59 protein-coding genes (1 of these 59 only partly in view) are annotated in these 56589 nt (G+C 56.5%); 28 read left to right on the top strand and 31 right to left on the bottom strand.

Annotated features, from left to right (window positions below; translation table 11 throughout):
• Both IM271_RS16370 and tcyP read left to right on the top strand, forming a co-directional pair.
• Nucleotides 1–109: the 3' end of a metal-dependent hydrolase gene (locus IM271_RS16370; RefSeq protein ID WP_032644865.1), read on the top strand. It extends 482 nt beyond the left edge of the window; 109 of the gene's 591 nt are visible here — the last part of the coding sequence; its start codon lies off the left edge, out of view; its stop codon occupies nt 107–109.
• 129 nt (nt 110–238) lie between these two features.
• Nucleotides 239–1630, top strand: coding sequence for a cystine/sulfocysteine:cation symporter (gene tcyP / locus IM271_RS16365; protein WP_193052875.1), 1392 nt, complete (start codon nt 239–241; stop codon nt 1628–1630).
• Between the two features lie 48 nt (nt 1631–1678).
• Here tcyP and cedA read toward each other — a convergent pair whose 3' ends face one another.
• Nucleotides 1679–1954, bottom strand: a complete 276-nt coding sequence (gene cedA / locus IM271_RS16360) for a cell division activator CedA (protein ID WP_223239595.1) — start codon at nt 1952–1954, stop codon at nt 1679–1681.
• Between the two features lie 168 nt (nt 1955–2122).
• On the opposite strand from cedA, the gene katE reads away from it, so the two are divergent.
• Nucleotides 2123–4372, top strand: coding sequence for a catalase HPII (katE, locus tag IM271_RS16355; RefSeq protein ID WP_049000718.1), 2250 nt, complete (start codon nt 2123–2125; stop codon nt 4370–4372).
• Between the two features lie 123 nt (nt 4373–4495).
• Here katE and chbG read toward each other — a convergent pair whose 3' ends face one another.
• From chbG to osmE, 7 genes are all read right to left on the bottom strand, one after another.
• A complete protein-coding gene (gene chbG, locus IM271_RS16350; protein ID WP_028012803.1) occupies nt 4496–5245 on the bottom strand; it encodes a chitin disaccharide deacetylase in 750 nt (249 codons plus the stop codon).
• A gap of 11 nt (nt 5246–5256) precedes the next feature.
• Complete coding sequence (locus IM271_RS16345) at nt 5257–6612, bottom strand: 6-phospho-beta-glucosidase (RefSeq protein WP_028012802.1); 1356 nt, start codon at nt 6610–6612, stop codon at nt 5257–5259.
• 109 nt (nt 6613–6721) lie between these two features.
• The gene (gene chbR, locus IM271_RS16340; protein ID WP_028012801.1) at nt 6722–7564 is read right to left on the bottom strand and encodes a transcriptional regulator ChbR; all 843 of its coding nucleotides are present in this window, start codon (nt 7562–7564) and stop codon (nt 6722–6724) included.
• A 5-nt stretch (nt 7565–7569) separates the two neighbouring features.
• Entirely contained in the window at nt 7570–7917 is a 348-nt protein-coding gene (gene chbA / locus IM271_RS16335) for a PTS N,N'-diacetylchitobiose transporter subunit IIA (RefSeq protein ID WP_028012800.1), read from the bottom strand.
• A 47-nt stretch (nt 7918–7964) separates the two neighbouring features.
• The gene (gene chbC, locus IM271_RS16330; protein WP_028012799.1) at nt 7965–9323 is read right to left on the bottom strand and encodes a PTS N,N'-diacetylchitobiose transporter subunit IIC; all 1359 of its coding nucleotides are present in this window, start codon (nt 9321–9323) and stop codon (nt 7965–7967) included.
• Between the two features lie 80 nt (nt 9324–9403).
• Nucleotides 9404–9721, bottom strand: a complete 318-nt coding sequence (gene chbB / locus IM271_RS16325) for a PTS N,N'-diacetylchitobiose transporter subunit IIB (RefSeq protein WP_014883474.1) — start codon at nt 9719–9721, stop codon at nt 9404–9406.
• Between the two features lie 281 nt (nt 9722–10002).
• A complete protein-coding gene (gene osmE / locus IM271_RS16320; protein ID WP_003857836.1) occupies nt 10003–10347 on the bottom strand; it encodes an osmotically-inducible lipoprotein OsmE in 345 nt (114 codons plus the stop codon).
• A 232-nt stretch (nt 10348–10579) separates the two neighbouring features.
• Between osmE and nadE the strand changes: the two genes are divergently transcribed.
• Nucleotides 10580–11404, top strand: coding sequence for an ammonia-dependent NAD(+) synthetase (gene nadE / locus IM271_RS16315; RefSeq protein WP_193052891.1), 825 nt, complete (start codon nt 10580–10582; stop codon nt 11402–11404).
• Between the two features lie 121 nt (nt 11405–11525).
• Nucleotides 11526–12404, top strand: coding sequence for an excinuclease Cho (gene cho, locus IM271_RS16310; RefSeq protein WP_032644984.1), 879 nt, complete (start codon nt 11526–11528; stop codon nt 12402–12404).
• Here cho and ves read toward each other — a convergent pair.
• The 7 genes from ves to IM271_RS16275 form a co-directional block, all read right to left on the bottom strand.
• The gene (ves, locus tag IM271_RS16305; protein WP_045261590.1) at nt 12382–12939 is read right to left on the bottom strand and encodes an environmental stress-induced protein Ves; all 558 of its coding nucleotides are present in this window, start codon (nt 12937–12939) and stop codon (nt 12382–12384) included. The genes cho and ves overlap by 23 nt on opposite strands.
• A 297-nt stretch (nt 12940–13236) precedes the next feature.
• A complete protein-coding gene (gene spy / locus IM271_RS16300) occupies nt 13237–13731 on the bottom strand; it encodes an ATP-independent periplasmic protein-refolding chaperone Spy (protein WP_028012795.1) in 495 nt (164 codons plus the stop codon).
• Between the two features lie 337 nt (nt 13732–14068).
• Nucleotides 14069–15034, bottom strand: coding sequence for a succinylglutamate desuccinylase (astE, locus tag IM271_RS16295; protein WP_193052874.1), 966 nt, complete (start codon nt 15032–15034; stop codon nt 14069–14071).
• 10 nt (nt 15035–15044) lie between these two features.
• Nucleotides 15045–16370: an N-succinylarginine dihydrolase gene (gene astB, locus IM271_RS16290; RefSeq protein WP_193052873.1), complete on the bottom strand. Its 1326-nt coding sequence runs from the start codon at nt 16368–16370 to the stop codon at nt 15045–15047.
• A complete protein-coding gene (gene astD, locus IM271_RS16285) occupies nt 16357–17844 on the bottom strand; it encodes a succinylglutamate-semialdehyde dehydrogenase (RefSeq protein WP_193052872.1) in 1488 nt (495 codons plus the stop codon). Before astD ends, astB begins: the two co-directional genes overlap by 14 nt.
• Nucleotides 17841–18875: an arginine N-succinyltransferase gene (gene astA / locus IM271_RS16280; protein WP_193052871.1), complete on the bottom strand. Its 1035-nt coding sequence runs from the start codon at nt 18873–18875 to the stop codon at nt 17841–17843. Before astA ends, astD begins: the two co-directional genes overlap by 4 nt.
• A complete protein-coding gene (locus tag IM271_RS16275; RefSeq protein WP_193052870.1) occupies nt 18872–20092 on the bottom strand; it encodes an aspartate aminotransferase family protein in 1221 nt (406 codons plus the stop codon). The genes astA and IM271_RS16275 overlap by 4 nt, the downstream gene beginning before the upstream one ends.
• A 433-nt stretch (nt 20093–20525) precedes the next feature.
• On the opposite strand from IM271_RS16275, the gene xthA reads away from it, so the two are divergent.
• From xthA to IM271_RS16245, 6 genes are all read left to right on the top strand, one after another.
• Nucleotides 20526–21332, top strand: coding sequence for an exodeoxyribonuclease III (xthA, locus tag IM271_RS16270; protein WP_032644863.1), 807 nt, complete (start codon nt 20526–20528; stop codon nt 21330–21332).
• 6 nt (nt 21333–21338) lie between these two features.
• A complete protein-coding gene (locus IM271_RS16265; protein ID WP_028012788.1) occupies nt 21339–22022 on the top strand; it encodes a TVP38/TMEM64 family protein in 684 nt (227 codons plus the stop codon).
• A gap of 15 nt (nt 22023–22037) precedes the next feature.
• Entirely contained in the window at nt 22038–23198 is a 1161-nt protein-coding gene (locus IM271_RS16260; protein ID WP_370532094.1) for an ABC transporter substrate-binding protein, read from the top strand.
• Nucleotides 23171–24700 carry a thiamine ABC transporter permease gene (locus tag IM271_RS16255; protein WP_193052868.1) on the top strand — a complete coding sequence of 510 codons (1530 nt, stop codon included), beginning with the start codon at nt 23171–23173 and terminating at the stop codon, nt 24698–24700. Before IM271_RS16260 ends, IM271_RS16255 begins: the two co-directional genes overlap by 28 nt.
• Nucleotides 24700–25320, top strand: coding sequence for an ATP-binding cassette domain-containing protein (locus IM271_RS16250; protein WP_193052867.1), 621 nt, complete (start codon nt 24700–24702; stop codon nt 25318–25320). The genes IM271_RS16255 and IM271_RS16250 overlap by 1 nt, the downstream gene beginning before the upstream one ends.
• A gap of 73 nt (nt 25321–25393) precedes the next feature.
• Nucleotides 25394–26701, top strand: a complete 1308-nt coding sequence (locus IM271_RS16245; protein ID WP_193052866.1) for a sulfurtransferase — start codon at nt 25394–25396, stop codon at nt 26699–26701.
• Here IM271_RS16245 and IM271_RS16240 read toward each other — a convergent pair.
• The gene (locus IM271_RS16240) at nt 26698–27315 is read right to left on the bottom strand and encodes a CDP-alcohol phosphatidyltransferase family protein (protein ID WP_193052865.1); all 618 of its coding nucleotides are present in this window, start codon (nt 27313–27315) and stop codon (nt 26698–26700) included. The two genes, IM271_RS16245 and IM271_RS16240, sit on opposite strands and share 4 nt — an antisense overlap.
• Nucleotides 27308–27877 carry a carboxymuconolactone decarboxylase family protein gene (locus IM271_RS16235; RefSeq protein ID WP_193052864.1) on the bottom strand — a complete coding sequence of 190 codons (570 nt, stop codon included), beginning with the start codon at nt 27875–27877 and terminating at the stop codon, nt 27308–27310. Before IM271_RS16235 ends, IM271_RS16240 begins: the two co-directional genes overlap by 8 nt.
• 75 nt (nt 27878–27952) lie before the next feature.
• Between IM271_RS16235 and IM271_RS16230 the strand changes: the two genes are divergently transcribed.
• Nucleotides 27953–28369 carry a pyrimidine (deoxy)nucleoside triphosphate diphosphatase gene (locus IM271_RS16230; protein ID WP_045261602.1) on the top strand — a complete coding sequence of 139 codons (417 nt, stop codon included), beginning with the start codon at nt 27953–27955 and terminating at the stop codon, nt 28367–28369.
• Here IM271_RS16230 and IM271_RS16225 read toward each other — a convergent pair.
• Entirely contained in the window at nt 28329–28601 is a 273-nt protein-coding gene (locus IM271_RS16225; RefSeq protein ID WP_193052863.1) for a YnjH family protein, read from the bottom strand. The two genes, IM271_RS16230 and IM271_RS16225, sit on opposite strands and share 41 nt — an antisense overlap.
• 227 nt (nt 28602–28828) lie before the next feature.
• Here IM271_RS16225 and gdhA point away from each other — a divergent pair, with 227 nt between their 5' ends.
• Nucleotides 28829–30172, top strand: coding sequence for an NADP-specific glutamate dehydrogenase (gdhA, locus tag IM271_RS16220; protein WP_193052862.1), 1344 nt, complete (start codon nt 28829–28831; stop codon nt 30170–30172).
• A 59-nt stretch (nt 30173–30231) separates the two neighbouring features.
• Here the strand turns inward: gdhA and IM271_RS16215 are convergent, their stop codons facing one another.
• The 3 genes from IM271_RS16215 to IM271_RS16205 form a co-directional block, all read right to left on the bottom strand.
• On the bottom strand, nt 30232–32139 hold the full coding sequence (locus tag IM271_RS16215) for a DNA topoisomerase III (protein WP_193052861.1): 1908 nt from the start codon (nt 32137–32139) through the stop codon (nt 30232–30234).
• Nucleotides 32140–32143: 4 nt separating this feature from the next.
• Entirely contained in the window at nt 32144–33187 is a 1044-nt protein-coding gene (selD, locus tag IM271_RS16210) for a selenide, water dikinase SelD (RefSeq protein WP_028012777.1), read from the bottom strand.
• A 116-nt stretch (nt 33188–33303) separates the two neighbouring features.
• Nucleotides 33304–33855 (bottom strand): NAD(P)H nitroreductase, encoded by a 552-nt coding sequence (locus tag IM271_RS16205; protein ID WP_045261605.1) that lies wholly within the window; start codon nt 33853–33855, stop codon nt 33304–33306.
• 167 nt (nt 33856–34022) lie between these two features.
• Here IM271_RS16205 and sppA point away from each other — a divergent pair, with 167 nt between their 5' ends.
• The 4 genes from sppA (at nt 34023) to IM271_RS16185 (ending at nt 39039) form a co-directional block, all read left to right on the top strand.
• A complete protein-coding gene (gene sppA / locus IM271_RS16200; RefSeq protein ID WP_028012775.1) occupies nt 34023–35879 on the top strand; it encodes a signal peptide peptidase SppA in 1857 nt (618 codons plus the stop codon).
• Between the two features lie 63 nt (nt 35880–35942).
• A complete protein-coding gene (gene ansA, locus IM271_RS16195) occupies nt 35943–36959 on the top strand; it encodes an asparaginase (protein WP_028012774.1) in 1017 nt (338 codons plus the stop codon).
• A gap of 9 nt (nt 36960–36968) precedes the next feature.
• Entirely contained in the window at nt 36969–37610 is a 642-nt protein-coding gene (gene pncA / locus IM271_RS16190; RefSeq protein WP_045630119.1) for a bifunctional nicotinamidase/pyrazinamidase, read from the top strand.
• A 172-nt stretch (nt 37611–37782) separates the two neighbouring features.
• Nucleotides 37783–39039, top strand: coding sequence for a glycoside hydrolase family 18 protein (locus IM271_RS16185; RefSeq protein WP_126326164.1), 1257 nt, complete (start codon nt 37783–37785; stop codon nt 39037–39039).
• 58 nt (nt 39040–39097) lie between these two features.
• Here the strand turns inward: IM271_RS16185 and IM271_RS16180 are convergent, their stop codons facing one another.
• Nucleotides 39098–39376 (bottom strand): YeaC family protein, encoded by a 279-nt coding sequence (locus IM271_RS16180; RefSeq protein ID WP_061098531.1) that lies wholly within the window; start codon nt 39374–39376, stop codon nt 39098–39100.
• A gap of 41 nt (nt 39377–39417) precedes the next feature.
• Entirely contained in the window at nt 39418–39831 is a 414-nt protein-coding gene (msrB, locus tag IM271_RS16175) for a peptide-methionine (R)-S-oxide reductase MsrB (RefSeq protein ID WP_028012770.1), read from the bottom strand.
• 341 nt (nt 39832–40172) lie between these two features.
• On the opposite strand from msrB, the gene gapA reads away from it, so the two are divergent.
• Together gapA and IM271_RS16165 are read left to right on the top strand one after the other, a co-directional pair.
• A complete protein-coding gene (gene gapA / locus IM271_RS16170) occupies nt 40173–41168 on the top strand; it encodes a glyceraldehyde-3-phosphate dehydrogenase (protein WP_006809136.1) in 996 nt (331 codons plus the stop codon).
• A 75-nt stretch (nt 41169–41243) separates the two neighbouring features.
• Nucleotides 41244–42128, top strand: a complete 885-nt coding sequence (locus tag IM271_RS16165; RefSeq protein WP_193052860.1) for a D-hexose-6-phosphate mutarotase — start codon at nt 41244–41246, stop codon at nt 42126–42128.
• A 78-nt stretch (nt 42129–42206) separates the two neighbouring features.
• On the opposite strand, the gene IM271_RS16160 is transcribed toward IM271_RS16165, so the two are convergent.
• Nucleotides 42207–42953, bottom strand: a complete 747-nt coding sequence (locus tag IM271_RS16160) for a MipA/OmpV family protein (RefSeq protein WP_041910477.1) — start codon at nt 42951–42953, stop codon at nt 42207–42209.
• A 430-nt stretch (nt 42954–43383) separates the two neighbouring features.
• On the opposite strand from IM271_RS16160, the gene yeaG reads away from it, so the two are divergent.
• The 3 genes from yeaG to IM271_RS16145 all read left to right on the top strand — a co-directional run bounded on the left by yeaG (nt 43384) and on the right by IM271_RS16145 (nt 47282).
• The gene (yeaG, locus tag IM271_RS16155; RefSeq protein WP_014883443.1) at nt 43384–45318 is read left to right on the top strand and encodes a protein kinase YeaG; all 1935 of its coding nucleotides are present in this window, start codon (nt 43384–43386) and stop codon (nt 45316–45318) included.
• 74 nt (nt 45319–45392) lie between these two features.
• Nucleotides 45393–46676, top strand: a complete 1284-nt coding sequence (locus IM271_RS16150) for a YeaH/YhbH family protein (RefSeq protein ID WP_028012767.1) — start codon at nt 45393–45395, stop codon at nt 46674–46676.
• A 99-nt stretch (nt 46677–46775) separates the two neighbouring features.
• A complete protein-coding gene (locus IM271_RS16145; protein WP_028012766.1) occupies nt 46776–47282 on the top strand; it encodes a YbaK/prolyl-tRNA synthetase associated domain-containing protein in 507 nt (168 codons plus the stop codon).
• Nucleotides 47283–47287: 5 nt separating this feature from the next.
• Here the strand turns inward: IM271_RS16145 and yoaI are convergent, their stop codons facing one another.
• Nucleotides 47288–47392, bottom strand: a complete 105-nt coding sequence (gene yoaI / locus IM271_RS16140; RefSeq protein WP_088205013.1) for a small membrane protein YoaI — start codon at nt 47390–47392, stop codon at nt 47288–47290.
• 144 nt (nt 47393–47536) lie between these two features.
• Between yoaI and IM271_RS16135 the strand changes: the two genes are divergently transcribed.
• On the top strand, nt 47537–47983 hold the full coding sequence (locus tag IM271_RS16135; RefSeq protein ID WP_193052859.1) for a DUF441 domain-containing protein: 447 nt from the start codon (nt 47537–47539) through the stop codon (nt 47981–47983).
• Here IM271_RS16135 and IM271_RS16130 read toward each other — a convergent pair.
• Nucleotides 47967–48758 (bottom strand): helix-turn-helix transcriptional regulator, encoded by a 792-nt coding sequence (locus IM271_RS16130; RefSeq protein WP_041910482.1) that lies wholly within the window; start codon nt 48756–48758, stop codon nt 47967–47969. The two genes, IM271_RS16135 and IM271_RS16130, sit on opposite strands and share 17 nt — an antisense overlap.
• A gap of 99 nt (nt 48759–48857) precedes the next feature.
• On the opposite strand from IM271_RS16130, the gene IM271_RS16125 reads away from it, so the two are divergent.
• The gene (locus tag IM271_RS16125; RefSeq protein WP_193052858.1) at nt 48858–50045 is read left to right on the top strand and encodes a CynX/NimT family MFS transporter; all 1188 of its coding nucleotides are present in this window, start codon (nt 48858–48860) and stop codon (nt 50043–50045) included.
• 31 nt (nt 50046–50076) lie between these two features.
• Here IM271_RS16125 and IM271_RS16120 read toward each other — a convergent pair whose 3' ends face one another.
• Nucleotides 50077–50784, bottom strand: a complete 708-nt coding sequence (locus IM271_RS16120) for a CTP synthase (RefSeq protein ID WP_028012763.1) — start codon at nt 50782–50784, stop codon at nt 50077–50079.
• 101 nt (nt 50785–50885) lie between these two features.
• On the opposite strand from IM271_RS16120, the gene IM271_RS16115 reads away from it, so the two are divergent.
• The gene (locus IM271_RS16115) at nt 50886–51230 is read left to right on the top strand and encodes a DUF488 domain-containing protein (RefSeq protein ID WP_041910484.1); all 345 of its coding nucleotides are present in this window, start codon (nt 50886–50888) and stop codon (nt 51228–51230) included.
• Here the strand turns inward: IM271_RS16115 and IM271_RS16110 are convergent, their stop codons facing one another.
• Entirely contained in the window at nt 51231–51536 is a 306-nt protein-coding gene (locus tag IM271_RS16110; protein ID WP_028012761.1) for a hypothetical protein, read from the bottom strand.
• An 80-nt stretch (nt 51537–51616) separates the two neighbouring features.
• Nucleotides 51617–51871: a DUF333 domain-containing protein gene (locus IM271_RS16105; RefSeq protein ID WP_193052857.1), complete on the bottom strand. Its 255-nt coding sequence runs from the start codon at nt 51869–51871 to the stop codon at nt 51617–51619.
• A gap of 308 nt (nt 51872–52179) precedes the next feature.
• Here IM271_RS16105 and IM271_RS16100 point away from each other — a divergent pair, with 308 nt between their 5' ends.
• Nucleotides 52180–53199 (top strand): sensor domain-containing diguanylate cyclase, encoded by a 1020-nt coding sequence (locus tag IM271_RS16100; protein ID WP_045630223.1) that lies wholly within the window; start codon nt 52180–52182, stop codon nt 53197–53199.
• Between the two features lie 45 nt (nt 53200–53244).
• Nucleotides 53245–53343 carry a YoaK family small membrane protein gene (locus IM271_RS16095; RefSeq protein ID WP_014883431.1) on the top strand — a complete coding sequence of 33 codons (99 nt, stop codon included), beginning with the start codon at nt 53245–53247 and terminating at the stop codon, nt 53341–53343.
• A 126-nt stretch (nt 53344–53469) separates the two neighbouring features.
• Here the strand turns inward: IM271_RS16095 and IM271_RS16090 are convergent, their stop codons facing one another.
• Both IM271_RS16090 and IM271_RS16085 read right to left on the bottom strand, forming a co-directional pair.
• A complete protein-coding gene (locus IM271_RS16090) occupies nt 53470–53718 on the bottom strand; it encodes a GlsB/YeaQ/YmgE family stress response membrane protein (protein WP_028012758.1) in 249 nt (82 codons plus the stop codon).
• A 278-nt stretch (nt 53719–53996) separates the two neighbouring features.
• Nucleotides 53997–55481, bottom strand: a complete 1485-nt coding sequence (locus IM271_RS16085; protein ID WP_236300255.1) for a sensor domain-containing diguanylate cyclase — start codon at nt 55479–55481, stop codon at nt 53997–53999.
• A gap of 172 nt (nt 55482–55653) precedes the next feature.
• Between IM271_RS16085 and IM271_RS16080 the strand changes: the two genes are divergently transcribed.
• Nucleotides 55654–56589: CSS-motif domain-containing protein (locus IM271_RS16080; RefSeq protein WP_193052856.1), on the top strand; the 936-nt coding region annotated here is incomplete at its 3' end.

The following is a 56589-nucleotide window of genomic DNA, read 5'->3' as shown; positions in this document are numbered from 1 at the left end:
GATGCCGCAAACCTTGCCCGAAAACAGTGCAGTGCGCTGGTCTTCCCAGATGATCAATTCGCTGCAATTTCAGTTCAATCGTTTTATTCATCACCAGATTGAACAGTAAACCAACAAAATCATTCCATTTGTCATAAACCATTCCATTTGGATATAAGCGCCACATCACACTTCTGCTAACCTTCCGCCAACAGGATCGGGAAAAACCGATCCCACATAATAAATCAGGAGAACGGGGATGAATTTTCCACTCATCGCGAACATAGTCGTGTTCGTCGTATTACTATTGCTTCTCGCGCAGGCGCGCCACAAACAGTGGAGCCTGGCGAAAAAAGTACTGGTCGGTCTGGTCATGGGTGTGGTGTTTGGTCTGGCCTTACACGCCGTCTACGGCTCCGATAGTCCGGTACTGAAAGAGTCCATTCAGTGGTTCAACATTGTCGGTAACGGCTACGTCCAGCTGCTGCAGATGATCGTTATGCCGCTGGTGTTCGCCTCTATTCTGAGCGCCGTAGCCCGTCTGCACAACGCAACTCAGCTGGGTAAAATCAGCTTTCTGACCATTGGTACGCTGCTCTTTACCACGCTGATTGCCGCGCTGGTGGGGGTGCTGGTTACCAACCTGTTTGGCCTGACGGCCGAAGGTCTGGTTCAGGGTACCGCTGAAACGGCGCGTCTGACCGCAATTCAAACCAACTACGTGGGTAAAGTGGCTGATCTGACGGTTCCGCAGATGGTCCTCTCCTTCATTCCGAAGAACCCGTTTGCTGACCTGACCGGTGCAAGCCCAACCTCTATCATCAGCGTGGTGATCTTCGCGGCATTCCTGGGCGTGGCTGCGCTTAAGCTGCTGAAAGACGACGCGCCGAAAGGCGAACGCGTGCTGACGGCGATTGATACCCTGCAAAGCTGGGTGATGAAGCTGGTCCGTCTGGTCATGCAGCTGACGCCATACGGCGTTCTGGCACTGATGACCAAAGTGGTAGCCGGCTCTAACCTGCAGGACATCATTAAGCTGGGCAGCTTCGTTGTCGCCTCTTATCTGGGCCTGGGCATTATGTTCGTGGTGCACGGTATCCTGCTGGGCGTGAACGGCGTCAGCCCGCTGAAATACTTCCGCAAAGTATGGCCGGTACTGACCTTTGCCTTCACCAGCCGTTCCAGCGCAGCGTCTATTCCGCTGAACGTTGAAGCACAGACCCGTCGTCTGGGCGTGCCGGAATCTATCGCCAGCTTCTCTGCCTCCTTTGGTGCTACCATCGGTCAGAACGGCTGTGCGGGGCTCTACCCGGCGATGCTGGCGGTGATGGTTGCCCCAACCGTGGGTATCAACCCGCTGGATCCGGTCTGGATCGCCACGCTGGTCGGGATTGTTACCATCAGCTCCGCCGGCGTTGCAGGTGTCGGCGGCGGTGCAACCTTCGCCGCGCTGATTGTGCTGCCCGCGCTGGGCCTGCCCGTCACGCTGGTCGCCCTGCTGATCTCCGTTGAACCGCTGATCGACATGGGCCGTACCGCGCTGAACGTGAGCGGCTCCATGACTGCCGGTACGCTGACCAGCCAGTGGCTGAAGCAGACCGACAAAACCATTCTGGAAAGTGAAGACGACGCCGAGCTGGCGCACCGTTAATCTCGATAGAAATAAAAAAACCGCCTGATGGCGGTTTTTTTATGGCTGTTATTCTTCAACCTCTTCATCCTGGCGGATTTGCGTCGCCCATCGCTGGGCTGACTCCGGCACGGAAAACGCCGGCGACCGGCGGAAATGTTCCCCCATCAGGACAAAAGCCACATATTTACCGCGAAGCAGCCAGACATCACGAAAACCATCCACTTTCAGGGCATGGTCAGGCGGCGCGGGCTCAACGCGGGGCACATAGCTAATAACCTGGCGGTTTTGTTGACGAAGAGGTTTCATAAGCGACGGATTCACTAAAGCAAATTCTTGAAGCAGGAAAATTCTATGATAGCCGATCCTGCTGCCTTACGTCGCGCTCCGAGTGGGTGAGATGGCTCCTTTCGTTAATAACGTCATGTGAAAAACGCTTAGTTAGCGAGCTATCTCACGACATTGTTCTATCCTTAATAGGGTTTTTAGCAATGGATAAAGGAGAAGCGTGCAATGTCGAACAAAGATAAATCACATCAATCACCGATTCATGGCACTGAAGAATCTCAACCGGGTATGGACTCTCTCGCCCCTGCTGACGGCTCTCACCGCCCCTCGCCGGGCCCATCAGCCCCTGGCGAACAACCAACCGCGCCGGGAAGCATGAAATCGCCGGACACCGGAAACGAGAAGCTGAAATCGCTTGAGCCACACCGTAAAGGCGGCGAAGGTTTTGCACTCACCACCAATCAGGGCGTGCGCATTGCTGACGATCAAAACTCCCTTCGCGCAGGCGCGCGCGGGCCAACCCTGCTGGAAGATTTCATCCTGCGGGAAAAAATTACCCATTTTGACCACGAGCGAATTCCGGAACGCATCGTTCACGCGCGCGGTTCTGCGGCGCACGGCTACTTCCAGCCCTATAAAAGCCTGAAAGCGATCACCAAAGCGGATTTCCTCTCCGACCCGGATAAAATCACGCCGGTCTTTGTGCGTTTCTCCACCGTGCAGGGTGGCGCAGGTTCGGCAGATACGGTGCGTGATATCCGCGGCTTTGCCACCAAGTTTTATACCGAAGAGGGTATTTTCGATCTGGTGGGCAATAACACCCCGGTGTTTTTCATTCAGGATGCGCATAAATTTCCTGACTTTGTCCATGCGGTAAAACCGGAGCCCCACTGGGCCATACCCCAGGGACAAAGTGCGCACGATACCTTCTGGGACTATGTCTCCCTGCAGCCTGAAACCTTACACAACGTGATGTGGGCGATGTCCGACCGTGGGATCCCGCGCAGCTATCGCACGATGGAAGGGTTCGGTATTCATACCTTCCGCATGATCAACGCGGAAGGAAAAGCCACGTTTGTGCGCTTTCACTGGAAGCCGGTAGCGGGCAAAGCCTCGCTGGTATGGGATGAGGCGCAGAAGCTCACCGGGCGCGATCCGGACTTCCATCGCCGCGAACTGTGGGAATCCATTGAAGCGGGTGACTTCCCGGAATATGAACTGGGCTTACAGCTGATCCCGGAAGAAGACGAGTTTAAGTTCGATTTCGACCTGCTTGACCCGACAAAACTCATTCCTGAGGAGCTGGTGCCCGTTCAGCTGGTGGGGAAAATGGTGCTTAACCGCAATCCGGATAATTTCTTTGCCGAAAACGAGCAGGCCGCGTTCCACCCGGGCCACATCGTCCCCGGACTAGATTTCACCAACGATCCGCTCTTACAGGGACGTCTGTTCTCGTATACCGATACGCAGATTAGCCGTCTTGGCGGGCCGAACTTCCACGAGATCCCGATTAACCGCCCAACCTGCCCGTACCATAACTTCCAGCGCGACGGGATGCACCGTCAGGATATTGATACCAACCCGGCAAACTATGAGCCGAACTCCATCAACGACAACTGGCCGCGAGAAACCCCGCCGGGGCCGAAACGCGGCGGATTCGAATCGTACCAGGAGCGTATCGACGGCAACAAAATTCGCGAGCGCAGCCCCTCGTTCGGTGAGTATTACGCCCACCCTCGCCTGTTCTGGAACAGCCAGACGCCGATTGAGCAACAGCACATCATCGGCGGCTTTAGCTTCGAACTGAGCAAAGTGGTGCGCACCTACATCCGCGAGCGCGTGGTCGATCAGCTGGCGCACATTGATATTCAGCTTGCCCAGAGCGTGGCGGATAACCTTGGCATCACGCTAACGGACGAACAGCGCAACCTTGCGCCGCCGAAAGAGGTTAACGGCGTGAAGAAAGATCCATCGCTGAGCCTGTATGCGGTGCCTGGAGGCTCGATTAAAGGCCGCGTGGTCGCGATCCTGCTGAACGACAAAACCCGCGCCAGCGACGTGCTGGGGATTATGCAGGCGCTAAAAACCCAGGGCGTACACGCCAAACTGCTCTATTCCCGCATGGGTGAAGTGACCGCCGATGACGGCTCCGTGCTGCCGGTCGCGGCGACCTTTGCCGGCGCGCCGTCGCTGACCGTCGATGCGGTGATTGTGCCGTGCGGGGATATTGCCAGCCTGCTCAACAACGGTGATGCCATCTATTATCTGCTGGAAGCTTATAAGCACCTGAAGCCGATCGCGCTATCCGGCGACGCGCGTCAGTTTAAAGCACAGCTGAAGGTGGCCGATCAGGGTGAGGACGGCATTGTCGAGGGCGATAACGTTGACGATGCCTTTATGACGAAGCTGTTTGATTTGCTCGCCGCGCACCGCGTCTGGTCGCGCAGCAGTAAGATCGATCAGATTCCGGCGTAAAAACCATTCCCGGTTGTGCGGCCTGATGCCCTCACCACGCCCCTCTCCCACGGGAGAGGGAGAAAACAATAAAAACGGTAACCCAGGTTACCGTTTTGCTTTTACCGCGCCACCCGGCACTTCTTACAGATCCCCAAATGTCCCCAACCGATACCCACGCTCGGCAATCGCATACTTCAGCGACGGCGACGTCAGGACATCCAGCTCCGCCAGGCGAGGCCAGCAATAGGCGCTCTTACGCACGGTGTTATCGACAAAGGCAGGATGCGCCATAACCTCCAGCGACCGTTGCCCCCGCGCGGCAGAATCATCCAGCACCTTCAGGAACAGCGCTTCGTCGATCTCGTCACCGTAAAAGGCGCTGCTGAACCCCTCAGTTGTTGTCACGGCACAGTCCGGCACGCCCTGCGCCTCACGATCCACGCGCATCGCCACGCCTTTGCGTTGGGCAAACGCCGCAACAATCGGGAAAATCGCCGGGATCATGTGCACATGATGGTGGCTGTCGATATGCGTCGGCGCCTTGCCAAAAAGATCAACAAAGCGGTTGTACTGGCAGTCCAGCTCACGGGCAATCTCTTCGAGGGGCAGAGCGTCCTGCTCCGCCAGCTCCCAAATCCATTTCCCCAGCAGACCGTCACGCGTCAGGCCCGGCATGGGCGAAAGCGGCATCCCGAGCGTCAGCACAAAATGCATGCCGACACCCAGCTCTGGCACCTCGCGGCTCAGCTGCGCCGCGTGTTCAACCGCCTCACCGTTCACCAGTGCCGTTGTAGAGGTCACTACCCCGCGGCGACAGGCTTCAATAATGCCGTAGTTCTGGCCTTTCGAAAGGCCAAAGTCATCAGCATTAACGATCAGCAGGTTTTCCATTGCGCGTCCTCTCAGTGTTGTTTGAACTTCAGCTTCTCAATCGTGGCGGCAAAGTTCGGCAACCATTTTTCATGCGCCAGGATCATCTCGCTGGCCAGCTGCTCCGCATCGCGGTCGGAATGCACCAGCGGGCTGAGGTTCAGCGCCAGAAGCACGTCATTGAGTTCACCGCTCAGCGCCGCATTGCTCGCCGCCACTTCAAAGCCTTTGATGGTGTGGATCAGGCCCATAACTTTGTCGTCGAAGTGGGTGATACGTGGATGCGGTTTAGCCCCCTCGCGCCCCAGAATGCAGGTCATCTCGACGGCCCAGTCAGCCGGGATATTGTCGATATGGCCGTGATGCGGCACGTTAACATAGTGCTCCGCCTGCTTGTCGTTGTAGATGGCGTTGATCACTTCACACGCTGCATCGGAGTAATAGGCCCCACCGCGCTGCTCAAGCGCTTTCGGTTTGACGTTCAGGTTCGGATCTTTATATAAATCGAACAGCTGCTTCTCAACTTTCTGAACGATTTGCGCACGCGCGCCGCCCTTATAGTACTCGCCCATTTCGATAGCCAGCATCTCTTTCTGCTTGAAGTAGTAAAGCAGGTACGAGCACGGCAGCAGATTCAGCGAGCGGATCAGCCCTTCGCTGAACGGCAGGTCAAAGATGTTCTTCACGGAGGCCGCGGTCAGGCGACCGGAAGCCACGCCGTCGAGCAGTTCGGCAAAGCGCGATTTTCCGTTCACGATGACGTCTTTAATGAACACCATGTGGTTCAGGCCGAACAGATCGATTGAGAGATCGTCACTATCGGTCAGCTCCAGCACGTCGCGGATAAACATCTTCATGCCGATCGGGATATTACAGACGCCGATAAAGCGTTTGAAATTGGTATGACGATAAACCGCCTCGGTCACCATTCCGGCCGGGTTAGTGAAGTTAATCACCCACGCGTTCGGGCAGATCTCTTGCACATCTTTGACGATGTCGAAAATCACCGGAATGGTACGCAGGCCTTTGAACAGACCGCCCGCGCCGTTGGTCTCCTGCCCCAGGTAGCCGTGGCTCAGCGGAATACGCTCGTCCAGCTCGCGCGCTTTTAGCTGGCCGACGCGCAGCTGAGTGGTAACGAAATCCGCATCTTTCAGCGCCAGGCGACGATCGAGGGATTTATGCACGGTCATAGGCACGCCCGCTTTCTCAACCATGCGCTTGCACAGGTCGAAAATAATATCCAGCTTCTCCTGACCTTCCTCAACGTCCACCAGCCATAATTCGCTGACCGGTAATTCATGATAACGTTTCAGAAAACCTTCGAGTAATTCTGGGGTATAGCTGCTGCCGCCACCAATGGTTACGACTTTTAATTTCTTTTGCATAATATCTCCCTTAGCGTATCAGGTTAATCGCCTGCAAGGTATAGCGTACTCTTCCCGCTATTTGGGCAAGCCATTAAAGCAATATTTATGGCGGGTAATCCGCCGAAAGTTAATTAATTACCGTTAAATTCTTCCGGTAGCTGTTCGGTGTGAATGAGGTCAACTTCTTAAAAGTTTTAATAAACAGGCTGGGACTGCTATATCCTGACTCATAGGCAATATCGGTGACAGAATAGTTGGTAATCTCCAGCTGTTTTTTGGCAAAATTAATGCGGATTTCATTAATTATTTGCACCGGCGTTTTACGATAATAACGCTGCGTCGCGCGGGTCAGATATTCCTGGGATTTCCCCGAGAGGGATACCATATTTTCCAGTGCATTTTCGCTGAACTGGCCTTTATCGTGCATCAGTTCCACGGTGCTGCGCAGCCACTGTGGAACATCATCCGTCACCTGCTGCTCTTCACGGTGATGCCGCAACCGGTTCATCACGTAGAAGGTCACCGTTTCAATAAATTCATCAAACTCATTGTCGCGGAAGTTAAGCGAGGCGATGACCGTTTCAATCCAGGTCATGAACTCGTTTTTCACACGATATACCTGGGACGCCACAAAGCAGAACGGCACCAGCGGCAGATAGTGCTTCTCAAAGAAGCGTCTGCTGACGCCCACGTTCAGAATGCGGGTCGCGCCAAATTCGTAAAAGCTCTGGTGATAGGAACCCATCGGCAGGAAGACAAAATCCCCTCGCTCCAGCAGGACGCGCTTACCGTTGATCTCCTGGTAGTAGCGGCCGGTCAGAACAATCGTGAACTCATAGTAGTCATGCTGGTGCAGACCGCTGGCGCTCTCCGTCTTGTTGTAGATAACTACGTGAAAATTTTTGCCATTAAACAGTTGCTGTTCAAATGCGGTTTTGATTTCCATCGTGCTGACCTCCTGCTGCTCAATCCGACCTAGTGCATTTTCTCGTGAAGCTCAATCAACTCCGCCACCAGCTCACGCGCCAGCATGGACGTCATCAGGTGATCCTGAGCGTGTACCAGCACCAAGCTGACCTTCATCTTCCCTTCGCCCTGGTCGCTTTCAATTAGCTTTGTCTGCACCAGGTGCGCTTCGTTCAGCGCCGTGCGGGACTGCTCCATCATGGTTTTCGCGGCGGCGAAATCGCCCTGCTTGGCCTGCTTCAGTGCGGCATACGCCAGGCTGCGCGCCTGCCCGGAGTTGATGATAAGGCCCATCACCACTTCTTCGAGATCGTTCTCTGCGGCTTCGTCTGCGACGATACTATCCAAATCTAACATGTTTTAGCTCCTTGTGGCTGGCGCGGGCTTCCCCGCGCCGGTCAATCTTAGAATTTCAGTGAGAGGGCAATTTCCTCTTCGCTCTCTTCTTCATCAATGATGGTGGCAGCTTTGTTCGCAATCGCCACGAACGGCATGTACAGCAGGGTAGCAATCCCGAGGTTGAATATCGCCAGCAGGAAGGCCGCGACGCTACCGTTGGTGTTAAAGAAGGCGCCCAGACCTGCCGGCATGGTCCACGGAGCAATGTTGGTGATCGGTGGAATAATACCCATGTAGTAAGCCGTCAGGGTGATCGCTGCCAGCAGCGGCTGCACCAGGATGAACGGGATAAACATTACCGGGTTCATGATAATTGGCAGACCGAACAGAATCGGCTCGTTAATCTGGAAGATGCCTGATGGCAGGGCCAGTTTCGCCACCTGACGATAGTCAGCGCGACGAGAGACAATAAAGACCGCGATGATCAGACCCAGGGTCGCCCCGGTACCACCCAGGAAGATATAGGAGTCAAGCATCGGCTTCGCCCACACATGGAAGGTTTTACCTGCCGCCAGCGCCGCGTCAACGGAGCCGTACTGCTGGTAAAGCGCAACGTTTTCCAGTGCCCATGGGGTCATAATTCCGCTGTCCAGCGCGGCCAGTGCCAGTGAACCGTGCACGCCGAAGAACCACAGCAGAGAGGTGAAAATCACATACGCCCAACCGACCACGCCACCCATCGACGCCAGCGGCGTAGAGATAGAGTCCATGATGATCTGGTGGAAGTTCGTGCCCCAGTGAGAGAGCGCCCAGGCGATAATCCCCATGATGGAGAGGATAATGAAGCCTGGGATCAACGCGGAAAATGAACGAGAAACGGAGGCCGGCACGCTATCCGGCAGTCGGATAACCCAGTTGCGACGGATAATAAAGGTGAACATTTCTGCCACCACCAGGCCGATAACAATACCGGAGATGATGTTGGCTCCGCCCAGCCAGTTTGCGCCAACGGCGTAGGCTTCACCCACGCTGTAAGGCGTGACGGTCATAAACGCGGCAACGGATAATAATCCGGCGGCCAGCGGATCCACTTTCCGCTCTTCAGCCAGCGCCATCCCAATAAAGAAAGGCGCCATCAGCGACATAATACCCAACGTACCGTTATATACGTTGCCGCCGATGGCTTTAAAACCATTAAGGGTTTCAATAGTGGAAGCGTCTAACCGAATTCCTAATGAATAAAAGAAGGAACCTTCACCAAAGCTCAGAAAAACGTTGTTAATTAAAACGAACATGGCCCCGGCCAGCGTCAACGGCATTAATTTAATAAAACCGTTTTTGATGGCATTAACGTGAGGCTGCTTTCCTATTTTAACAGCAAAAGGAAGGAGTACCTTTTCAAGTGAAGCGATGACTTTACTCATAGGAAAATACCCTTAAATGCCGTAACGCATGTTACGGCGTAATTGTGTGTGAAATAACTCTTTGACGGGAAAAATAAAAATTAATTAGCAGCTTTTTTAATGGCTGCCACAGCAGCTTTAAGTACACCTAAACCATCGATCTTGCCGTACAGCCCCGAGTCGATCACTTCGACCGGTTTATTCGGTAGCAGTCGTTGAATTTCGGGCAACATATAGGCAATTTGCGGCCCCAGTAACACCACATCGGCTTTCTGGCCTTTTTCGCCCGCCAGCGTTTCCGGAAACGCTTCAATCACCACAGGAACTTCATACTTTTCAGCCTGCGCGCGCATCTTTGACACCAGAAGCGAGGTTGACATGCCCGCTGAGCAGAACAGGTAGATATGTTTCTTTTCCATCATAATTTCCCTCTTGTATGACTACCTGCCGTCGCGCTATAACTCGACTCGCTGTCCCGGCAGACAGGTAGCTTGCGTACTGTTGTTTATCGTTGAAGTGAGTATACGCAATGGTACAGAGGGGAGATAATTCTGGATAGGCCTAAATTGTCTCTCATTGACCTGGCTTGTTGACTACCTTCACATTTCAGGCAAATAATTCGCGCAAAGAAATAAGATTAACGTATGAATAAAAAAACCGGCCCAGAGGCCGGTTTGTTAACATCTTCAGGCAAGCAGGGTTACTGCGCCTTAGGTGCCTGCGGATCGGTGTCGTATTCAGCACAGGTCTGATAGCCGGAGTTAATCACATGTCCGGTATCATCCAGCGCGACGAAGTAGGTTTCTGCCTTACCATCACGTTGACCCAGGATATAAGTCTGACACGTACCGCGCGCGTGAATCATGGTCACTTCAGAAGAAGGCTTGCCGGCGATCGCAGCCACCTGCGAACGTGTCATCCCTTTTTTAACGTCTTTAACCACGGGCTGGGTAAACTGATCCTTGGTGCGATCGTAAGCCGTACACCCTGCCAGCATCGTCAGTACCGCCGCTGCGCTAAGAATTCCTGCTACGTTCTTGTTCATATTCCGTCCTCTTGTTTATCAGCGTGTTATCTAAGCATGGGATAAAAAGTACTATTGTTCAACTTTGTGATTTACGCCAGACGAATTTCGGAAAATTCTAATAAAACAACGATAAGCTGCTAAATCGCCGCAAATTAACGCACTCGAAACTGTGATCCTTGTCGTTTTCCGCCCAAAGGGTTAGTTTTAACAGTTAACACATTCTGTTTATGTTCTGCATACGGAGGGCATGATGGCTCTGCAACAAGAGATTATTCAGGCGCTGGGCGCTAAGCCTGCGATAGATGCACAGGAAGAGATCCGCCGCAGCGTGGATTTTTTAAAGTCGTACTTAAAAAAGAACGCTTTCCTGAAATCCCTGGTGCTGGGCATCAGCGGCGGGCAGGACTCTACCCTGACGGGTAAACTCTGCCAGATGGCGATTTCAGAGCTTCGTGAAGAGACGGGCGACGAAGCGCTGCAGTTTATCGCCGTGCGTCTGCCTTACGGGGTTCAGGCGGACGAACAGGATTGCCAGGACGCCATCGCGTTCATCCAGCCCGATCGCGTGCTTACCGTCAATATCAAAGCCTCAGTGCTGGCAAGCGAGCAGGCGCTGCGCGAAGCGGGCATTGAATTGAGTGATTTTGTGCGCGGCAACGAGAAAGCGCGCGAGCGCATGAAAGCGCAGTACAGCATCGCCGGGATGACCAAAGGCGTTGTGGTAGGCACCGACCATGCGGCAGAAGCGATCACCGGTTTCTTCACCAAATACGGCGATGGCGGCACCGACATCAACCCGATTTTCCGTCTCAACAAGCGTCAGGGCAAGCAGCTGCTCGCCGCGCTGGGCTGCCCTGAGCAACTGTACAAGAAAGCGCCAACAGCGGATCTGGAAGACGATCGCCCTTCCCTGCCGGATGAAGCGGCCCTTGGCGTCACCTATGACAACATTGATGATTATCTGGAAGGCAAAACGCTGGATGAAGGTACCGCGAAAATTATCGAGGGCTGGTACCTGAAAACCGAGCACAAGCGCCACACGCCAATTACGGTGTTTGACGATTTCTGGAAATAAACGCAAAACGTTAATCTTTGCTCCCTCTCCCCTTTAGGGAGAGGGCATCACGCTACCCGGCTCTTTTTTAACCACAGCACACCTGCTACACTGTATACCTGAACAGTATATGGAGCAGTATGTGAGCAGGCGTCAATCAGCCCCGCGTCTTGAGTTTGAAGCGGCGGCTATCTATGAATATCCCGAACATCTTCGCCCCTGGCTTGAGGCGCTGCCCAAACAGCCGGGCGTGTACATCTTTCACGGTGAAAGCGAGACCCTGCCGCTCTACATCGGCAAAAGCGTTAACATTCGCAGCCGGGTGTTATCCCACCTGCGCACCCCGGACGAGGCCGCCATGCTGCGCCAGTCGCGACGCATTACCTGGTTCCAGACGGCGGGAGAAATGGGCGCGCTGTTGCTGGAAGCCCGGCTGATAAAAGAGCAGCAGCCGCTCTTCAATAAGCGCCTGCGCCGCAACCGCCAGCTCTGCTCCCTGCAGATCGCCGACGGCAAGCCGCAGGTCGTCTACGCCCGCGAGGTCGATTTCTCCCACGCCCCGAATCTCTTCGGGCTGTTCGCAAACAAGCGTGCCGCCCTGCAGTCTCTGCAGGCGCTCGCGGACGAGCTGCAGCTTTGCTATAGCCTTTTAGGGCTAGAGGGCACCACGCGGGGCCGCGCCTGTTTCCGCTCCGCTCTGAAGCGCTGCGCGGGCGCCTGCTGCGGAAAAGAGAGCGTTGAGGCGCATCACGCCCGGCTCCTCGCGGGCCTGGCCGGGATCAGCGTCAACTGCTGGCCGTGGGACGGCGCCGTTGCGCTAAAAGAAGTGGGTGAAACCATGACGCAGTATCACATCGTCAATAACTGGCTCTGGCTGGGGGCTGTCGATGATTTAAGCGACGCGGCAACCCTGCTGCGCACCCCCGCGGGATTCGACCACGACGGCTACAAAATCCTCTGCAAGCCCGTATTAGCGGGCAAGTTCGAGATCATCGCGCTCAGTGACCCGGCAGCCAGTTAATTTCACTGAACAGCAGGGTGCCCTGAGACTCCAGCAGACGCAGAGTATGGGTCCCCTCCTGCCAACTGGCGCCCTGATCGGCCGTGAGCAATTTATCACCCAATTGCCACGCCCCGCTTAATACAAACACCACGCCCCCGCGCGAACCAAAGGTGGTAAAAGTACGATCGGCAACCCGCACCTTCGCCTGACAGCAGTCGCGCCGGGTCATGATGTTGAAATCCATCGCCATCCTGCCATCGGAAAGCAGCGCCTTCACCGGCAAATCGCCGGCAAAACTGTAAGGCTGATGCTGTTTAAGGGTATGGCAGAACGCCTGACCGGCATCCAGCGTCACCTCCCCGCCTTCCAGCAGGGTAATGACCCGGTCGACACCGGGAAACGAGGAGAATTCGCCGTTGCTGGCGATGGTCGCAATACTGGCACGCCAGAAAAAATCGCGCGTCGCGGGAGGGATACAGCAAATTTCTCGCGTTTCGCCGGCACCATTGCGCCAGAGGCTGACCGGCATCTTACGAATATCAAAGAACTCCATCACCACTCCTGAATGGCACAACCCGTGCCAGGGCAAGGATATCGCTACCCCTGCAGTCTTGTTTGTTATCGTTAGGTATTCACAGACACAGTATCGGCAGTAGAGCGGGCAGGCCTTAGCGGAACGTTAATAAAAATGCTAACGCCATGACTCTACAGACATTCTCTGAAGCGACTACAGGAGAATACCGCGCTGGCGGCGGCAGGCAAGAGGGCAGAATAGAAAAACCGCCGGTCCTGTCCACAGCGATTTCGCTTTTGTGGACAGGATCCCGGCGGTCTTAAGAGAGTGAACCGATTATTCGGTTGGTGCTGGCATTTTACCTTCCATCGCCGGACGTTCTGTCAGACGCTTCTCAAAATTGGCATTAAACTGTTTTTTCTGTTCCGGGGTCAGAATGTTGTAGATCTTGTTCTGGGTTTCCATGTGGGCCAGCATGCGGGCTTTGTGCTGCTCGGCCATTTTGTCGATCTGCGCTTCGGCTTTCGCCTTATCGAAGCTGTCGCTGGCAATAATGTCATGCATTGCGCGGCGCTCTTCCAGCGGAGGACGCTTCATCTGGTCACGCTGGCTTTTCATGATGTCGCGGATCTGCTGCTTCTGCGCGTCCGTCAGGTTCAAATCTTTGAACATCATCATCTCGTGGTGCATACCCGGCTTGCCTTTATGATGCATCATCATTTTGCCTTCAGCTGGCGCGGCGGTGGTGGTTGCGGTATCTGCGGCGAACGCCATGCTGGTAGCGCCCAGAGCCAGGGTAGAAGCAACAAACAGTGCAGTAAACTTACGCATAATTTATTTCCTTTCTTTCAGTTATTCTTCGGCGCTATGCCGTGTTGACGAGATTAACTTTACGGGGTTTATCGTCAATTAATCAGAGCAACGGTAAAACAATGAAAGTGTAAAAAACAATTTTTCGCCAAATGTGGAGGAAATAAGGATAAAGCGTGGAGAGTTGCAACAAGAAATATTCAATACGATGATTTTAAAGATATTTAGCAGAAGTATAACGAAGTGACGGTGAATAATAAAGCAATTCGCCAGGAATATTCCGTAAAAGAAATCAGAGCGCTTTAATCGCTAAGAAAACATATTTACTTCCCCTCCCGGATGGTGAGAGGGGAAAGGTTCAGGTGAGTTTTTCCAGCATCAGACCGGCCCGCAGGCCAAACGCTACGGAGGGGTTGGGGAACAGCACATATTCGGTGGTTTTCTGCACCTCGTAACGCTCTTCGCCATCTTCCGCCAGCAGAGCCCCTTTGCGAAACGGCGTGAAGTTCAGGGTGTGCGCGGCCATGTGAAGCTGGAAAGCCTCGCTGCGGCGGGTGATCTGCTGTACGACCCGGTACCGCTCAACGGGCTGATGTGCGTGCTCGGTAGCCGTCCCACCGAGCAGCGCCCGAAGCGCGAGCTCCGTTGGCGCAAAGCGCGTGAGATCGTTCTGTCCGAACGGTAGCGCTTTTCCCAGCTCGAGCGTACAGGACAGCGCGCCAAACCTTTCGCAAGTGAAGTGAGTAAAGGTCCCGCCCGGCGACTGATGAAACACCAGCGCCTCCAGCCCGGCATCCCCCAGCCAGCTCAGAAACGCTTCATCCCACGGCTGATTGCGCTGCGGCAGAACGCCGAATCTGACATGGTAAGAGGCGCGGATCGCCGTATGCAGATCCAGATGCCAGCGCGCCGGTCCCGCCGCGGCAAAAAACGTCGTCACGACGTTCTCCAGCCACTGCGCGCGCGCCGTTTCGTCACTCTGCGGAAACTGCGACCAGCGACCGCCGAACATGCGGTTAATGTCGCTGACCAGATACCGTTTGTTTTGCGCCAGCGCAGGCGGATTGCCAAGCACCACCAGCACGCGGCACGCAAGGGATATCTCGCCGCGATACAGCGCGCGCAGCAGCCCATCGACGATCTCAACGGGTGCGGTTTCATTCCCGTGGATCCCCGTGGAAAGCAGCAGCGATAGCTCGCTGCTGGCCTTCGGCGTCAGCTCAAGCACCCCGCGCCCCAGCCACCGCCAGCGGAATGAGGGGCCTTCCCCCTCACTCTGGTCCGGCGTTTCATCGGCCAGGGTCAGCGCCAGTAAATTTTCCATATCCACTCCTTTAGCGCTGGAACGGGTAAACCGAGCCCAGCTGCAGGATTGACGATAACGCGTCCAGCGCCTCGCGCCCTTCGCGCAGCAGCTGCGGGTCAACCAGATCGGCCTGCGTTAACCGGTCGCGATAGTAGCGGTCCACCCAGTCGTTCAGGGTGTTAAAGAGCGTCTCATTCATCATGACTGCCGGGTTAACGGCCTGTATTTCATTTGGCGTTAACACGACCCGCAGGCGCAGACAGGCGGGGCCACCGCCGTTAGCCATGCTTTCGCGCAGGTCAAACACGCGCAGCTCGTCAATCGGGTTATCGGCCTTCACCAGTTCGGTGAGGTAGCGCCACACGCCCCGATGATCCCGGGACTCCTGCGGCAGCACCAGCATCATGCTGCCGTCATCGCGGCTCAGCAGCTGGCTGTTGAACAGATAGGTTTCGACCGCGTCCTGCACGCTGACCGCCTGCGTTGGCACCTGGATCGGCATAAAGCCGGGCACGCGTTCGTGCAGCGTGGCGAGCAGCTTATCCTGATGGGCAAAGGCCTGCTCATGGCAGAACAGCACCTGGCGGTTGGACACGGCAATCACGTCGTTATGGAACACGCCCTGGTCGATCACGTGCGGGTTCTGCTGGGCAAAAATCACCTGGGAAGGATTGACCTGGTTCAGGCGCGCAACCGCCTGGCTGGCCGCGAGCGTCTGACGCGCTGGATAACGGGTTGGCGCGGCGTGGCCGCCCTCTTCCCGCCCGTAGATAAACAGCTGCACGGCGGGATCGCCGTAATCGCCACCCAGCCGGTTATGGTTGGCCGCGCCTTCGTCGCCAAACATCGCCACCTGCGGCAGGGCCTGATGGATCTCAAAATGGGCGTCATGCTTGAAAATAGCGCGCAGCACGCGCTCGGTGGTGTCCGCTTCGGTGGCGCGATGAAACTTATTATTCAGGTTCGCCACCGTCAGATGGACTTTACCATCCAGCGTATCGGCTGACGGCGCGATGGTGGCCGCGTTGGCCACCCACATTGAAGAGGCAGAGCTTGCCGCAGAGAGCAAATGCGGTGTCTGCGTACCCGCTTTTTCGACGACCTGCTCGTCCGTACCGCTAAATCCTAGCTGGCGCAGCACCGCCACGTTAGGGCGTTCCTGCGGCGGGATCACCGCCTGCGGGAAGCCAGCATCCGCCAGCGCCTTCATTTTTAGCAGCCCCTGCTTCGCCGCCAGCTTCGGGTTGGAGACCTGAAAGCGGTGCTTCGTCGAGGCTTCATTACCAAAGGAGAGACCGGCATAGTGGTGCGTCAGCCCCACCAGCCCGTCAAAGTTGACTTCACGCGCTTTCATGGCCTTCTCCCTTCGTAAAATCGAGCCCCGGATTAAGCGTCTCCGGCAGCGTCAGCGCCGGGGTTTCCAGGCTCGCCATCGGCCACGCGCAGTAATCGGCGGCATACCAGGCGCTGGCGCGATGATTGCCCGAGGCGCCCACGCCGCCGAACGGCGCGGTGCTCGCCGCCCCGGTCAGCGGTTTATTCCAGTTCACGATCCCGGCACGCGCTTCCAGCAGCAGCCGATCAAACTTCTCGCGATGCGGCGAAATCAGCCCGCTCGACAGGCCGTAGCGGGTGTTATTGGCCATCGCAATCGCCTCATCAAAATCGTCGTAACGCCAGACGCACAGCAGCGGGCCAAAGACCTCTTCATCCGGCACGTTGCTCGCCCCGCTCATCTCAACGATGCCCGGCGTCAGCAGCGAGGTACCCGGCTGAACCTGCTTCGGCTCGAGCAGGGTTTTCGCCCCGCGTGCAACGTGGTCCTGCCAGGCGTTGAGCACGTTCAGCGCGGCCTGTTCGGAGATCAGCCCGCCGATAAACGGCTGCGGATCGGCATCCCACGCGGCAGGCACCAGCCGCGCGCTCACCTCTACCAGACGCTTCAGGAAGGCATCCCCCTGCGCGCCGCGTTTGACCAGCAGGCGGCGGGCGCAGGTGCAGCGCTGTCCGGCGGTAATAAAGGCGGACTGGATCGTCAGGTGCACCGCGGCATCGATATCGTCAGGATCTTCGACAATTAGCGGATTGTTGCCGCCCATCTCCAGCGCCAGAATTTTCTCCGGCTGCCCCGCCAGCTGGCGGTGCAGCTGATAGCCCGTTCCGGCGCTGCCGGTAAACAGCAGGCCGTCGATATCGCTCAGCGCGCTCAGCGCCTGACCGGTTTCCCTCCCGCCCTGCACGAGGTTCAGCACGCCCGGCGGCAGCCCGGCCTGCTCCCACAACTTCACCACTGCCTCGCCGGTTAACGGCGTAAGCTCGCTCGGTTTGAAGATGACGGTATTGCCCGCCAGCAGCGCGGGCACAATGTGACCATTCGGCAGATGCCCAGGGAAGTTATACGGGCCAAACACCGCCAGCACGCCGTGCGGACGGTGGCGCAGCGTGGCCGCGCCATCCGGCATCTCGGTATGCTGCTCGCCGGTGCGGGTGTGGTACGCCTTAACCGAAATGGCGATTTTATTGATCATCGCCGTCACTTCGGTCGCCGCTTCCCAGCGCGGTTTGCTGGTTTCGGACGCGATGATACGCGTCAGCTCGGCCTTGTTGGCCTCAAGCAGTCCGGCAAATTTTTCAATAAGCGCCTGGCGCTCGGCGAATGGCCGTTTCGCCCACGCGGGAAACGCGTGTCGTGCGGAACGGCAGGCCTGCTCGACTTGCGCGACGCTGGCGTCATTTCCCTTCCACAGCACCTCTTTTCCAACTGGATTGGTTTTTACGCGCTGTTCGCCTTCGCCCGTTACCCAGTCACCGTTAATCCATGATGTCATGCTGTTTTCTCCTCAGGGCAGAGACGCACCAGGCGAACCGTATCGCCGGCGTTACATTTCAGGGCATCCAGCTCTGCAGCCGTCAGCACCAGACGTTCACATTTCGGGTTGGTCCGCACCAGCATGGCGCGGAAGTTGGCGTAATTTTCGTTCGCCACCAGGCATGCCGGCCAGTCGCCCGGCGCGGGCTGGCCTTCGGATACCTCAACCAGGCGGCTTTTACGGATGGCGCGCACGCGGTCGATATCGCACTCAAGCGTGGGTCCACCGTCAAAGATGTCGACATAGTTGCGGTAGCGGAACCCTTCTTTCTCCAGCACCGCGCGGGCGGGCGCGGTTTGCGGATGCACTTCGCCGATCACCGCCTGTGCTTCCGGGCTGAGGAAATGGGTATAGATAGGATGCTTCGGCATCAGCTCCGCGATAAACGCTTTCTGGCCGGTGCCGCAGAGATAGTCCGCCCGGCTGAACTCCATCGAGAAGAAGCGCTCGCCCAGGCTCTCCCAGAAGGGCGAGTAGCCTTTGTCGTCGATCACGCCGCGCATCTCTGCCACCACTTTTTCGTTAAAGCGATCGCGGAAAGCGGCCATAAACATAAAGCGCGATTTGGAGAGCAGATAGCCGTTGCCCTCTTTGCGCCATGCCGGGTCGAGGAACAGCGTACAGAGCTCGCTGGCGCCCGTGTGGTCATTGCAGAGAAACAGCGTGGGCAGCGCGTTATAGACGTTCAGCTCTTTCGAGGCGTGAACCATGGTGCCGACGCGGTAGTTGTACCACGGGTCGTTAAGCCCGACGGCCACTTCAATGGCGCAGATCCCGGCCACGCTCCCCGTTTCGGTGTCTTCCAGCACGAACACGTAACCCTGTTCGCTTTTTGGCAACGTCCCCTGCCAGGTTTGCAGGGCGCGCTCAATGCGCGCCGACAGCGTTTTTTCATCGGCAGGAAGCGAGGTCAGCCCGCCTCCCGTCTTACCGGCAAGCTGCATGAGCCCGGCAATATCGCCGCGCTCAACGGGACGGATGACCATCATGATGACACCCCGGATTTCACCTTCTCACACGCCAGCGCAAAACGATCCAGACCGGTTTGCACCTCTTCCTCGCTGACAATCAGCGCAGGGGCAAAACGCACCACGTTGGCACCGGCAATCAGCACCATTACGCCCGCTTTTGCCGCTTCCTGTGAAATAAGCTTCGCTTTTCCGGCAAACTCAGCCGTGAGCTCGCAGCCGATCAACAGCCCCAGGCCGCGAATTTCTTTAAACAGGTCAAGCTTACCGTTGATGGCGTTCAGGCGCTCAACGAACCACTCGTGACGCTGCTTAACGCCCTTCAGCACCTCAGGGGTGTTAATGATGTCGAGAACCTGTCCGGCGACGGCGGTGGCCAGCGGGTTGCCGCCGTAGGTGGTGCCGTGGGAGCCCACGGTCATCACGCTGGCGAATTTATCGGTGGTCAGCGTCGCGCCAATCGGGAAGCCGCCGCCCAGCGCTTTGGCGGTAGAGAGAACGTCCGGCGTCACGCCGTAGTGCATATAGGCATACAGCTCGCCGGTGCGGCCCACGCCGGTCTGCACTTCGTCGAAAATCAGGACCGCGTCGTGACGGTCGCACAGCTCGCGCAGCCCCTGCAGGAATGCCTTTTGCGCCGGAAGCACGCCGCCCTCGCCCTGCATTGGTTCGACAATCACCGCGCAGGTGGTGTCGTTAATCAGCTCGCTGGCGGACTGAAGATCGTTATAAATGCCGTGGCGAATATCCGGCGGCAGCGGAGCGAAATCCTGCGAATACGAAGGCTGGCCGCCCGCGCTCACGGTAAAGAGCGTGCGCCCGTGGAAAGCATTTTTAAACGCCACAATCCCGCTCTTGTGCGTCCCAAACTTGTCGTGGGCATATTTGCGGGCCAGCTTCAGCGCCGCTTCGTTGGCTTCCGCGCCGGAGTTACAGAAAAAGACTTTTTCAGCGAAGGTCGCGTCAATCAGCTTTTTCGCCAGGCGCAGTGCGGGCTCGTTGGTAAAGCCGTTGCCGGTATGCCAGAACTTCGCCGCCTGGTCATTCAGCGCCTGACGCAGCGCCGGATGGGCATGACCCAGCGCATTCACCGCAATCCCCCCGGCAAAGTCGATATACTCTTTACCCTGCTGATCCCACAGGCGTGAGCCTTCCCCGCGAACCGGAATAAAAGCCGCCGGAGCGTAAACCGGCATCATCCATTCATCGAAATTTTCACGCGTAATTGACAGAGACATAGCGACCTCATCCGGTAAATAAAAAGTTATTTGAATGTTAAATAATTGAGTGTTTGCACTGTGAATGTAGATTGCAGCCTTCGTGCCAGCCAGCGATAAAAATGCATAAACGGGGTGAGGTAACAGAATATCAATAGGTTACAATATGGAGTTATTCACTGTTAGTGCATAAAAAGTGAATATTTTTACGGCAAGCGGCGCTTTGCCGCATGAAAATCAGAAAGAGTATGCACAGGCCAAATATAATTCTGGAATTGTGATCGCTCGCGAAATTTATCGGCCCTTTACGCCCTGTTTAAGGGCGAAGCGCGTCAGAATGGTGCAAATATTGCACCACCGGCATTATCTGTCGCAGTTATTGGTCGAACCCGGTAACAGTTGACGCAAATTCTGCTACCATCCATGCACTATTCACCTTGCACTGGCAGCGACTATGAAATTTGTCTCTTTTAATATCAACGGCCTGCGCGCCCGCCCTCATCAGCTAGAAGCCATCGTTGAACAACATCAGCCAGATGTGATCGGCCTGCAGGAGACCAAGGTTCACGACGACATGTTCCCCCTCGAAGAGGTGGCGAAACTCGGCTACAACGTCTTTTACCACGGTCAGAAAGGTCACTATGGCGTCGCGCTGCTCACCAAAGACACCCCGGTTTCCGTGCGCCGCGGCTTCCCCGGCGACGGTGAAGAAGCCCAGCGCCGCATCATCATGGCGGAAGTGCCCTCCGCACTCGGGAATATTACGGTCATTAACGGCTATTTCCCGCAGGGTGAGAGCCGCGATCACGAGACAAAATTCCCGGCCAAAGCGAAGTTTTATCAGGATCTGCAGAACTATCTGACGACCGAACTGAAAAAAGAGAATCCGGTGCTGATCATGGGCGATATGAACATCAGCCCGACGGATCTGGATATCGGCATCGGCGAAGAGAACCGCAAGCGCTGGCTGCGCACCGGCAAATGCTCCTTCCTGCCGGAAGAGCGTGAGTGGATGGAACGCCTGCTGGGCTGGGGCCTGGTGGATACCTTCCGCAATGCCAACCCGGAAACGCAGGACCGCTTCTCGTGGTTTGACTACCGCTCGAAGGGCTTTGACGACAACCGCGGCCTGCGTATCGATCTGCTGCTGGCGAGTACGCCGCTGGCGGAGCGCTGCATTGAAACCGGGATCGACTACGACATCCGCAGCATGGAAAAACCGTCGGACCACGCGCCGGTATGGGCTAAATTCAAGCTGTAATCGCGCGTGAACATACGAAAAACACTCTTCCTGTGCGCCCTTCTGGGCGCATTTCTTATGACATTTGTCATTCTGCCGCCTGACACGCTCTCTCTGGCAGGAATTAAAACCCACCAGCAGACGCTACTCTCCCATGTCGACCACGCGCCGCTGCGTAGCGCGCTGATCTTCTTTGCGCTTTACGTGGCGGTTTCCGCTCTCTCGATACCCGGTGCGGCGGTTCTGACCCTGCTGGGCGGGGCGTTATTTACGCTGTGGGAAGGCACCGTGCTGGTTTCGTTTGCCTCCACGCTCGGGGCCACGCTGGCGATGCTCGCCAGCCGTTACCTGCTGCGCGACTGGGTGCAGCGGCGGTTTGCCCGACAGATGGCAACGGTAAATGCGGGCATGGCGCGCGACGGCGCGGGCTATCTTTTTGCCCTGCGCCTGATGCCGCTGTTCCCGTTTTTCCTGGTGAATTTACTGATGGGGCTGACCCGCATCACGGTCCGGCGCTACTGGTGGGTCAGCCAGCTCGCCATGCTGCCCGCGACGGTTATCTTTCTGAACGCCGGGCGGGAGCTGGGAAAAGTGGCATCGCTGCGCGATATTTTGTCGCCGGGCGTGGTATTCGCCTTTACACTACTGGGGTTATTACCGCTGGTTACGCGCCGGCTGTTTTCCCGCTATCTCCCTGCTGATAAAAAGTGAGGCATTATGCGCCGTGTGCGTTTTTGCACGTTTCTGACCGGTCTGCTGCTGGCAGCCCCCCTCTATGCCGCCGACGGCTGGCAAGCTATTCAACAGCAGGCCAAAGGCCAGACCGTCTGGTTTAACGCCTGGGGCGGCGATCCGGCGGTTAACCGCTACCTTGAGTGGGTCAGCGGTGAGATGCAAACGCACTATGCCATCACCCTAAAAATCGTCCCGCTGGCGGATGCCGCCGATGCGGTCAAACGTATTCAGACGGAAGCCGCCGCAGGGCGTAAGACCAACGGCTCGGTCGACCTCCTGTGGGTGAACGGCGAGAACTTCCGCACGCTAAAAGAGGCGAACCTGCTACAAACCGGGTGGGCGCAGAGTCTGCCCAACTGGCGCTATGTCGATACCCGAAAACCCGTTACGGAAGATTTTGCGATTCCAACCGACGGGGCGGAATCGCCGTGGGGCGGCGCGCAGCTGACTTTTATCGCCCGCAAAGCCAGCATGCCAATGCCGCCGGAGGATCCGCAGGCGCTGCTGGCGTACGCGCAGCAGCACCCGGGCAAGGTGAGCTATCCTCGCCCACCCGATTTTACCGGCACGGCCTTTCTTGAGCAGTTGCTGCTGACGCTTGCGGCGCATCCCGAGGCGTTACAAAAAGCGCCTGATGATACGTTTGCCCAGGTTACGGCGCCGCTCTGGGGCTACCTCGATAAACTGCACCCGCTGCTGTGGCGTGAAGGAAAAGACTTCCCTCCCTCACCCGCCCGGATGGATGCCCTGCTCGCCATCGGAAGTCTGAACCTGTCGCTGACCTTTAACCCGGCGCATGCGCAGCAAAAAGTGGCTAGCGGCGAACTGCCTGCCGACAGCTACAGCTTTGGTTTTCAGGGCGGGATGCTCGGCAACGTGCATTTTGTCGCTATTCCGGCTAATGCCAGCGCGAGCGCGGGGGCGAAAGTGGTCGCCAATTTCCTGCTGTCGCCGCAGGCGCAGATCCGCAAGGCCGACCCGGCCATTTGGGGGGATCCGAGCGTGCTGGATGCGAAAACGCTGCCCGAACGTGAAGCGAAACAGCTGCAGGCCCACACGCCTCAGGGGCTACCGAAGGTGCTCCCGGAGCCGCAGTCCGCGTGGGTGAACGCGCTGGAGCAGGAATGGCTGCGTCGTTACGGCACCCGTTAGGCTGGCTTGTCTGGCTGGCGATGACGGTGATTTATCTGCCGATCCTGCCCGCTGGCACCGTGCTGTTCGCGCCGGCCTTTTCCGTGACGAACTGGCAGCGGCTGCTAAACGATCCTCAGCTGCCGCAGGCAGCCGTTGCCACGCTGGTCTCAACGCTTATCGCTACGCTGGGGGCCTTGTTTATCGCCCTTTCCCTCGTGGCTCTTTTCTGGCCCGGCACCCGCTGGCGGCGTCTCAGCACGCGCCTGCCGTGGCTGCTGGCGATCCCCCACGTGGCCTTCGCCACCAGCGCGCTACTGCTGTTTGCCGAGGGCGGACTGTTTTATCAGGTTTGTACCGTCTGTTCGCCGCCGTTTGACCGCTACGGCGTAGGGCTGGGCCTCACGCTCGCGGTCAAAGAGAGCGCATTCGTGCTGTGGGCCATTTACGCCGTGCTGCCGGAAAAAGGGCTTGCGCAGCAGAAGATCGTCCTGCAAACCTTTGGCTACGGACGTTTTCAGACGCTCAGCTGGCTGATCCTTCCGGCGATCGCGCCAGTCCTCGGGGCGGTGATGCTGGCGGTGCTGGCGTGGTCGCTGTCGGTTGTGGACGTAGCGATCGTTCTCGGGCCCGGCAACCCGCCCACGCTGGCCGTGCTGGCCTGGCAGTGGCTGAGCCAGGGCGACGCGCAGCAGCAGGTGAAAGGAACGCTGCTGTGCCTGGTGCTCCTTCTTTTACTGGCCGCGCTTGCCGCGCTGGGGTACGGCCTGTGGAAGGTCTGGCGTCGCGCGATTCCGGACCTGAGCGGGACGCGCCGCAGGTTGCATCTCGTCCTGCCTGAACGCGCATTCAGCGGCTTTTTGCCCGCATGCGGCCTCCTTTGCGCCGCCGTGCTGTTGATGCTGGCACAGCGGGACGACGTCGGTCCCGTGGGAACCAGCCTCTCCTTCGGTCTGCTTTCGAGCCTTATCGCCCTGATCGTCATTTTTCTCTGGCTGGAATGGGGGCCGCAGCGCGGCGCGGCGTGGGTGTGGCTACCGCTCGCCCTTCCGGCACTGCCGCTCGTCACCGGGCAATACGCGATTGCTTTGCATCTGGGTCTCGACGGAGGCTTTATCGCCGTCCTCTGGAGCCATCTGCTGTGGGTGCTACCGTGGATGCTGCTGGTGCTGCAGCCCGCCTGGCGGCGGATCGATCCCCGGCTTATCCTTACCGCCAGAACGCTCGGCTGGCGGCGGGCAAAAATTTTCTGCCGGCTGAAATGTCCCCTGCTGGTGCGTCCTGCGCTGCTGGCCTTTGCCACCGGCTTTTCCGTCAGCATGGCCCAATATATGCCGACCCTGTGGCTGGGCGCGGGACGTTTCGCCACGCTGACCACCGAGACCGTCGCGCTCAGCAGCGGAGGCAGCATCCCGGTTCTCGCTAACCGAGCCCTGGAATTACTGCTGGTCACGGGCGTCGTATTCGGTCTTGCTGCGCTGTTATCCCGGCTCGCGGGCCGCTACCGTCAAGGATTACGCTAATGCTCAAGGTCAACGATCTCACCATCGAACCGCTTTTCCGCGAGGTCAATTTTTGCGTACCCCGCGGGGAGATTGTCACCCTGATGGGGCCGTCCGGCAGCGGCAAATCGACCCTCTTTGCCTGGATGGTCGGCGCGCTGTCAGAGGATTTTCAGGCGCGGGGCGAACTGTGGATCGGCGAACGCCGCTGCGACGGTTTACCCGTCGAATCCCGCGGTCTGGGGATTCTTTTTCAGGACGCGCTGCTGTTTGACCCTTTCAGCGTTGGGCAAAATTTGCTGCTGGCCTTGCCTGAGCGGATCGCGGGACGCGCACGGCGGGAAGCGGTCGAGCAGGCGCTGGATTCCGCCGGGCTTGGCGGTCATTACGACAGCGATCCGGCCACCCTTTCCGGCGGAGAGCGCGCCCGGGTGAGCCTGCTGCGCGCCCTGCTCGCAGAGCCGCAGGCGCTGCTGCTGGACGAACCGTTCAGCCGCCTTGATAAAGCGTTACGCACGACGTTCCGGGCATGGGTATTTGACGCCGTCCGCGCGCGCAATATTCCGGTGGTGCTGGTCACCCATGACGAGGACGATATTCCGCCCGGCGGCGAGGTGATGGAGATTTCTCTCTGGCAATAATGTGCTAACGCAATGTTTTCCGTTTCGGGAGAGACGACAATGCCCCCCTCTTTTACTGACGTCAGGTTATTCGATGAAACGTGTTTCTCAACTGACCGCGCTGGCCCTGATCTGCGGCCTCGCCTCTTTTTCCTCTCAGGCTGCTGATATGGCCAACGCGATGACGCTGTCTCAGCTTCAGGCGCAGCACGGCGCGGCAATCGACACCCGCCCCAGCGCCTTCTATAACGGCTGGCCGCAGACCCTCAGCGGTCCTTCCGGGCACGAACCCGCTGCGCTCAACCTGGCAGCCGCCTGGCTTAGCGCCATGAGCGACGAGCAGATTGCACTTTGGGCAAAACAGCATCAGCTTACCCCTGCGACGTCCATCGCGCTGTATGGCGACGAGAACGATAACCAGGCGGTGAAAGCCCGTCTGGAGAAAGCTGGTTACCGCCACGTTTCGCTGCTCAGCGATGCTCTGCGGACGCCCGACCGCCTTCAGCGCCTGCCCCACTTTGAACAGCTGGTTTACCCGCAGTGGATCCACCGGCTTCAGCAGGACAAACCGGTGACCGCCGCGCCGGCGGGCGAATGGAAAGTCATAGAAGCGGCCTGGGGCGCGCCGAAGTTTTACCTGCTTAACCACATTCCCGGCGCGGGCTACATTGACACCAACGAGGTGGAAAGCGAGCCGCTGTGGAACAAAGTCTCCGACGACAGGCTGAAAGCAATGCTGGCAAAGCACGGGATCCGTCACGATACCACCGTCATTCTGTATGGGCGCGACGTTTACGCCGCCGCGCGCGTGGCGCAGATTATGCTCTACGCGGGCGTGAAGGATGTGCGCCTTCTCGATGGCGGCTGGAAGGCGTGGTCAGATGCCGGTCTGCCGGTTGAGCGCGGTACGCCCGGCAAAGTGGCTCCTGCCCCTGATTTTGGCGCGCCGATCCCCGGCCAGCCGCAGCTGATGGTGGATATGGAACAGGCGCGCGGCATGCTGCACCGTCAGGATGCCTCCCTGGTCAGCATTCGTTCATGGCCGGAGTTTATCGGCGAAACCAGCGGCTACAGCTACATCAAGCCAAAAGGTGAAATTGCCGGCGCCCGCTGGGGCCATGCGGGCAGCGATGCCACCCATATGGAAGACTTCCATAACCCGGATGGCACCATGCGCAGCGCTGACGACATCGCCGCCCAGTGGAAGCGCTGGAATATTCTGCCGGAACAGCAGGTCGCGTTTTACTGCGGCACCGGCTGGCGGGCGTCCGAAGCCTTTATGTACGCCCGGGCGATGGGCTGGAAGCACGTCGCCGTCTATGACGGCGGCTGGTACGAATGGAGCAGTCACCCGCAGAACCCGGTCACCGCCGGAGAGCGCGGACCAGAGAGTGCTCTCTAACGGGTGAGTGACTTCAGCGTCACGTAGCCGCTCCAGATGCGCGTTGTGGTGGTCAGCCAGCACAACGCGCCGAATATCCACGCGAACAGCGTAAACTGTGCCGGAAACAGGCAGCACAGCACGAACAGCGCGATGGTCTCCGTCCCTTCCGTTAACCCGCCGATATAGTAAAACGACTTATGCGCATAGCCGGGGTTGTCGATCTCGTGCTTCGCCGCCAGCGCGGCAAAGGCGAGAAAACTGCTGCCGGTGCCGATAAACGCGAACAACAGCCAGGCCGCCGTCAGCGCATTCTCTGCGGGTGCAGCCAGCGCAAAGCCAAACGGCACCAGCGCATAGAACAGAAAATCGAGGGCGATATCGAGAAATCCTCCCGCATCCGTCAGCCCTCTCCGACGCGCCAGCGCGCCGTCCAGACCATCAAGCAGGCGGTTCAGGACGATGGCGGCCAGCGCCGCCGGATACCAGCCGAGGGCCAGAAACGGCAGCGCCAGCAGGCCGATGGCAAACCCGGCAAGCGTTAATCCGTCGGGCGTAACGCCCGGCTTATCCAGCACGGATACCAGACGGTCCAGAGCGGGCTTTACCCGCGGGTGCAGGTGACGGTCAAGCATCAGGCTTCCCTTTAAACGTGGCGCACAGCCCCTGTGCCGGTATATCCAGCGCGGCATTAAACCGGGCCGAGAGATTCTGAAAGGCAATGAGCGCCGTCATTTCAGTGATGGCTTCATCCGTAAAGTGGCGTTTCATCGCCGTTTTAACTGCCTCATCCACCCTGGGCGGCGTGGCGGTCACCGCCTCCGCATAGGCCAGCGCCGCGCGTTCCTGTTCACTGAACACGTCAGAATCAGCCCAGCCGCTTACGGCCTGGACTTTATCCAGCGCGCCGCAGCGCTCGGCCAGGCGCAGGCTGTTGGCGTCAATGCAGAACGCACAGTGGCACAGCTGCGATACGCGCGTCATGAGCAGCGAGCGCAGCACTGGCGTCAGGCGCGCTTTTCTGCGCTCCAGAAACCCCACAAACAAAGCGACCAGCCAGAACAGACGCGGCATGCGTCCCCACCAGCGCGTGGGATTCAGCACGGCGCCGAAGTGTTTTTGCTGCATGGCGGCAATGGGTTTTACACTCGCCGGAAGGGTTGGGATGGGCTCTACCCAGGTGGACGTCTCTTTCACCTGATTCTCCTGATGGCTGGACTCTTTGAAAGGGCACGATAATATGGCGTTTTTCGCTATCAAGTATTGACGACCATGCTAAAAACAGTCGATGTCGTTGCGGCCATCATCGAAAAAGACGACAAAATTTTACTGGCACAGCGCCCTGCTCACGCCGACCAGCCGGGAATGTGGGAGTTCGCTGGCGGCAAAGTGGAGGCCGGAGAAACCCAGCCTGAGGCGCTTATCCGCGAGCTGCGTGAAGAGCTGGGTATCGAGGCTCAGCCTGAGCAGTACGTGGCGAGCCATCAGCGCGAGGTATCACAGCGGTTAATCAACCTGCACGCCTGGCACGTACCCCGCTTCAGCGGAGAGTTAACGGCGCACTACCACAGCGCGCTGGCGTGGTGTACGCCGGAAGAGGCTTTCAGTTATGAGTTAGCTCCGGCGGATATTCCGCTGCTGGAGGCGTTTATTCTTTTACGCGACGCCAGACCAGCGGATTCGTGCTGATGGTATGTTCATCGCGCTGGCACTGCAGCAGCACGCCATCCGCCTTCACAACGGCCCCTTCAGAATAGTTTTGATCCTGGTAGATGCAGCACTGGTTACACGGCTGCGCGCGCTGGCCGCTGGAGCTAAACACCTCCGGCGGCACGTTCACTTCTACATCCGGGCGAATGCGGTCAGCCTGCGCGCCTGCGGTCAACATCAATGATAACGCGGCCATCACGTAACGGTTCATAGACTTCTCTTCCTGTTGTGTCCTGATAATGACTATAACGGTAAATCGGGCAGAATCTTTAATTTAGCGCGCCATCGCTTTTTGTTATGACGCGGCCCGGGTCATTAATTTCCCTTTCGGTCCACATTTCTGCTTGCTTCACAAAGCGGTACGGGTGGTATAGTCAAAAAAACAACACAAATCGCATAAGCAACATACATTAATTACTATAAGAGGTTCTTATATCTATGGATCAGACACGCTCTCTGGAAAGTTTCCTTGCCTATGTTCAGCAGCGCGACCCGCATCAAAGCGAATTTGCTCAGGCCGTTCGTGAAGTAATGACTACCCTCTGGCCGTTCCTTGAACAAAACCCGCGCTATCGTCAACTGTCGCTGCTGGAACGTCTGGTTGAACCAGAACGTGTGATCCAGTTCCGCGTGACCTGGGTGGATGACCGCAACCAAGTACAGGTCAACCGCGCCTGGCGCGTGCAGTTTAACTCCGCCATCGGTCCGTTTAAGGGCGGCATGCGCTTCCACCCTTCCGTGAACCTGTCGATTCTGAAATTCCTTGGCTTTGAACAGACGTTTAAAAACGCGCTCACCACCCTGCCAATGGGCGGCGGTAAAGGCGGGAGCGATTTCGACCCGAAAGGCAAAAGCGAAGGCGAAATGATGCGTTTCTGTCAGGCGCTAATGACCGAGCTTTACCGCCACCTCGGCCCGGACACCGACGTACCGGCAGGGGATATCGGCGTGGGGGCCCGCGAAGTGGGCTTTATGGCCGGGATGATGAAAAAGCTCTCCAACAGCAGCGCCTGCGTCTTTACCGGCAAAGGGTTATCGTTTGGCGGCAGCCTGATCCGCCCGGAGGCGACCGGCTACGGCCTGGTTTACTTCACCGAGGCAATGCTCAAGCGTCACGGTTTAGGTTTCGAGGGGATGCGCGTGGCGGTCTCCGGCTCCGGTAACGTGGCGCAGTACGCTATCGAAAAAGCGATGCAGTTTGGTGCCCGCGTGGTGACGGCCTCCGACTCTAAAGGCACGGTAGTGGACGAAGCGGGCTTTACGGCGGAGAAGCTGGCGCGCCTGTGCGAAATCAAAGCCAGCCGCGATGGCCGACTTGCCGATTATGCCGCGGAGTTTGGCCTGACGTATCTGGAAGGCAAACAGCCGTGGGGCGTACCGGTGGATATCGCCCTGCCGTGCGCCACGCAAAACGAACTGGACGCGGACGCCGCGCGCACGCTAATTAGCAACGGCGTGAAGGCGGTAGCGGAAGGGGCGAATATGCCGACCACTATCGAGGCGACGGATCTGTTTTTGGAGGCGGGCGTGCTGTTTGCGCCAGGCAAGGCGGCGAACGCGGGCGGCGTGGCGACCTCCGGCCTGGAGATGGCGCAAAACGCGGCGCGGCTCGGCTGGAAGGCGGAGAAAGTGGATGCCCGTCTGCACCACATCATGCTGGATATTCACCATGCCTGCGTCGAGTACGGCGGCGAGGCAACGCAAACCAACTACGTGCGCGGGGCGAATATCGCCGGGTTCGTGAAGGTGGCGGATGCGATGATTGGGCAGGGTGTGATTTAAGGTTTATATCGTGCGGCCGGGTGCCCTCTCCCACAGGGAGAGGGAGAAAACCGGGTGTATCAGGCCGCGCTCTTTTTCTTTTTGAACGGTTTCTTCGCGCCACCACCGGGTGCAACCATCCCTCTGAACCGCTTCACCGGCGTGCTGCGCGCCTGATCGATCAGCTGGTAAAGCGTCCCCACCAGCGGCTGCATAAAGTCCTGATAGCGGCACTGCTTTTCGCTGATTTGCGTCAGCACGGATTCCCAGTGCGCGGTCATGTCCGGCCTTGCGGCCAGCTCCGGCAGGGAGTGTATGAGCGCCCGGCCCGGTTCCGTTGAGTGGATGTAGCGCCCCTTTTTCTCAAGAAAACCTCGCTTAAAGAGCAGCTCGATGATCCCCGCGCGGGTTGCTTCCGTACCCAGTCCATCGGTGGCGCGCAGGATCTTCTTCAGATCTTTATCCTGCACAAAGCGGGCGATCCCGGTCATGGCTGACAGCAGCGTCGCATCGGTGAAGTGGCGCGGCGGCTGGGTCTGACGTTCAACCACTTCGCCCTTCTCACACAGCAGTTCGTCATCTTTAGCGACCACCGGCAGCGGCGTGCCGTCGTTCTCCTCATCGCGCTCTTTGTTACCGAGGAGCGTGCGCCAGCCCGCTTCCGCGAGGAAACGCGCTTTAGCGATAAACTTGCCTTTGGCAATTTCCAGCTCGATGACGCACTTGCGGAACACCGCGTCCGGGCAGAACTGCATCAGGTACTGACGGGCGATCAGGTTATAGACCTTCGCTTCGTTATCGGTCAGGTTGACGCTGCTGGCGCGCGCCGTCGGGATAATCGCGTGGTGGGCATCGACCCTTTTGTCGTCCCAGCAGCGGTTATGGGTGTCCGGGTTAACGACGGACTGCGGGAGCAGATCCGGCGCGTGGACGCCGATGGCGTTCATCACCGCGTGGCGTCCGGCAAAGTGCTCTTCCGGCAGATAGCGGCTGTCCGAACGCGGATAGGTGATCAGCTTGTGGGTTTCGTAGAGTTTCTGGCAGATATCCAGCACGTTCTGCGCGCTGAGGCCAAAGCGCTTCGCGGCCTCAATCTGCAGAGCAGAAAGGGAGAACGGCAGCGGCGCGGGTTCTGATTCCCGTTTATCGTTATAGCTGGTAACGATGGCCGGCTGGCCGGTAATACGGTTAACCACATGCTCCGCCAGCGGACGATGCAGCAAACGCCCCTCTTCATCCTGGTACGACTCGCAAGCGTCGCTCGGCTGCCAGACCGCGGTGAAGCGCTCGTCTTTAGGCGTGACGATATGCGCTTTCACTTCAAAGAAATCTTTGGCGACGAAGTTCTCGATCTCTTCGTCGCGACGCACCACCAGCCCCAGCACCGGCGTCTGCACGCGGCCCACGGAGAGTACGCCCTGATAGCCCGCGTTACGCCCGAGGATGGTGTAGGCGCGGGTCATGTTGATGCCGTACAGCCAGTCCGCGCGGGCGCGCGCTAAAGCAGAGACGCACAGGGGGATAAACTCGCTGTTGGAACGCAGGCGCGAGATCGCCCGCTCAACGGCCTGCGGGTTGAGGTCGTTGATCAGGCAGCGCTGTACCTGCTGGCGCTTTTCCGGCGCCAGTTCAAGATAGTCCAGCACTTCGTCCACCAGCAGCTGCCCTTCTCTGTCCGGGTCACCTGCGTGGACCACTTCCGTCGCCTCATTCAGGAAGCGCTTGATGACGTTGAGCTGTTTGGTGACGGACGGACGAGGCTGAAGACGCCACTTTTCCGGCACGATCGGCAGATCGTTGAGGTTCCAGCGGGCGTAGCGGCTGTCGTAGACGTCCGGCTGCGCCTGTTCAAGCAGGTGGCCGATACACCAGGTGACCACCTGCCCGTTACCGCATTCGATAAAGCCGTCGCCTTTGCGATGCGGTTTAGGCAGCACGTCGGCGATGGCACGGGCCAGGCTCGGCTTTTCGGCAATAAACAACCGCATCGAATTAACGAATCTCAATCATCGGTCGGCCGCCGCGGGCGGTCACCAGTTCGCCGATCGCCGTCAGGGTGATGCCAAACTCGGCGGCGGTTGCCTGAACCTCGGCTTCGGATTCCGGCGTCACCGCCAGCAGCAGGCCGCCGGAGGTTTGTGGATCGCACAGCAGGTTACGCCACGCCTCAGGCATTTCGCCCATCAGGTGACCGTAGCTGGCGAAGTTGCGCTGGGTACCGCCCGGAACTGCGCCCTGGGCAATGTACTCTTCCACGCCAGGCAGCTTCGGCACGTCCTGATACCAGACCTGCGCCTGCACGCCCGCGCCCTGACAGACTTCGGAAAGGTGCCCCAGCAGGCCAAAACCGGTGACGTCGGTCATCGCCTTTACGCCGTCGATATTGGCGAACGCCGCGCCGGCGAGGTTCATCTGGCACATGACTTCCGTCGCCAGCCCTTTGTGCTCCGGTTTGAGCAGGGATTTTTTCTCAGCGGTGGTGAGCACACCAATGCCCAGCGGCTTGGTGAGGAACAGCTTGCAGCCCGCCTGCGCGGTGCTGTTGCGCTTCACGCGCTCGGTCGGCACCACGCCGGTAACGGCCAGGCCGAAGATAGGCTCTGGCGCATCAATCGAGTGGCCGCCGGCCAGCGCAATCCCCGCCTGCTGGCAGGCGAAACGCCCGCCATCAATCACCTCGCGGGCGATTTCCGGTGGAATGGTGTTGATCGGCCAGCCCAGAATGGCGATGGCCATGATCGGCTTACCGCCCATGGCGAAGATATCGCTGATGGCGTTGGTGGCCGCGATGCGCCCGAAGTCGAACGGGTTATCAACAATCGGCATAAAGAAGTCAGTGGTGCTGATAATGCTGGTGCCGTTACCTAAGTCATAAACCGCCGCATCGTCACGCGTTTCGTTGCCGACAAGCAGGTTCGGGTCGACAAACTTCGCCTGTTCACTGTGCAGAATGGTCTCCAGCACTTTCGGGGAAATTTTACAACCGCAACCGGCTCCGTGGCTGTACTGCGTTAAACGAATGGTTTGCTCGCTCATGGACGTCTCCTGTCATCTCAATCGCGCTATGGTAGCGCTCATTCCATAAAGAGGTAAGTATGACTGTCTGAATTCTGCGGCGGGTGCTCAGAATCCAGACAGTTTAGCGCGTGTAATTAAAAACGGCTGACGAAAGGCGTGGTGTCCGGCACGCTAATGGTGCTGGAGGCTTTAAGCTGCGGGGTGCCGAGGTAAAGGAAACCGACAATTTTGTCGTGCTCACCGCAGGAGAATCCTGCCCGCACTGCGGCGCTCTCGGTCAGCGGCCCGGTGCGCCAGATACCGTTAAAACCCTGCGCAACGGCGGCCATCTGCATCGCCATCACCGCACAGCCGGCAGACATTTCCTGCTCCCAGACCGGCACCTTATGGTCGGCCTGGCATTTCGCCACGACAGCGATAATCATCGGGGCGCGGAACGGCGCGTTACGCGCCTTGTCGATACCTTTCTCATCCTGCCCGGCGGCAACTGCCCCCTGCTCCAGCAGCTGACTGAAGCGATCGCGGCCTTCGCCTTCAATCACAAAGAAGTGCCACGGCTGCAGCGTGCCATGATCCGGCGCACGCATACCGGCACGCAGAATGTTTTCCAGCTGCTCGCCCGCTGGGGCAGGTTCGGCCAGACGTGACGCGCTACGACGGTTAACAAGCAGTTCGAGTGCATCCATTGGTTAACTCCTTTCTTGAAATTTACTCACAAAATTAACACGACGGCAGATTTTGTTACAGCCTGGCAGGCGATTCCTGCTGACAAGTGGCGGTTGGGTCATTACGATAACCCAACATTACCGTCCAGTGGCGACGGAAACAGTCATTTTCTGGTTAGGGAGAATACATGCGAACCCTTTGGCGAATCTTTGCCGGTTTCTTTAAATGGACGTGGCGACTGCTCAACTTCGTCCGCAACCTGGTGATGAACATCTTCTTCATCCTGCTGGTTCTGGTTTGCGCGGGCATCTGGATGCATATCAGCAACGCGAATCAGGCGCAGCATTCGACTCGTGGGGCCCTGTTACTCGATATCACCGGCGTGATCGTTGATAAACCGTCCACCAGCAATCGTCTGGGGGTGATCGGCCGCCAGCTGTTTGGCGCGACGTCAGACCGCCTGCAGGAGAACTCCCTGTTCGATATCGTCGATACTATCCGTCAGGCCAAAGACGACCGAAACATCACCGGGATCGTGCTGGATCTGAAAGATTTTGCCGGCGGCGACCAGCCTTCTATGCAGTACATCGGTAAAGCGCTGCGCGAGTTCCGCGACAGCGGCAAGCCGGTGATTGCCGTGGGCGACAGCTACAGCCAGGGGCAATATTATCTGGCAAGCTTCGCCAATAAGATCTGGCTTTCGCCGCAGGGAACGGTCGATCTGCACGGTTTTGCCACCAACGGCCTGTACTACAAATCACTGCTCGATAAGCTGAAGGTCACCACCCACGTCTTCCGCGTCGGCACCTATAAATCTGCCGTGGAGCCGTTTATCCGCGACGATATGTCCCCTGCCGCCCGTGAAGCGGACAGCCGCTGGATTGGCGAGCTGTGGCAGAACTATCTGGGTACCGTTGCCGCTAACCGTCAAATTACCGCTGAGCAGGTGTTCCCTGGCGCTCGCGGCGTGCTGGATGGACTGCGCAAGGTCGACGGTGATACCGCGAAATATGCCCTCGACAACAAGCTGGTTGACGCGCTGGGCACCAGTGCAGATATCGAAAAAGCCCTGACCAAACAGTTTGGCTGGAGCAAAGAGGACAAAAACTACAGCGCCATCAGCATGTATGACTATGCTGCGAAAAAGCCGGACGACAGCGGCGACAGCGTAGCCGTGGTGTTTGCTAACGGCGCTATCATGGACGGTCAGGAAACCCCGGGGAACGTCGGCGGTGATACTACCGCGTCGCAAATCCGCGATGCACGCCTTGACCCGAAAGTGAAAGCGATTGTCCTGCGGGTGAACAGCCCTGGCGGCAGCGTTAGCGCTTCCGAAGTGATCCGCGCCGAGCTGGCCGCAGCGCGTGCCGCTGGCAAGCCGATCGTCGTATCCATGGGCGGCATGGCCGCGTCTGGTGGGTACTGGATCTCCACGCCTGCCAACTATATTGTGGCGAACCCAAGCACGCTGACCGGCTCGATTGGCATCTTCGGGGTGATTAACACCGTGGAAAACAGCCTGGATTATCTGGGTGTGCATACCGATGGTGTTTCCACGTCGCCGCTGGCGGATGTGTCGATGACCAAATCTCTGCCGCCGGAAGTTTCAGAGATGATGCAGCTGAGCATTGAGAACGGCTATAAACGCTTTATCACGCTGGTTGCCGACTCGCGTAAGAAGACGCCGGAACAGATCGACCAGATTGCTCAGGGCCACGTCTGGACCGGACAGGATGCGAAGAGTAACGGTCTGGTCGACAGCCTGGGCGACTTCGACGACGCGGTGAAGAAAGCCGCCGAACTGGCGAAGCTCAAGCAGTGGCACGTTGAGTATTATCAGGACGAACCGTCGTTCTTCGATATGGTGATGGACAGCATGTCCGTCTCCGTACGCGCCATGCTGCCGGAGGCGCTGCAGGCGTACCTGCCGGCCCCGGTGACCACGGCTGCGAAAGCGATGAAGGCGGAAAGCGATAAGCTTGCGGCCTTTAACGATCCACAAAGTCGTTACGCGTTTTGCCTGACCTGCGCGAACGTCCGTTAAAAACCGTCCCCTCTTCCCGTGAAGAGGGGATTTTTTTCTTTTGAAGAACAAGAACTCACTACCATGCAGAAGAAATCGATTTATGTAGCCTACACTGGCGGTACCATCGGTATGCAGCGCTCTGAAAATGGCTATATCCCCGTCTCCGGCCATCTGCAGCGTCAGCTTGCGCTGATGCCTGAATTCCACCGTCCGGAAATGCCTGACTTCACCATCCATGAATACGAGCCGCTGATGGACTCCTCCGACATGACGCCGGAAGACTGGCAGCACATCGCGGATGACATTAAAGCCCATTACGACCAGTACGACGGCTTCGTGATCCTTCACGGCACCGACACCATGGCGTTCACCGCTTCGGCGCTCTCCTTCATGCTGGAGAACCTGAGCAAGCCGGTGATCGTCACCGGGTCGCAAATACCGCTGGCGGAGCTGCGCTCGGATGGGCAGATCAACCTGCTGAACTCCCTGTACGTGGCGGCGAATTACCCGATCAACGAAGTGTCGCTGTTCTTTAACAATCGCCTGTATCGCGGCAACCGCACCACCAAAGCCCATGCCGACGGTTTTGATGCCTTTGCCTCCCCTAACCTGCAGCCGCTGCTGGAAGCGGGTATTCATATCCGTCGTCTGGGAACGCCTCCGGCACCGAACACCGCCGGCGAGCTGATTGTGCATCCGATTACCCCGCAGCCGATTGGCGTGGTCACCATTTATCCGGGCATCTCCGCGGACGTGGTGCGCAACTTCCTGCGCCAGCCGGTGAAAGCGCTGATCCTCCGTTCCTATGGCGTCGGCAACGCTCCGCAGAACGGCGAATTTCTGAAGGAGCTTCAGGAAGCCAGCGAGCGCGGAATTGTGGTGGTAAACCTGACCCAGTGCATGTCTGGCAAGGTCAATATGGGCGGCTATGCCACCGGCAACGCGCTGGCGCACGCGGGGGTGATCAGCGGCTTCGATATGACCGTTGAGGCGACGCTGACTAAACTTCATTATTTACTGAGTCAGGATCTGGACATTCAGTCCATTCGCCGCGCAATGATGCAAAACCTTCGCGGCGAGCTGACCCCGGACGAATAAGGAGCTCTCATGAAGCAACGCGCCCTGCTACTGGTCGATTTGCAAAATGATTTCTGCGCGGGCGGCGCGCTGGCCGTCGCCGAAGGTGACAGTACCGTTGACGTGGCAAATACCCTGATTGACTGGTGCAAAGCCCGCGGTGAAGCGGTTGTCGCCAGCCAGGACTGGCACCCGGCGAACCATGGCAGCTTTGCCAGCCAGCACAACGTTGAGCCTTTCACCCAGGGTGAACTCGACGGTCTGGCGCAAACCTTCTGGCCGGATCACTGCGTACAGCAGACCGAAGGAGCGGAGCTGCACCCGCTCCTGAATCAGAAGGCCATTGACGCGGTGTTCCATAAAGGTGAAAACCCGGTCATCGACAGCTACAGCGCGTTTTTCGATAACGGGCATCGCCAGAAGACGGCGCTGGACGCGTGGTTACGTCACCATGAAATCACGGAGCTGATCGTGCTGGGTCTGGCGACGGATTACTGCGTGAAGTTTACCGTGCTGGACGCGCTCCAGCTGGGTTATACCGTTAGCGTCATCACCGACGGCTGTCGTGGGGTGAACATCCAACCACAGGACAGCGCCCAGGCGTTTATGGATATGGCCGCCGAAGGTGCCACGCTGTATACGCTGGCAGACTGGCAGGAAACGCAGGCGTAGCCTTTTAAGCCGGGTGGCGCTGACGCTTACCCGGCAAAACCCCTCCCCAATCCCCATAAAGTGAACTCCCTCGCATCCTCAGCGAAGCGGCAATGCTATTCTCTTCAGGCTGTTTTTTCGCCACGCCTTTTCTGTGGCGTGGTTATTTTTATTAAGTCAAAGAGGAACTTGTATGAAACGTTTGCCCCTGCTGGCAGCATTACCCTTGCTTTGCGCGTCGCTTGCTTCCGCCGCGCCTTTGATGTCCGTGGGCTACTTTAACGGGGGTGGTGACGTCACCGCCGGACCGGGTGGCGATATCAATAAACTGGACGTTCGACAGATCACCCACCTGAACTACTCGTTTGGGCTTGTTTATAACAACGAGAAAGATGAGACCAACCCTGCGCTGAAAGATCCGGCGAAGCTGCATCAAATCTGGCTGTCGCCAAAAGTGGCGTCCGATCTGGCCCTTATCCCGACCTTGCGTAAACAAAACCCGAACCTGAAAGTCCTGCTCTCCGTTGGCGGCTGGGGGGCACGCGGTTTCTCTGGCGCAGCGGCAACCCAGGAGAGTCGCGCGGTGTTTATCCGCTCCGCGAAGGAAATTGTTGAGAAATACGGTCTGGACGGGATCGATCTCGACTGGGAATATCCGGTCAACGGCGCGTGGGGGCTGGTTGCAAGCCAGCCCGCCGACAGGGATAACTTTACCGCCCTGCTGAAAGAGATGCGCGACGCGTTCGGGCAGAAAAAGCTGGTGACCATTGCGGTGGGCGCGAATGCGGAAAGTCCGAAAAGCTGGGTGGATGTCAAAGCCATCGCCCCGCTCCTCGACTACATCAACCTGATGACCTACGACATGGCGTACGGTACGCAGTATTTCAACGCGAACCTGTATGACTCCAGCGCCTGGCCAACGGTGGCTGCCGCCGACAAATATAGCGTCGATTTTGTGGTGAATAACTATCTGGCCGCCGGGCTGAAGCCGCAGCAGATGAACCTCGGGATCGGTTTTTACGGCCGCGTACCGAAACGTGCGGTTGAACCGGGCATTGACTGGAGCAAGCCGGACGCGCAAAAAAATCCGGTCACCCAGCCCTACTTTGGACCGCAGGAGATCGCCCTGTTTAAGTCGCTCGGCTATGACCTGACTAAAGATACCTACGTGAAGTACAACGATATCGTGAAGAAGCTGCTGAACGATCCGCAGAAGCGTTTTACCGAACACTGGGACGACCAGGCGAAGGTACCGTGGCTCTCGGTAAAGGGTGCCGATGGCAACGCGCTGTTTGCGATTTCGTATGAGAATCCGCGTTCTGTCGCGATCAAGGCGGACTACATCAAAGAGAAAGGCCTCGCCGGGGCGATGTTCTGGGAGTACGGAGCGGACGACAATAATCTGTTAGCGAAACAGCTGGCGGAGTCGCTCGGGATCCCGCATAAGTAGTAAGACACCAGCCCTCTCCCACAGAGAGAGGGCCTGGTGAGGGCATCAACCCGCACCGTTATTGCATTTTCATCGTCGCAATCGGCTTCGGCGTGATGCCAAAATCTTCCTTCAGCTCTCGCTTGCTCTTCATCACCATCTGACCGTTAGTGTCGATAGTCATGTGTTGCGCATCGGTGTTATTGCGCGCCTGCCACAGCATCACCAGCTGCAAACTGTTCTCTTTTTGCTCAGGCGTGAGCGCCACACCGTCCGGCCATTTTCCCAGCTCAACGGCGGTCACCAGACGTTGATAAACTTCCGGGGTCATCCCGTTAATCATGTCCTCAATATTCACGATCTCTCCCTTTCAAAGGAATAATTTGCTGAATCGTTTTTTCAACCCTTAATCTGGTCGCCGTTTTCATCATCGGTGAAGCTCATTGAGGCTGAATTCACGCAGAAACGCTCACCCGTTGGCTGAGGACCATCCGGGAAGACGTGCCCCAGGTGCGCGTCGCAGTTACCGCAGCGAATTTCCGTGCGCACCATACCGTGCGACGAGTCGGTCAGATAGCGGATTGCGTCATCGCTCACCGGCTCGTAAAAGCTCGGCCAGCCGCAGCCGGAGTCATATTTCGTTTGTGAATTGAACAGCGGGGCATCGCAGACCAGACAGTGATAGACACCGTCTCGCTTGTTGTGCAGTAATCGCCCGGTAAATGGCGGCTCCGTGCCGTGATTCTGGGTCACGTAAAACTGCATTTCGGTGAGGTTTTTTTTCAAATCGTCAGGGTTATGTTGGTTCGACATATGCTTACATCTCGCTGTAGAAACAGACATCTTTTAACCCGGATTCTAACAAAACATTAACACCCTTGCGTGCACTTTTGTTCTAAACTTATGTGTCGCGAAAAGGCGGTCAGGCAATTGTGATCACGTTCACATTTTTATCCTGCGAGGACTTTAAAATTCCGGGCGCAGCCCCCATGTGGTTGCAAGCTCAAAGGGAAAGTGAGGCGAGTCAGTCGCACAAACGTTAGTCACAGGATTGATTTGTCGCAATGATTGACACGATTCCGCTTGACGCTGCGTAAGGTTTTTGTAATTTTACAGGCAACCTTTTATTCACTAACAAATAGCTGGTGGAATATATGACTATCAAAGTAGGTATCAACGGTTTTGGCCGTATCGGCCGTATTGTTTTCCGTGCTGCTCAGAAACGTTCTGACATCGAAATCGTTGGTATCAACGATCTCCTGGACGCTGAATACATGGCGTACATGCTGAAGTACGACTCAACTCACGGTCGTTTCGACGGCACCGTTGAAGTGAAAGACGGCCACCTGGTTGTTAACGGCAAAACCATCCGCGTTACTGCTGAGAAAGACCCAGCTAACCTGAAATGGAACGAAATCGGTGTTGACGTTGTTGCTGAAGCAACCGGTATCTTCCTGACCGACGAAACTGCACGTAAACACATCACTGCGGGTGCGAAGAAAGTTGTTCTGACTGGTCCTTCCAAAGACAACACCCCAATGTTCGTTCGCGGTGCAAACTTCGAAACTTACGCTGGCCAGGACATCGTTTCTAACGCATCCTGCACCACCAACTGCCTGGCACCGCTGGCTAAAGTGATCAACGACAACTTCGGCATCATCGAAGGTCTGATGACTACCGTTCACGCGACCACCGCTACTCAGAAAACCGTTGACGGCCCGTCTCACAAAGACTGGCGCGGCGGCCGTGGCGCGGCTCAGAACATCATCCCATCCTCTACCGGTGCTGCTAAAGCTGTAGGTAAAGTACTGCCAGAACTGAATGGCAAACTGACTGGTATGGCGTTCCGCGTTCCAACTCCTAACGTATCCGTTGTTGACCTGACCGTTCGTCTGGAAAAAGCTGCTTCTTATGAAGAAATTAAGAAAGCAATCAAAGCTGCTTCCGAAGGCCCAATGAAAGGCGTTCTGGGTTACACCGAAGACGACGTTGTATCTACCGATTTCAACGGCGAAGTGTGCACTTCCGTGTTCGATGCTAAAGCAGGTATCGCACTGAACGACAACTTCGTGAAACTGGTTTCCTGGTACGACAACGAAACCGGCTACTCTAACAAAGTACTGGACCTGATCGCTCACATCTCCAAATAAGTTGAGATGAGTGATTGATCCAAAAAGGCGACTTCGGTCGCCTTTTTTATTGTTTTTTAGACAGAGGATTGCTTAATGATAAATAAAATTTTTGCACTTCCGGTAGTCGAACATCTTACCCCTGTGCTCTCCCGCCGTCAGATTGACGGTGCCGACGTTATCGTCGTTGACCACCCGCGCGTTAAAGCCTCCGTGGCGCTGAACGGCGCGCACCTGCTCTCCTGGAAACCGGAAGGCGAAGCGGAAGCGCTGTGGCTGAGTGACGCCACCTCGTTCAAAAAAGGGGATGCGATTCGCGGCGGCGTACCGATCTGCTGGCCGTGGTTTGGCCCTTCCGCACAGCCGGGTTTGCCTTCTCACGGTTTCGCCCGTAACCAGCAGTGGACGCTGAAAGCGCATAACGAAGACGACAACGGTGCAGTGCTGACCTTTGAGCTGCAGGCTAATGATGAAACCCGCGCCCTGTGGCCGCATGATTTCACCCTGTATGCCCGCTTCAAACTGGGTCAGAGCTGCGAGATTGAGCTGGAAGCCCACGGCGAGTTCGAGACCACCTCTGCCCTGCATACCTACTTCAACGTGGGTGACATCAATGCAGTGAAGGTGAGCGGCCTGGGCGATACCTTTATCGACAAAGTTGATAACGCGAAGGAAGGTAAGCTGAGCGACGGCGTTCAGGCGTTCCCTGACCGTACTGACCGCGTCTATCTGCATCCGGAAGCGTGCAGCGTGATCCACGACGGTGCTCTGAACCGCGGCATTGAGGTGGTTCATCACCATCACAGCAACGTGGTGGGCTGGAACCCGGGGCCTGCACTCTCCATCAGCATGGCCGACATCCCTGATGACGGTTACAAAACGTTCGTCTGCGTGGAAACGGCCTGCGTAACCACCCCGCAGAAAGCGAGCGAGGAAAAGCCGTCTCGTTTAGGGCAGACAATTCGCATCGTTAAGCGATAAGGTCGCTGCACCACACCAAAGCAAACGGGGCGCAAGCGCCCCGTTTTGATGCAATGATTGCACCGCGATAATGCACAATCAGAACTTGTAGGTCACACCCACCGAGAAGATGCCAGCCCAGGACTTATCAACCATCGGGCTATCCTTCACTTCGTCGCTCAGACGCTCGTAACGGCCGGTACCGTAGACGTTCCAGTCGCCAAGGAAGTTATAGCTCGCGGTCAGCTCCAGGTAAGGATCCCAGCCATCATCGGCGCTGTAGCTTTTCAGCCCACTGCGACGGGACTCGTTTTTAGAGACGCCGTAGTAATAGTCGTTGTAGTTTTCACTGTTGTACTGCACGCCGATACCCGGCGTCAGGGTGAGCCCACCGTTGGTATAGCGATACAACCACGCCAGATCCCAGATAAAGCCGTTGCTGTTATCCAGCGTATCACCCGCCAGGGCCGTACGGAGGAAGCCATACTGGGTGTTATGCACGTATGAAAGCCCGGCCATCATGGAGCTTTTGCGCTTGTCTAGCTGGCGAAGCGCGTGGCTGTCGCTGTCGCCTGGCTTGAAGTGCGTTGGATCGTAGTAGGCCATGATAGAAAGCTTATCGGCCGTATCGTTCCACAGATAGTAGCCGCCGCCGAGACCGCGGAACCAGAAGTTATCGCCTTCATAGGTGATAACGGGTACAGGATAAACATCGCGGTCATACTGTTTGTATGGGCTGTTAATGACGCCAACGCCCGCACCCACCGTCCACTGACTTTCCGCCTGAGCGGTGCTAACTGCGGTCGCGGCAAGGATGCCCAATGCCAGAAGTTTGAGTTTGGTCACAATCCATTCTTTCCTGTAGTCAAATAATCAGCGGGTGAAGTGTAACCGCCATTCCCGTACATCCCAAAATTTTTTGCCTGCTAATCAGTCTGATTAACCCATTATTTTTAACTTTTCAGATGACAACCCGCTTTCATTTATATGACCGATGAATGAAAAACGTGCTTAAGCCTTATAACCAGGGTGGAAATTTTTGGATGAGTTATTGATATGTCATTGAAATTAGTTTTTCTCAGCATGCAAGTTTGGCAAATGCCATCTACGCTTAAATTTAAGAAGAGTTTTCCTGAACACCTGCGGTTCTTAGCGTCTGACCTGGCACACAGGTTGCTGCTCTGGCAGTGGGGTGCGAGAGATTCTCTTCCGGGAGCCTCCACTACTCATACGAACGGCTCTTATCCTGTGCTAAAAAACGAAAGGACGGCATGCCATGAATATATTCGATCACTATCGCCAGCGCTACGAAGCTGCCAAGGACGAAGAGTTCACACTGCAGGAGTTTCTTACCATTTGTCGGCAAGATCGCAGTGCCTATGCCAATGCGGCAGAACGGCTATTGATGGCTATCGGTGAGCCAAACATGGTTGATACTGCCCTGGAGCCACGGCTTTCCCGTCTATTTTCGAATCGGGTGGTCGCCCGATATCCGGCGTTCGAAGAGTTCTATGGTATGGAAGATGCCATTGAACAGATTGTCTCCTATCTGAAGCATGCCGCCCAGGGTCTGGAAGAGAAGAAACAGATCCTCTATTTACTCGGCCCCGTCGGCGGCGGTAAATCCTCGCTAGCTGAACGCCTGAAGTCGCTGATGCAGCGCGTACCGATTTACGTGCTGAGCGCCAACGGCGAACGCAGCCCGGTGAACGACCATCCGCTGTGCCTGTTTAACCCGCAGGAAGATGCGCAAATTCTGGATAAAGAGTTTGGCATCCCGCGTCGCTACCTCGGCACCATTATGTCGCCGTGGGCGGCAAAACGCCTGCACGAATTTGGCGGTGATATCACCAAATTCCGCGTCGTGAAAGTGTGGCCATCCATCCTGGAGCAGATCGCTATCGCCAAAACGGAACCGGGTGATGAGAACAACCAGGATATCTCGGCGCTGGTGGGTAAAGTCGATATCCGTAAGCTGGAAAACTTCGCACAAAACGACCCGGATGCCTATGGCTATTCCGGTGCGCTGTGCCGCGCCAACCAGGGGATTATGGAATTCGTCGAGATGTTTAAAGCACCGATCAAAGTGCTGCATCCTCTGCTGACGGCGACCCAGGAAGGGAACTACAACGGGACGGAAGGTATCTCCGCCCTGCCGTTTAACGGGATTATTCTCGCCCACTCGAACGAATCGGAATGGGTAACCTTCCGTAATAACAAAAACAATGAGGCCTTCCTTGACCGCGTGTACATCGTCAAGGTGCCTTATTGCCTGCGGATCTCCGAAGAGATCAAAATTTACGAAAAACTGCTTAACCACAGCGAGCTGGTGCATGCGCCATGCGCTCCTGGCACGCTGGAAACGCTCTCGCGCTTCTCCATCCTGTCGCGTCTGAAAGAGCCGGAAAACTCCAGCATCTATTCGAAAATGCGCGTCTACGACGGTGAAAGCCTGAAAGATACCGACCCGAAAGCGAAATCGTACCAGGAATACCGCGATTACGCCGGGGTTGATGAAGGGATGAACGGCCTCTCCACGCGTTTCGCGTTTAAGATCCTCTCCCGGGTCTTTAACTTCGACCACGCGGAAGTGGCGGCCAACCCGGTTCATCTGTTCTACGTCCTGGAGCAGCAAATCGAGCGCGAGCAGTTCCCGCAGGAGCAGGCTGAACGCTACCTTGAGTTCCTGAAAGGCTACCTGATCCCGAAATATGCCGAGTTCATTGGCAAAGAGATCCAGACGGCCTATCTGGAATCCTATTCAGAATACGGGCAGAACATTTTCGACCGCTATGTCACCTACGCCGACTTCTGGATCCAGGATCAGGAGTACCGCGACCCGGATACCGGCCAGCTGTTTGATCGTGAATCCCTGAACGCGGAGCTGGAAAAAATCGAGAAGCCTGCCGGGATCAGCAACCCGAAAGACTTCCGTAATGAGATTGTGAACTTCGTCCTGCGCGCCAGAGCGCATAATAACGGGCGCAATCCGAACTGGACCAGCTACGAGAAGCTGCGCACGGTTATTGAGAAGAAAATGTTCTCCAATACCGAAGAGCTGCTGCCGGTGATCTCGTTTAACACCAAAACCTCAACCGACGAGCAGAAAAAACACGACGATTTTGTCGACCGTATGATGGAAAAAGGCTACACCCGCAAACAGGTTCGCCTGCTCTGCGAATGGTATCTGCGCGTGCGTAAATCGTCCTAAAACAAGTGCCCGGTAGCGCCTGCGCCTGCCGGGCCAACAAAAACGCAAGTTGGCAAATGCAGTACGGGGGGTATATGACCTGGTTTATTGACCGGCGTCTTAACGGCAAAAACAAGAGCACGGTGAACCGCCAGCGCTTCTTGCGCCGTTATAAAGCGCAAATTAAACAGTCGATCTCCGAGGCCATCAACAAACGCTCGGTGACCGACGTCGACAGCGGCGAGTCTGTCTCCATCCCTACCGATGACATCAGCGAACCGATGTTTCATCAGGGGCGCGGCGGCCTGCGCCATCGCGTTCATCCAGGTAACGACCACTTCGTTCAGAACGACAGAATTGAGCGCCCTCAGGGCGGCGGCGGTGGTTCAGGAAGCGGTCAGGGGCAGGCCAGCCAGGACGGTGAAGGCCAGGATGAGTTCGTTTTCCAGATTTCGAAAGATGAATATCTCGACCTGCTGTTTGAGGACCTTGCGCTGCCGAATCTGAAAAAGAATCAGCATCGTCAGCTTAACGAGTATAAAACCCATCGCGCGGGCTATACCGCTAACGGCGTGCCCGCCAATATCAGCGTTGTGCGTTCGTTGCAGAATTCTCTGGCGCGCCGCACGGCCATGACAGCGGGCAAACGTCGCGAACTGCGCGAGCTGGAGAGCAGCCTGAAGGTCGTGGAAAACACGGAGCCGGCGCAGCTGCTGGAAGAGGAGCGCCTGCGTAAAGAGATTGCCGAGCTAAGAGCGAAGATCGACCGCGTACCGTTTATCGATACCTTCGACCTGCGCTACAAGAACTACGAAAAACGTCCCGAACCCTCCAGCCAGGCGGTGATGTTCTGTCTGATGGACGTCTCCGGCTCGATGGACCAGGCCACCAAGGATATGGCGAAGCGTTTCTACATCCTGCTCTACCTGTTCCTGAGCAGAACCTATAAGAACGTGGAAGTGGTTTATATCCGCCATCACACCCAGGCCAAAGAGGTGGATGAACATGAGTTCTTCTACTCCCAGGAGACCGGGGGGACCATCGTATCAAGCGCCCTGAAGCTGATGGATGAAGTAGTGAAAGAGCGTTACGACCCGGCGCAGTGGAACATTTATGCCGCGCAGGCGTCGGATGGCGACAACTGGGCCGACGACTCACCGCTGTGTCACGAGATCCTGGCGAAGAAAATTCTGCCGGTGGTGCGTTACTACAGCTATATCGAAATTACCCGTCGCGCCCACCAGACCCTGTGGCGGGAATATGAACATCTGCAGTCCATGTTCGATAACTTTGCCATGCAGCATATCCGCGATCAGGATGATATTTATCCTGTGTTCAGGGAGCTGTTCCACAAGCAATCTGCTACCAGCAACGCATAACCCAACAGCCAGCGAATCCGCTGGCTGTTTTCTTTCGACCCCGTTTATCCCGTGCTAATGTAGCAAGCTGCATACTGGATTATCACCGGGAAAATTATGATGACTGACGACGTTATGGGGACAAGTACCCACCATCAGCTGATTACCTTACTCACCGAGCAGGGCGCGCGTTTTCGCGTCATGGAGCACGAGGCGGTGGGGAAATGCGAAGCGGTGAGTGAAATTCGCGGGACCGATCTTCGCCAGGGGGCAAAAGCCCTGGTCTGCAAGGTTAAGGGCAACGGCGTAAAAAAACACGTACTGGCGATTCTGGCCGCCGACCTGCAGGCCGATCTGAGCCAGCTTGCCAGCCATTTTGGCGGGCTTAAAGCCTCCCTCGCCAGCCCGGCCGAGGTCGATACCCTTACCGCCTGCGTTTTTGGCGCGATCCCGCCCTTTAGCTTCCATCCTGATTTAGCGCTGGTGGCCGACCCGCTGCTGTTCGAGCGTTTCGACGAAATTGCCTTTAACGCCGGTTTACTGGAGAAATCCGTGATCATGGACACCCAGGATTACCTGCGCATCGCCCGTCCTGAGCTTGTAAACTTCCATAAGGCGTCGTCGTGACGGCGCTAGCCTCTTCTTTCCAGAAACAGCACGGAGGCGACGAGAATCACGGCAATAGCGAAAAACGATGAGGAGATAATGAGCGTTTCAACAAACATGTGATCGTTCATGATGGCGATCCCTTTGCGATACCTGCCTTCGTTTTAATCCGCGTAAATGACAGGGTAATGACAGCGATAAAATCTTTTAAACGCTGTCCTCCGCCGCGTTTACGCGTACAGTAAGCAGGATAATTATTCTGGCAAGGATCCCCCATGTTTGACCCGACTCTGCTCATTCTTCTGACGCTCGCCGCGCTCGGCTTTATCAGCCATAACACCACCGTCGCCATCTCTATTCTGGTGCTGATTATTGTGCGCGTGACCCCGTTAAATAGCTTTTTCCCGTGGATAGAAAAACAAGGCCTCACCATCGGGATCATCATTTTAACCATCGGGGTGATGGCTCCCATCGCCAGCGGCACCCTTCCCGCCTCAACGCTGCTGCACTCGTTTGTGAACTGGAAATCGCTGGTGGCGATCGCGGTGGGGATTTTTGTTTCGTGGCTGGGCGGACGCGGCGTGACGCTGATGAGCAGCCAGCCCTCGCTGGTGGCGGGCCTGCTGGTGGGCACGGTACTCGGCGTGGCGCTCTTCCGCGGCGTGCCGGTAGGCCCGCTGATTGCGGCAGGGCTGGTGTCCCTGTTTATCGGGAAGTCATAGTCAGGCTGGCCATGTAACGCGCCGGCGTCTGGCCCAGCCCCTTTTTGAACATGGTGATAAACGCGGTGGTAGAGTCATAGCCCAGAGACTGTGCCACCTGCTGCACCGATTTCCCGCTAATCAAATGCTGTAACGCCACGATCAGCTGAAGCTGGTGACGCCAGCGGCGAAAGCTTAAACCGGTCTCTTTGACCACCAGCCGCGCCAGGTTGCGTTCACTCATCGCGAAATGGCTCGCCCACTGTGCCAGCGTCTGCCAGGCGGCGGGCTCTTCCGCCATCTTCTCGCTCATCAGCCGGATTTTAGGATGGGGAGAGACGGGCAGCTGCAGATGCTCCTGGCGCTGGAGCGGCAGCTCGTCAAACAGGACGTCCACCAGACGCGATGTGGCCGCAAGATGCAGCTGTTCACGTGATTTCTCCGCCAGGGATAAAATCAGCTCCCGCACCAGGGGAGAGATTTTCAGGGTGCAGCAGCGGTCGGGCAGGCTGGCGGCACCAGGCTCAATAAACAAAAAGCAGAGCTGCGCCCCCGGCGTGGCCCTGTTGCTGTGCGGCATTTGGCCTGGGATCCAGACGGCATACTGGGGCGGTACCATCAGCATCGCATTTTCCACTTCGCAGGTGATCGCGCCGCCAAGGGCCAGAATCAGCTGCCCCTTACGGTGTTGATGCTGCGGAATATATTGTTCTTCCGTCACCACGCGGATGCGAAACGCGACGGCCGCATCGTGCTGGCTATCAGGATCGTAGCCGTCCAGTCCCAGACCAATCATCAGGTTGTCCGATATTAGCGATAAACTGTCATTTTAGCCTGATTTCAACCGCTGAGAAAATCGGTATTGTGTGCGCTCGCTTGAACGTATGAGAACACAATGACTACTGCTCTTCGCACCTCAGGAAAACAGGGCGCGCTGTTGATCGCAGGCATCCTGATGATTGCCACCACGCTTCGCGTCACCTTTACCGGCGCAGCGCCGCTGCTCGATACTATTCGCCTTGATTATGGCTTAAGCACGGCGCAAACCGGTCTGCTGACCACCCTGCCCCTGCTGGCCTTTGCTCTTGTCTCCCCGCTCGCGGCGGGCGTTGCCCGGCGTATCGGCATGGAGCGCAGCCTGTTTATCGCCCTGATGCTGATTTGCATCGGGATTGCGGTTCGCTCCCTGCCTTCCGCTACCCTGCTTTTCATCGGAACGGCGGTGATTGGTTGCGGGATCGCGCTGGGGAATGTGCTGCTGCCCGGCTTAATTAAGCGTGACTTTCCGGGTCAGGTGGCAAAACTCACCGGCGCCTATTCCCTGACGATGGGTGTCTCTGCCGCGTTAGGCTCGGCGCTGATCGTACCTCTGGCTCAGGGTGATGCGGGCTGGCATGGCGCGCTGCTGATGCTGATGGCGTTTCCGCTGATCGCGCTGTTGCTCTGGCTGCCGCAGTGGCGTCAAAAACACGTCGCAACGGTAACAGGCGCAGGCGCGCTGCATAACCGCGCGATCTGGCGCTCGGCACTCGCCTGGCAGGTGACGCTCTTTCTGGGGATAAATTCGCTGATTTATTACGTCATCATCGGCTGGCTGCCGGCGATACTGCTCAGCCATGGCTTCAGCGAAGCGCAGGCCGGCTCGGTGCACGGTCTTTTACAGCTTGCCACGGCCGTGCCGGGGCTTGCCGTTCCGCTCGTCCTCCAGCGCCTGAAGGATCAGCGAACCATCGCCGGAGCGGTTGGGCTGATGTGCGCGGTTAGCGCGGCGGGTTTGTGGTTTATGCCTGAGATGGCGGTGATGTGGACGCTGGTGTTTGGCTTTGGTACCGGGGCAACGATGATCCTCGGCCTGACGTTCATCGGCCTGCGCGCAAGCTCCGCACACCAGGCGGCAGCGTTGTCCGGTATGGCACAGTCTATTGGTTACCTGCTCGCCGCATGCGGTCCGCCGCTGATGGGTAAAATTCACGATTCGGCTGGAGACTGGCGGATCCCGCTTCTCACCTGCGCGCTGGCCGCTGTCGTCATGGCCATCTGCGGCGTACTTGCCGGGCGCGACCGGGAAATCGCGCCCCGATAAACACGGTGGCAGACCATCGGGTCTGCCTTTTTTACCCGCGCGCGGCGCGCAGCATTGCCTGCACCAGCACCACCGGACGCCCTTCCAGCGCAGCACGCTCATGCTGGAATAAGGTGATCACAAAGAACGGATGGGTCACCAGCTCCGCAGCGCGGATTTCCCCCTGCTCGTCCCAGCCCGTCACGCGCATATCACCGCTCTCCAGTTCCTGAGCAAACGCCGCCGATACGCCATAGTTACAGTGATAACCCTCTACGATTTCCGGCTTTCCGTAGGCCTTCGCGATCAACGTATTATTGCGCAGCTCAATAGCATCGGTTTTCTCCACCAGCGAGCAGGTCAGCGGCGCAATCACCATCGTGCCTTCGGTATCCGTCTCAGCATGTGCCGCGTCGCTCCAGCCCAGCACGTTACGGGCATACTCAATTAACGCATGCTGGAACCCACCGCAGGTGCCCAGGAACGGAATGCTGTTTTCACGCGCGTAGCGTGCGGCAATAAAGGCCGCCTCGGTATTTTTATAGGGGCTTGCGGGAACCAGCCAGATGGCATCGTAGCCCACCAGATCTTCAGAACTGGTTAATTCCGTGGTGGCAAGCCAGTCGTAATCGGCGGTGAGGTCAAGGACCGCGGCGGCGTCGTCAATGGCCAGCGGGATCGCCTTGTGTGCAATAACATCAGGATTGTAATCGCCAACCAGAGCAATGCGCAGCGTCGTTTTAACCGGGAGGTGTTCCATGAAAGGTTCCTTATGCCAGAGTATTATCAGATAACATAAGGAACCTCAGACTACCGATCTTCTGCAATTATCACAATACCTTAAATTGGGAGGGTGGAATTATGATTCAGTGCAAACGCGTCTATGAACAGGCGAGCCCGGGCGATGGCTATCGGGTTCTGGTGGACAGGCTCTGGCCCCGTGGGGTGAAAAAAACGGACCTCGCGTATGACGAATGGTGTAAAACGCTCACACCGTCCAGCGCGTTACGCAAGGACTTTCATAGCGAAGCGATTGATTTCGCGGCCTTCACTAAAGCCTACAAGGAAGAGCTGGCGCAGCATAAGGACGAAGGAGAGCGTCTGGCTGCGCTGGCGAAAAAGCAGACCGTAACCCTGCTCTACGGCGCGAAGGACACGAAGCAGAATCACGCTCTGGTCTTAGCCGACTGGCTGCGCCATCTGTGATCAGCCGACCGTCAGCTCATCCTGAATTTGCGGAGCTTCGTCCGGGGTGAGCGGCATCAGGTGTTCGGCGCGAACAAACGCAAAGCCGTGCTGATTGTCAAAGGCGTAGACGTCTCCCGTCACCAGCCAGAGCGCGCGGTCCGCGCTTGCGGGTAACTGCGTCATCACGCCGTTGACCGGGTTAACGAAACGCTGGCCGGGCTGGCAGAGACCAAATAGCTCCACAGATTTACCAATATTGCGACGGCCTGACGCCGTGCGGGCACCGACGATCATCGCCACGCTGCCCGGTTTAAGCTGAAACATACTTCTCTCGCGGTAAAGGTAGCCAGAAATTGGCTAAGAATAATCCTAAAGAGAAGTGTATCGCAGCTACTGTCCCTCTGTCACCTGGCAGGTTGCGGATGATCGCGACGATAGAGCGTCCATTCGTCGATCACTTCGCCACCGGGCAGCTTGCACTCGGTGCGGACCCCCTGCGGGCTTTGAATTGGGACCTGTTCCCCGCCCTTTTCCAGGCAGTAAACGGAAGCCGGATTCGCCATGCCCACGGCGTGCGGCGGTTTCGGGGCGTCGGATGGGGTTGTTTTTGCGGTGCAGGCAACCAGGGGAAGCGCCAGCGCCAGTAGCAGAAATCTCATCTTGTTGATCCTTTTGACATCATCATTGGCTAAGGGTAACGGCTTGTCGCCGCTTTCTCCATGATTTCTCCATTCTAACTGCACTTTTCAACGCTACAGTCTGGCATGTTCTCACTTTGACCAGAGAACATCATTCCGTAATCAAGATGTCTTTGCCCCGTTCTCAACAACGGGGCTTTTTTTCCCGCCTGCTGCCTACCTCTGCATATATTAAATTTTCTATATTCATGTTTTACTATGCCGGAAGCCTAAAAATTCAGCATAACATGCAGATGCAGACGTCTTCTGCCTGGGAGTCATTCTACGTCATGTCGGATCTTATCCTCGCTCGCGTTTCAGAAACCCTTGCCACCGAGCAATCCCTTGAAAGCCTTGTTCGCCAGCTGCTGGAGATGCTGGAAATCGTCACCGACATGGAGTCGACGTATCTGACGAAGGTGGATATAACAGCCCGGCTGCAGCATATCCTCTATGCCCGAAACAGCAAGCAGATGACTATCCCGGAAGGGTTAAGCGTGCCATGGGATGAAACGCTGTGTAAGCGCGCGCTGGATAGCGACACATTATTCAGTAACGATGTTCCCGAGCGTTGGCCGGAGTGTGAAGCGGCGAAAGCACTCGGCATTACCACTTACATGAGCATCCCCGTTCATCTTGCCGATGGCTCGCTTTACGGTACGCTCTGCGCCACCAGCACGGCAAAAAAACCGCTCAGCGCGCGCGGCGAGCAGATGCTAAAACTCTTCGCCGGGTTGATTAGTCAGTATATTCAGAAAGAGTCTCTGGTGACCCAGCTCCGTGAAGCCAACGCGGCGCTTATCGCCCACTCCTACACAGATGCTCTTACAGGGTTACCCAACCGTCGCGCCATTTTTGAGGATCTGACCACCCTGTTTTCGCTGGCGCGGCATCTGAAACGTAACGCCATCATTGCCTTTATCGATCTGGATGATTTTAAACTGATTAACGATCGATACGGGCATGAAGCAGGTGACCAGTTCCTGATTGAAGTGGGCAAGCGTTTGACCGCAGAAAAACAGCAGGACGATATCATCGGCCGGCTGGGCGGCGATGAGTTTCTGGTGGCCACTCTGAGCAACGTCGAGAATGAGGAGCAAATCCACCTTCTCAGAACGCGCCTCAGCGCCCGAATTGCGGGGGAATACTGGCTGGGTAGCATCAGCATCATTTATCCTGGTGCCAGCCTCGGCGTTATCGAAGTGGATCCCGGCGTAACCGATCCGGACAGTGCGTTACGTGCCGCGGATATCGCGATGTATCAGGATAAGAAAGGAAAAAGCAAAACAGGCTTTCTCGCGATGGATTAACCCCGTACACTCTACGGCGTTATAAAAACCGAAACAGGTGATGATATGAGAATAGGGATCCTCTTCCCGGTCGTTATTTTTATAACGGCGGTGGTATTTCTGGCGTGGTTTTTTGTCGGTGGTTACGCTGCTCCGGGGGCATAAATGAGAAAAACCACCCTCATTATGTTGATCGTTGCCGTCGTGGCGTTTGCCGGCACGCAGTTTGGCTGGTGGTAAACCCGTTACGTAAAAAGGCCGCCATATGGCAGCCTTTTTAACGCTTCAGTATTAGCTTTTGATCTTTCTGTAGATAAACAGCACAACCAGCGCGCCGATCACCGCGACCGCGAAACTGCCGAAGTTAAAGCCATCGACTTTACCAAAACCGAACAGCGTACTGATCCAACCGCCGACTACCGCGCCGACAATACCCAGTATTATGGTGACGATAAACCCACCGCCATCTTTCCCCGGCATGATCCACTTCGCCAGAATACCCGCAATAAGCCCAAAGATAATCCAGGATAAAATTCCCATAACTTTCCTCTCTGTATGGTTTTTGTCATTAAATCAACGACACAAAAAGGATAGCACAGGATCTGAGAAAGGAAATTTGTGATAAGCCTCACAGAGAGAGTCTGCGCATTTCTTCATCAACATGCCCTTCCACAAGAACTGTGGGGTTGCATCTTTTATTGAGAAAGATTATCTTTCTCAACACTGAATAGTTGAGAAAAACACTCAGGTATTCAGTACGACATTGCTCACATTGCTTCCAGTATTTCTTGCCCACTCATGAGTGGGCTTTTTTTTGATCAAGCCCCAACGAAAGCGTGCCGGTTGCGCCCGCCGCGTTTTGCCTGATAGAGCGCCTGGTCGGCAGCATTAATAATATTCTGCTGGCTACCCGCGATATTGACAGCACGCGCACTGGAGACCCCTACGCTTACCGTGACCCGCCCGAAGGGGCTAAATGCGTGTTCAATTTGCTGAGAGAAAACATAGCGAATAATCGTCTGCGCAAGACGGAGCGCCTCCTGGATATCCGTTTCAGGCAAAATCAGCGCAAACTCCTCCCCGCCATAGCGCGCCACAATCTGGTTGTCGCGGGTGAGACTTTCCCTGAGGCAGTTTCCCAGCAACGCCAGGCATCTGTCCCCTTCCGGATGACCGTAGTTATCGTTGTACTTTTTGAAGTAGTCCACATCCACAAGGAGCAGCGAAACCGGCGCGTCCTTTGCCGCACACGCCGCAATTTCCGAGAGGATTTTTTCATCAAAGATGCGCCTGTTATAAAGCCCTGTCAGCGCATCCTCCGAGGCAATAATCTTTAGCGCTTTGTTATCCCGTGCTTTTCTGGATAAGTCGGAATAGAGGAAACAGGACGCCACGATGAGCGTCGCGGTAAACACCAAAATAAGTGCGGCAAGCTGAATCGCCTGCTTGCGCCACGGTGAAAGGGCTTCATCAATGCTTACCGCTACCGTCGTAACCAGTCCGTAGCGCCTGTTTTTCTCATAGGCATAAATGCGTTCGATTTTATCAAACCTGGAGACAGAGCTGGCTATCCCTGTATTTTGTACCTTGAGGTATTTTCTGAAGAGAGGTGAGTCAGAAAAAATCGTACCGATATAGTTATTTTTAAAGGGATAACGAATCAGTAAAACGCCTGCTTGCGTCGTTAAACCAATAACGCCCGCGTGACCAATATTAATCTGTCCATAAAGCGCCAGAAAATTTTCGATACCCAGCGTCACCACCACAACACCGTTAAATGCACCGGTGTGTGTTTCAAGGCGTCGGCTAAGAGTAATAACCCATTTACCATTGGTTCTGCTTATCACCGGCTCACCAATATAAATCTGCTGACTTTTATTTTCCTTGTGATAGACAAAAAATGCCCTGTCCGCGCCATTATGGGGGCCCGCAAAATTTTTGTGCAATGCAGTGAAGATATCCCCATGCGCATCATAGACAACCACATTATTAATCTGAGTAAGAAGATTATCCTGATTGCTTATCATTCGCTGAATATTGATCGCCTGTTGCGGGGTCATACCATAAATTTCGATTGTGTCGGAAACGGTGGTAATCAACATTTCACTTTGGCGAATGATCCCTTCCGTGTAGACGTTAAGGGTATGGCTCAGGTTGGCAACGCTGGTATTGATTTGCTGGATTGACTGCTGTCGGGACGTGGCAATCTGGACGGCAAGCGACAATGAAACAATCAATGAGACAATGATGACGGTAATGGTTGTTGTGTAAAAAGTATTTTTCACATGCACGAGCTTTTCCACCTTATCACGCCTGGCATCCCTGGCTGACAACTCTTGTCACTGTAACAAAGCTCAGGTTAAGAGGAAAACAAATTGCACTTAAGCATAACGGCTGCCGTTATTATCAGGCTTGTAGCTTGCACTGCCTGTGATAAGATTTGAGAGATGAGGGAGCGGACAGGGTATCTGGAAAATGAAAAAGATCATTGCCGTTACTATCGTTTCAGCGTTTCTGGTCTTCCTGTCTCTTTTTGCGGTTAATGCAGTTATCGGGGGCCAGCAGAAAAGTAAACAGCTTGAGATTTCCCGAACCCTTTTACAGCATTCAGAAAGTCTGACCCAGAGCGTGGCGCAGACGCTCAAAAACCTGACCACACAGGGATGCGACAGAGACAGCCTCGATCGCTACCGGCAGGTCAAGCTCGAAAGCCGCTATGTCGCTGACGTCGGTTTTATTGAAAAGGGAAAAATAGTCTGTACCGCTTTTTGGGGTAAACTCGTTAATCCTGTCCCGCTTCCTGAAGAGCTCCATGAAACGCCCAGAGGATTTCTCCTCGCGCAATTTTCGAGAAAGGATTTTTTTACCGGCAATGCGGCCATCTATAATAATCACATTATCTTCACCTCCCGCTATGCTTACGATAAATTCACCCCGGTTACGGAGAGCTATTCTCTGAGCACCACCACCAGGGACTTAAGCAGAACGTTTTTTTCGGCTACGCCTGAATTAAACCAACAGAGCGAACTGAATTCCTCCTTGTTTACCCTGACCCTCACCCGGTGCAGCACCACGTGGGATTTGTGCGTCATTGTGAAGCATCACAACGCGGGACTGGCCTCGTTATCTCCCGTTGTATTTATCGTTCTCGCGGTCATTTTATGTTTTATCTGGATTGCGATAACGCTCTTTTTCTTTCGACTCAACGAGGACCGGTTCTCCCTGGAGCGGACGCTGGTCAAAGCTGTTATCACTAATACTATCGGCGTTCATTACCAGCCCATTGTTCGGATTGAGGATAAAAAAATTGTAGGCGTGGAGGTCTTGTCAAGATGGCGTGACGCAAGATACGGTGACGTCTCCCCGGAACTGTTTATTCCATTAATCAAAAAAATTGGCCTGTATAAAAAT

Origin of the sequence: Enterobacter cloacae complex sp. I3 (assembly GCF_014896175.1) — a bacterium.
Lineage (GTDB): Bacteria > Pseudomonadota > Gammaproteobacteria > Enterobacterales > Enterobacteriaceae > Enterobacter > Enterobacter bugandensis.
The sequence above is the reverse complement of the archived record's forward strand: the minus strand, read 5'-3'. Positions and strand labels throughout refer to the sequence as shown.

Excerpts from the sequence above, each read along its gene's own strand:
- IM271_RS16205 (WP_045261605.1), bottom strand. The coding sequence starts at position 33,855 with ATGGATGCACTCGAACTGCTTGTTAACCGTCGTAGCGCGTCACGTCTG.
- astD (WP_193052872.1), bottom strand. The coding sequence starts at position 17,844 with ATGACATCATGGATTAACGGTGACTGGGTAACGGGCGAAGGCGAACAG.
- IM271_RS16095 (WP_014883431.1), top strand. The coding sequence starts at position 53,245 with ATGAGAATAGGGATCCTCTTCCCGGTCGTTATTTTTATAACGGCGGTG.
- IM271_RS16255 (WP_193052868.1), top strand. The coding sequence starts at position 23,171 with ATGGCTGCGTCGTTACGGCACCCGTTAGGCTGGCTTGTCTGGCTGGCG.
- msrB (WP_028012770.1), bottom strand. The coding sequence starts at position 39,831 with ATGTCGAACCAACATAACCCTGACGATTTGAAAAAAAACCTCACCGAA.
- selD (WP_028012777.1), bottom strand. The coding sequence starts at position 33,187 with ATGAGCGAGCAAACCATTCGTTTAACGCAGTACAGCCACGGAGCCGGT.
- katE (WP_049000718.1), top strand. The coding sequence starts at position 2,123 with ATGTCGAACAAAGATAAATCACATCAATCACCGATTCATGGCACTGAA.
- astE (WP_193052874.1), bottom strand. The coding sequence starts at position 15,034 with ATGGAAAATTTACTGGCGCTGACCCTGGCCGATGAAACGCCGGACCAG.
- chbC (WP_028012799.1), bottom strand. The coding sequence starts at position 9,323 with ATGAGTAAAGTCATCGCTTCACTTGAAAAGGTACTCCTTCCTTTTGCT.
- osmE (WP_003857836.1), bottom strand. The coding sequence starts at position 10,347 with ATGAACAAGAACGTAGCAGGAATTCTTAGCGCAGCGGCGGTACTGACG.
- chbB (WP_014883474.1), bottom strand. The coding sequence starts at position 9,721 with ATGGAAAAGAAACATATCTACCTGTTCTGCTCAGCGGGCATGTCAACC.
- gapA (WP_006809136.1), top strand. The coding sequence starts at position 40,173 with ATGACTATCAAAGTAGGTATCAACGGTTTTGGCCGTATCGGCCGTATT.
- IM271_RS16125 (WP_193052858.1), top strand. The coding sequence starts at position 48,858 with ATGACTACTGCTCTTCGCACCTCAGGAAAACAGGGCGCGCTGTTGATC.
- IM271_RS16275 (WP_193052870.1), bottom strand. The coding sequence starts at position 20,092 with ATGTCTCTGTCAATTACGCGTGAAAATTTCGATGAATGGATGATGCCG.
- IM271_RS16185 (WP_126326164.1), top strand. The coding sequence starts at position 37,783 with ATGAAACGTTTGCCCCTGCTGGCAGCATTACCCTTGCTTTGCGCGTCG.
- tcyP (WP_193052875.1), top strand. The coding sequence starts at position 239 with ATGAATTTTCCACTCATCGCGAACATAGTCGTGTTCGTCGTATTACTA.
- IM271_RS16230 (WP_045261602.1), top strand. The coding sequence starts at position 27,953 with ATGCTAAAAACAGTCGATGTCGTTGCGGCCATCATCGAAAAAGACGAC.
- IM271_RS16110 (WP_028012761.1), bottom strand. The coding sequence starts at position 51,536 with ATGTTTCAGCTTAAACCGGGCAGCGTGGCGATGATCGTCGGTGCCCGC.
- IM271_RS16240 (WP_193052865.1), bottom strand. The coding sequence starts at position 27,315 with ATGCTTGACCGTCACCTGCACCCGCGGGTAAAGCCCGCTCTGGACCGT.
- IM271_RS16345 (WP_028012802.1), bottom strand. The coding sequence starts at position 6,612 with ATGCAAAAGAAATTAAAAGTCGTAACCATTGGTGGCGGCAGCAGCTAT.
- pncA (WP_045630119.1), top strand. The coding sequence starts at position 36,969 with ATGAAGCAACGCGCCCTGCTACTGGTCGATTTGCAAAATGATTTCTGC.
- IM271_RS16165 (WP_193052860.1), top strand. The coding sequence starts at position 41,244 with ATGATAAATAAAATTTTTGCACTTCCGGTAGTCGAACATCTTACCCCT.
- IM271_RS16225 (WP_193052863.1), bottom strand. The coding sequence starts at position 28,601 with ATGAACCGTTACGTGATGGCCGCGTTATCATTGATGTTGACCGCAGGC.
- astA (WP_193052871.1), bottom strand. The coding sequence starts at position 18,875 with ATGATGGTCATCCGTCCCGTTGAGCGCGGCGATATTGCCGGGCTCATG.
- yoaI (WP_088205013.1), bottom strand. The coding sequence starts at position 47,392 with ATGAACGATCACATGTTTGTTGAAACGCTCATTATCTCCTCATCGTTT.
- IM271_RS16120 (WP_028012763.1), bottom strand. The coding sequence starts at position 50,784 with ATGGAACACCTCCCGGTTAAAACGACGCTGCGCATTGCTCTGGTTGGC.
- IM271_RS16090 (WP_028012758.1), bottom strand. The coding sequence starts at position 53,718 with ATGGGAATTTTATCCTGGATTATCTTTGGGCTTATTGCGGGTATTCTG.
- sppA (WP_028012775.1), top strand. The coding sequence starts at position 34,023 with ATGCGAACCCTTTGGCGAATCTTTGCCGGTTTCTTTAAATGGACGTGG.
- ansA (WP_028012774.1), top strand. The coding sequence starts at position 35,943 with ATGCAGAAGAAATCGATTTATGTAGCCTACACTGGCGGTACCATCGGT.
- IM271_RS16245 (WP_193052866.1), top strand. The coding sequence starts at position 25,394 with ATGAAACGTGTTTCTCAACTGACCGCGCTGGCCCTGATCTGCGGCCTC.
- astB (WP_193052873.1), bottom strand. The coding sequence starts at position 16,370 with ATGAAAGCGCGTGAAGTCAACTTTGACGGGCTGGTGGGGCTGACGCAC.
- IM271_RS16130 (WP_041910482.1), bottom strand. The coding sequence starts at position 48,758 with ATGATTGGTCTGGGACTGGACGGCTACGATCCTGATAGCCAGCACGAT.
- IM271_RS16215 (WP_193052861.1), bottom strand. The coding sequence starts at position 32,139 with ATGCGGTTGTTTATTGCCGAAAAGCCGAGCCTGGCCCGTGCCATCGCC.
- spy (WP_028012795.1), bottom strand. The coding sequence starts at position 13,731 with ATGCGTAAGTTTACTGCACTGTTTGTTGCTTCTACCCTGGCTCTGGGC.
- xthA (WP_032644863.1), top strand. The coding sequence starts at position 20,526 with ATGAAATTTGTCTCTTTTAATATCAACGGCCTGCGCGCCCGCCCTCAT.
- IM271_RS16250 (WP_193052867.1), top strand. The coding sequence starts at position 24,700 with ATGCTCAAGGTCAACGATCTCACCATCGAACCGCTTTTCCGCGAGGTC.
- IM271_RS16150 (WP_028012767.1), top strand. The coding sequence starts at position 45,393 with ATGACCTGGTTTATTGACCGGCGTCTTAACGGCAAAAACAAGAGCACG.
- ves (WP_045261590.1), bottom strand. The coding sequence starts at position 12,939 with ATGGAGTTCTTTGATATTCGTAAGATGCCGGTCAGCCTCTGGCGCAAT.
- nadE (WP_193052891.1), top strand. The coding sequence starts at position 10,580 with ATGGCTCTGCAACAAGAGATTATTCAGGCGCTGGGCGCTAAGCCTGCG.
- IM271_RS16115 (WP_041910484.1), top strand. The coding sequence starts at position 50,886 with ATGATTCAGTGCAAACGCGTCTATGAACAGGCGAGCCCGGGCGATGGC.
- IM271_RS16135 (WP_193052859.1), top strand. The coding sequence starts at position 47,537 with ATGTTTGACCCGACTCTGCTCATTCTTCTGACGCTCGCCGCGCTCGGC.
- IM271_RS16105 (WP_193052857.1), bottom strand. The coding sequence starts at position 51,871 with ATGAGATTTCTGCTACTGGCGCTGGCGCTTCCCCTGGTTGCCTGCACC.
- chbA (WP_028012800.1), bottom strand. The coding sequence starts at position 7,917 with ATGTTAGATTTGGATAGTATCGTCGCAGACGAAGCCGCAGAGAACGAT.
- chbG (WP_028012803.1), bottom strand. The coding sequence starts at position 5,245 with ATGGAAAACCTGCTGATCGTTAATGCTGATGACTTTGGCCTTTCGAAA.
- IM271_RS16100 (WP_045630223.1), top strand. The coding sequence starts at position 52,180 with ATGTCGGATCTTATCCTCGCTCGCGTTTCAGAAACCCTTGCCACCGAG.
- IM271_RS16145 (WP_028012766.1), top strand. The coding sequence starts at position 46,776 with ATGACTGACGACGTTATGGGGACAAGTACCCACCATCAGCTGATTACC.
- yeaG (WP_014883443.1), top strand. The coding sequence starts at position 43,384 with ATGAATATATTCGATCACTATCGCCAGCGCTACGAAGCTGCCAAGGAC.
- gdhA (WP_193052862.1), top strand. The coding sequence starts at position 28,829 with ATGGATCAGACACGCTCTCTGGAAAGTTTCCTTGCCTATGTTCAGCAG.